Source organism: Paenibacillus sp. PK4536 (assembly GCF_028594455.2).
Lineage (GTDB): Bacteria > Bacillota > Bacilli > Paenibacillales > Paenibacillaceae > Saccharibacillus > Saccharibacillus nuruki.
In genome coordinates this window covers 862,168-919,838 of sequence record NZ_CP126313.1, presented here as the reverse complement: position 1 = coordinate 919,838, position 57,671 = coordinate 862,168, and the positions used below count along the sequence as shown (strand labels likewise).

Sequence of the window (57,671 nt, the reverse complement as noted above, 5' to 3'; positions counted from 1 at the left end):
AGGAATGGGCTATTATATCGCACTAAATGGTCTTTTTCCAAGTCGTGATGAAGGTCTAAGTGGATCATCTAATTCCACATTAGGTGAAGTGAGACTTTTCCCTTATTATTTTGTTCCAACAGGTTGGAAAGCTCTACAAGGGCAAACGCTATCTATTCAATCCTATACTGATTTGTATAATATGATCGGTACAAAATTTGGTGGAGATGCAACGAATACTTTCCAATTGCCGGTGCTTACGGATCTAATACCCAATGTAAAGTATGCTATATCTACAGATCCTTCATTTCAAGCCGAAAATGGTACAGGTGATGAATATGTAGGAGAAGTTATTCCCTACCTCGTACCTGTAGTTGGTAATAATTTATTATCTGCAACAGGCAATCTTTTATCTATGAATCAGAATAATGTATTATATTCTCTTTTAGAGTACCGATTTGGTGGTAATAATCAGACTGTATTTGCCGTGCCTGATTTAAGAGGTTATCAAGCACAATTAAATTATTATATAGTTCCAGAAGGCCTGTATCCTTCACTGACAACAGACCAGCCTCAGCCGGTCGTTAATAATGACTCTTACTCTGTGTCACAAAATAAGAGTCAGACCGGAAATGTATTAACAAATGATCAAAATGTTATCAGTGTAGGTCTTCAGCAACCACCTGCACATGGACAAGTGACAATGTCTCCAAATGGATCTTTTGTATATACACCCACTATTGGTTATGTAGGAAATGATTCCTTTCTTTATACAGGTGCGAATGCAAGTAGTGGTAGACAAGCACGAGTAGATATTACAGTGTTACAAGGATATACTCCAGTTATTGATGGAGTCACGAACAACAGTGTATACGCAAATACGGTTACACCGACTTTTAATGAAGGGACAGCCACATTAAATGGGGTTAACTTTGGCAAAGGTACGTCTATAACTACGGACGGTATATATACTCTTATTGTTACGAATGAAATAGGTAGTACTACCGTGAAATTCACAATAGATCAGACCAAGCCTGTTATTACCGGTGTAGCCTCTAATATGTCCTATTCTACGGCTCCTCAGATTCAATTCAATGAAGGAACAGCCACATTAGATAACATCGCTTTTAATAATGGAGATACAGTAAGTACCGAAGGAGATCATACATTAGTCGTAACTGATCTTGCAGGTAACCAAACCACGATCACCTTTAAAGTCTATTTTAAACGTACACTGACCTTTAATAGTGACGGCGGCTCAGCGATTGCTGATATGGCAGTTGATTATCAAAGTCTAGCTTCTGCGCCTTCTGATCCGACCAAATCAGGATACACATTTATTGGATGGTATACGGATGAAGCCAAAACAAAGCCTTTTTCTTTTACTACTACACCAATCAATACAGATATCACTTTATATGCTAAATGGTCAGTCAATGCGTATAAGCTCTCTTTTGAGACTAACGGCGGAACAGTCGTAACCGATCAAATGATCAATTATAAAGAATTAGCGATACCACCTGTAGCACCTGAACGTACAGGATATACTTTTGCAGGCTGGTATACAGATAATCAACTTCAATCGGTATTTGATTTTACAAGTATGCCGATCACGACGGATATGATCTTGTATGCAAAATGGCTTATTAAGCCGTATACAGCTACATTTGATACCGATGGTGGATCACTGATTAGCGATCAACTGGTGAATTATCAATCATTAGTGAAATCGCCTACCGATCCAATCAAGTCAGGCTATACCTTTGCAGGTTGGTATAGTGATGCAGCTCGAACAACATTGTACGATTGGAATACAGCGATAACCGACAATATCACTTTGTACGGTAAATGGAGCAAAAATGCGTATACTGTAAGCTTTGATACGTATGGAGGCAGTGCTGTAGCGAATATCAATGTGGATTATGGAGACAGGATCATCGCTCCTGCTTCTCCAACTAAATTTGGATATGCTTTTGTTGGCTGGTATACCGACGCTACATTAACAACGTTATTCGATTTCGGTCAGACACCAATTACGTCGAATATGACATTGTATGCAGACTGGTCAGATCAGGTCTATACAGTTAGTTTCAATACCTATGGTGGATCTACGATCGATGATATTTTTGTCAATCACGGAGGTAAAATCACAGCTCCTACATCGCCGACTCGTTCAGGATACACCTTTGTGAATTGGTATCTGGATAATGCTTTGACGATCCCGTTCGATTTTGATACAACAGCGATCAATTCCAATATCATGTTACAAGCGAAATGGAAAAAGAAAGAAGATTCGACTTCTAATAGTACAGGTTCAGGTGGAACTTCAGTACCGGACAAAGAAGTGTCTACCAATGGGCTATTACTCTTAACTAAAGATCAAGCAGGTGAAGTAAGCTTAGATAACGATATTTCTATTCGTATTCCAGTAGGTTCGATTAATCAACCATTGAATCTTTCGATTGTTCCGATTGCAGAGCCTGCTAATTTAATGACCAATCTGAATACATTAGTCAGTCGTGTCTATGAACTTAATAAAAATTTCACTCAAAATTTCAGCATACCGATTACATTAACATTCGCCTTTAATTCAGCGATGGTACAGCCTAATCAGCAAGTCGGGGTATTCTATTTTGATGAAAATCAGAAAATCTGGATATCGACAGGCAACTCTCAAGTAAATGGTAATCAAATCAGTACACAGGTGGATCATTTCACGAAATATGCAGTATTTGTTTCTAACGTATCCGAATCGGTAACGCCTGTTGTACCCCCGGTGACCGAGCCTGTGGCAGTACCTACAGCGACTGCATTAACAGATATCCAAGGTCATTGGGCAGAAATGATGATTCAACAAGCAGTCAGTGAAGGGCTTGTGAAAGGCTATACTGATGGTACGTTTAAGCCAGGTGCACCGGTTACGCGTGCTGAATTTATGGTGATGATCATGAATGGATTGTCTACTAGTCAAGATGAGGCAGTATTATCATTTAGCGATCAGAACTCTATAGGTTCGTGGGCAAAATCAGCGATTGCGCGTGCGGTACAAGCTGGATTTATTCAAGGGGATGCTAAAGGCACATTCCGTCCGAATGCTCCGGTAACACGGGCAGAAATGGCTGTGATCGTATCAAAAGTATTGCAGTTGAATATCAATAGTCAGGCTACACCTTCTTTTGCTGATGGAGCGAAGATTCCGAAGTGGGCTCAAGCTGCTGTTGTAGCTATGCAACAATCTCAATTGTTATCCGGTAAAGGCAATAATACATTTGCAGCAACAGATGCAACTACAAGAGCAGAAGCTGTCAAAGTATTGCTAAGTATGCGTCAATATCAAAAATAAGCACAGATCAGAAACAGTGAGTTCTCTCGCTGTTTCTTTATTTTTGTAGGTTACTGATAGTTTTTCATCACAATGGGTAAATAACATAGGAGCACCACAATTCACATTCCGTACTCAATTTGATTGAAGGAGGATGATTGTAATGACGAATCCAGATATACTTAGTGCAATGAAGAACAGAAGAAGTATTTACGGTATCAGCAAAGAAGCGGTGACTTCAGACGAACGTATTCAAGAGATTGTAGAAGAGGTGGTATTACATACACCATCCGCGTTTAACTCTCAAAGTGCTCGCGTGATCGTTTTACTTGGTGAAAAGCATGATCAATTATGGCAGTTTACAACAGACATTCTAAAAGAAATCGTACCTGCTGATAAATTTGCACCTACACAAGAAAAAATGGATAGTTTCCAAGCAGGATATGGTACGATTCTATTTTTCGAAGATGAGTCTGTTATTCGTGGTATGCAAGAGCAGTTCCAAGCATATCAAGATAACTTCCCGGTATGGTCGCAACAATCTTCCGGTATGCATCAATACCTGATCTGGACATTGCTTGAAGCTGAAGGTTATGGCGCTTCACTACAGCATTATAATCCATTGATTGATGAGAAGATCAAAGCAGAATGGGATATTCCAGAATCATGGAAATTAGTTGCGCAAATGCCATTCGGTAAGCCAACAGCACCAGCAGGTGACAAAGAGTTCAAACCGCTTGAAGAACGCATTCGCATTTTAAAATAATTAGCGGATCATCAGCTAACAGCATAATATAAAAAGCAGGCAACCGATGGATCAGCTCCACGGGTTGCCTGCTTTTTATGTTTACGATCCACTTTTATAATAAGAAAGAAGGTAGGTAGGGGACAGAGAGAATAGACAGCCTACTAAGCCAACTTTTTGCAGTTAAAGTTGTAGTTGAAATGAAGCTTTATCTTGCTCTACACCGTTGATATAGATCGATACATAATGAATACCTGCATAATACTTACGTGTTGTAATCTCTTTGAAGAGATGTTTTTTAGTTAGAAAATGACTACCCGGTGTAAAAGATTTGGCTGTCCATTTGAATCGTTTGGGTACATTTTTACCATTGGCTTTCATATGATGAATTTCGTAATCGATGCGTAGCGATTGATCGGTAGAAGATTCATTCATCAATAAAAAAGAAAACTCTACATATTCGCCCATCATAACTGCTGTAGGTTGAATATGAAAATTGGCAATATGTACGTCTTCACTGGCTACATAACCGAATAACTCCAAAATAGCAGGATGATCTCGCTTGAGTAGCGTCCGGCAACCATGACGTACAATCCAATCGGTATGTGTATCGTGACCGTACCATTCTTTGGCTAGATTAGCGATTCGTTCAGGATGATCTTTAGCCATATCATTGAGATGATTCGCTACACTTTTACGTACATAGAGCGAAGAATCGGTTTTGAGCTGTGTTAAGCGTTCAAGTGTTGGAGATGGGTCTTGAATAAACAAAGGTAACTGAGTCGCCCATGGCAAGCGTGGACGGAATCCTTCACTAGCTAGTCGGCGTAGATGTTCATTATCGCTTATGATCCAACGATCCATCTGGGCTAACATTTGCTTAGGATACCTTATAATAAATGGGCGAACTGCAAATTCAGCACTAGAGTATACTGTAAATATTTCTAGCGCACGTATAGAGATATCCAGATACTCTAACCCATTCAACTCTACATAATCAGGGAAAAATAAATACTCTACTCCACGGCAACTGGGAGCGACTTGGATCAAGATATCTATCGCTTGCTCATAAGGAAGAGGGAGCGCTACAGTGATGGCTTGAGCAATATGGCGTATCCGCTGCTTAAAAGCCAGTTCTTGCCACTGATCATCATAAATCTGCTTGAAAAATACATCGGCATCAAAGGCAGCAGAATGGCTCTGCATACTCTCGACAAAATGTTGTAAAAAAGATTCACTAAAGCGATCTTTAAAGTTTTCCATGGTCTCACTCCATTATTTTTTATTTAGCTATACATATTTAATGTAACTAACCGATAAAATAATATATACTATAATTTAGTTATAAGAAAGAAGGAGAAACCATTGGGAGAATTTTTGGATGTATACAAAGAAAGAAGATCCGCCTCTAAGTTTTTGCCAGATGTTCAAATAACCGAAAAAGAATTAGACGAAATCTTCAATCTTGTTAAGCTTGCACCTTCTGCTTTTAATTTGCAACATGTTCATTATGTAGTGATCAATGATACTGAAGGTAAACATAAAATGTACGAAGCTTCAGGTAAACAATATAAAGTACTTACGTCATCGGCTGTGATTGTAGTCTTAGGAGATACTAAGGCCCATGAGCATACCGCTGAAATCTACGAAGGTATGTTCAATCTCGGGATACTTAGCAAACAAGAATATGATCAGACTGTAGCATCCACAATTCAATTTTATAATGATCGAGGCGATGTTTTTCAAAAAGAAGAAGCGATTCGCAATGCAAGCCTATCAGCAATGGCATTGATGTTGATCGCCAAAGAAAAAGGCTGGGATACCTGTCCGATGATCGGCTTCGATCCTGTACAAGTAGCGACTGAACTTCATTTGCCTGATACGTATGTACCGGTTATGATGATGACAATCGGCAAAGAAGACACCGCTAGTCAACGCCCACGAGGTTATCGCAAGCCTGTAGCTGAATTTGTAAGTTATCATTCTTTTCAATCTTAATCATATAACGTATGCATAATATATAAACATATAAAAAGCGGAATATACTTTCTTCTGAATAAGAAGAGTATATTCCGCTTTTAGGTGATACATGATATCTGCTTAAAAATTAGTGAGTCGGTGTAGGTTCGTTATCATTGGAATCTTCAGAACCACGATCTACCACTACAGTTCCTTCTAATTCTTCGCCTTCCGGTACAGCGACACAATGTTCTTCTTCAGCATCATTTTCATGATCGATATCCAGTTCAGGCAATGCCCATACCGATACACTACCACCATTTACAAAGAAAGTTGCCCAACCATCTTCTTCAATCGTAATATGGTCTTCACGAGCATTGGTCATGTCTACCCAGATCTCACCAGCATGTTCTTCACCGATAAACATCCGTTTTTCGCCACCATCGCTATTAGACATCACGACTGCACAGCCGGAACGTTCGATTTCTTCGATACCTTTACGTACCCAACCGATAATATTGGCATCATCGAAATAATCATCTTGTTCACCATAAGCTTTGTTATAACGAGAATATAACAAGCAATCCAGCATATCTTTTTTACCTTCTACAGGGTGTTCGCCACCGATTCCGAAATAATCACCATAGAATACACAAGGATATCCATCTTTACGTAACAAGATTAATGAATACGCTAATGGCTTGAACCAATCTTCAATCCAAGATTCCAACGCTTCATTCGGCTGAGAATCATGATTATCGACAAAAGTTACAGCATGAGTAGGGTGAGTCTGTACTAATGTATCGTTGAAAATCGTTGAAAGATCAAAAGCCGCTCCAGATTGAGAAGCTTCATGTAATTTGTAATGTAGCGATACATCAAATAGATCAATCTGATAATCAACCGTATCCAAGAACTCCTGACAAGCGGCTAATTCAGGATTCCAGAACTCGCCTACAATATAGAAATCTTGTCCACGTTTGTTGATCATTTCACCTACAAATTCACGTAAAAATTCATAGTTAATATGTTTAATTGCATCCAGACGGAAGCCATCACAACGGGTGGTGTCGATCATCCATTTACCCCAATTGATCATTTCTTCACGTACTTCTGGAACATTATAATCTATATTGGCAAACATCAAATAATCATAGTTACCAAACTCATTATCTACATTTTCATTCCATTGCTTGCCTTCATTGGCAATACGAAAAATACCGGTACGTTCTTCGCGAGCATCGTAATCGGTACCATTGAAATGATGGTAGTTCCATTTGAAAGCAGAGTATTCTTCGCCACGACCAGGGAATGTAAATTTCGTCCAACCTTCAATTTCAAAAGGCTCCGAAATTTCTTCTGTACGGTTATTGGGATCAACTTCAATCACGTGGAATGCTTCTGTTTCATCTGCGCCTGCTTTGTGATTCATAACAAGGTCAGTATATACATTAATTCCAAGACGGTGACAGGTTGCAATTGCATCTAGCAATTCCTTTTTGGTACCGTATTTGGTGCGTACCGATTCTTTTTGATCAAATTCCCCTAAATCATATAGATCATATACACCGTATCCTGTATCTTGCGGTGTATGCCCTTTAGTTACCGGTGGAATCCATACCGTTCCGATTCCTGCTTTTTTAAGGTCTTTTGCTGTCTCCTGCAATCTTTTCCAGTGTGAACCATCAGCCTCGACATGCCATTCAAAAAATTGCATCATTGTTACATTGCGACTCATCTATTATTACCCCCTTGATCTTTTCAAGCGAACGACCTGCCACCGGAGGAAGAAGAGAGACCATAACTCTCAAAGGTACCAATCTCGGCGTAGACTGCGTACGGCTGTGAAAAACATTACCCATTTAGTTACAGATGTTAAACGTAGTAAAGTATAGGCTATGACTATAATGTAGAAGACTTCGCTGTTATAACAGACTGTGAAGGCTGTATATGAAGAAATATGGCTGTATTTAGCTTTTTTTATAAACATAATCTTTTATAGACATCAATATATGTTTTATCCAAATTCAAAAATGATAACGATTACAATATGATGTGCTTATTATTTACCCTTATCGTTAATAGAGGATAAGACATGTGTTACCACCGATTGAATATACAAAAAGCCTTGAAATCAATCTTCAAGGCTTTCTGTGTATGATGATATTCACGAAAACTATACGTGATTAAATTTAATTATACTTCTTCGACTTCAAAGCCCGCTTGTTTCCATGCTGCTGTTCCGCCATCGATATAAGCGACATCTGTAAAGCCCATTTCTTTCAAAAGGTAGGCACCAAGAGCAGCTTGTCCACCTGCACCACAAGTAACCAAAACAGGACGTGAACGATCAGACAAACGACCATCACGCAATTCTTCTGGTAATTGTAGATCAGCACGGATTGGCAACATGCCCAAAGAGATATTAGCGCTACTTGGAATTAATCCACAAGCACCTACGTCTTTAGCATCCTGTACATCAATAACAAATGTTTCAGGGTTCTCATTGATTTTTTTGCGTGCTTCTTCAGAAGTTACACCAGGTACACTGTTACGTGCTTTGGTTACCAAATCTGTAAATGTTAATGCCATGGTTCATCGACCTCCAGTTAGATAGTATAAGAGCCATTATTGCATGTGTAGTTTACCACAATGTAACAATCATATTCATCTATGATTAGTTCAATTTCTCACCAGCAAGTACTTTTTGGATATCACTTTCAACTTCTGCTGGATCAAGACGTGATGGATATTGTTTAACCACATTACCCTTTTGATCAACCAAAAACTTAGCAAAATTCCATTCGATCTCCCCAGTACGAGAAGGTGCAGGAGCTTCATTCACTAGATATTGGAACAATGGATGAGCTGTCTCACCGATCACATCTACTTTGGAGAACAATGGGAAGCTAACATTGTAGTTGACCTGACAAAATGATTTGATGTCTTCTTCTGTTCCTGGCTCTTGTCCTTTGAATTGGTTACAAGGGAAACCAAGCACTTTGAATCCTTGTTCATTATAAGTATTGTATAATTTTTGCAGACCTTCATATTGAGGAGTTAGACCGCAACCACTTGCTGTGTTTACGATAAGGAGTACATCCCCATTGTAATCGGCAAGAGACTTTTCTTCTTTATCAATCGTTGTTGCTGAATAATCGTATACTGACATTCTATTCCATCTCCTTTAAAAATGATTTTGCAAAATTTAATTTTTAAAAATGTATACTTTAATTGTAACGGATTCATTTTAAATGTCAATGTCCAACTTGATCATCTTCATGTAAACTGTAGAGAAACAAAAGGTCTAATATCTTCCCATTAACCATGTTTTCTACACATACCATAAGCGAAAAGGGGTTGTAAATAATGAAACTGTTATTGTCTGGATTTGAGCCGTTTGGCGGTCATACGATTAATCCTACGCAATCTTTAGTACAAGCGATGGAAGATCATTCGTTTACCGATATTTCGTTAGAACTGCATACGATATTGTTACCTGTACATTATGATGAGTGTGTAGAGTTACTGCTTGCTGAAGTAGAACGTTTTCAGCCGGATATTATTATCGCTTGTGGACTTGCAGCCGGACGTACCGCAGTCAATCTGGAGCGTATTGCTGTTAATATCAAAGATATTGAAGCTTCGAGCTATGGAGATAATCGCAATGAACGTCCGCAAGATGTACCGATTCGAGCCAATGGACCGGACGGATTATTTTCAACGTTACCGATTCGTCAAATAACAGATCGATTGATTGAAAATGGTATCCCAGCCGTGATCTCCAATACCGCAGGGACGTTTATCTGCAACAACGTGATGTATGGTGTTCTCGATTATGTGAAGCAATCCAGTCCGGGTGTACTCGCAGGATTTGTGCATTTTCCAGCGTCTACCGAAATGGCACTTCACAAGCCAAGCTTACCAACACTACCTATCAATCTTATGTCACGTGCTCTTCAGTTAATTATACGTACCACTGTAGAGCAATTGCAAAAAGACAACTAAAGTCTGGTGCTTTTGGTCATGGCTTTGAAAATAGAGTAAACCAAAAACCTCTTACTTTGGCGAGTTGCCGATATAAGAGGTTTTTGGTTTAGATTAGGTCTGTGTAACACGTGAACGTTGACGGATACGCCAGCGATAGATCCAAATGATGATCGCCCATAAAACACTGACCAGCATAATAGGAAACATCAGTAACAATGGAATATCGATCAATGCACCGACACGATCAGGATGTGTTAATTGATAAATGTAACCGGGGAGAAGTGCGCTCAACCCCAAGACCAACAGAATCGTTGTGCCGATCCAGCTTTTACGAGAAAAGCGTGAACCTGTCAAAATCACAAATAACAATATCAGTAATTCAATGAACCAGACCAAGCGAAATAAAGGATCAGAAAATACGGTTGCTGGATTTAACCATCCCATAGATTATTGCACCACCGTTTCTATTCGAACGTGATTACAATTTTGCCTTTAGCATGATGAGTTGCACTTAATTCATGAGCTTCTTGTAGTCCTTTTTCAGAGAAAGGAATTTCAGTGCCTACGATTGCTTTAAGCTTGCCTTCAGCCATCAATAAACCTAGCTTTTGCAATTGCTCGCCATTAGGTTCTAACCAGATCGACTTAGCAGTCACATCGTATTGTGCTTTTAACTTCTCATCCGGTTCACCTACGATAGAAATTAAGCGTCCAGTGCCCGGTTTGAGTACTTTGAAGCTATCTGCTTGAATCTTATCGCCCATGGTATCAAATACCAAATCAATATCGGACAAGACTTCGGAAAAGTCTGTCGATTTGTAATCGATCACTTCATCTGCACCTAGAGATGTGGCGAACTCTTTGTTTTTCTCACTAGCTGTAGTGATGACATGTGCACCTGCATTTTTGGCAAGTTGAATCGCTAGACTTCCTACGCCACCTGCACCTGCATGAATCAATACTTTTTCACCAGCTTGCAATTGTCCATGATCGAACAGTGCTTGCCATGCAGTAAGTCCAGCGAGTGGAATAGAAGCGGCTTCTTGGAAAGTCAGACTCACAGGCAACGCTGCTAATAAATGATCATCCACAAGCGTATATTCTGCATAGGTTCCAAAACGTGTTGTTTCCGGACGAGCAAATACTTCGTCTCCTATTTTCCACTCCGTTACCGCAGAACCGACTTCTGTAATTACACCAGCAGCATCCCATCCCAAAATAATCGGGAACTCCCAATCCATCATCTGTTTTAAATAACCTGCACGTAATTTCCAATCGATCGGGTTGATCGAAGTTGCTTTTAATTTGACGACGACTTGATGTTCTCCGGGTACAGGATCAGGAACATTCATTTCTTTCAGTTCTTCTTTTTCACCGTATTGTTCGATAACAACTGCTTTCATAAGTATTCCTCCTCGTAGGCTATGTCTCTATAGTTAACATACACCAAATCAAACATATTGAATAATTAGCAAAAATACTGAATTTTTTTGTTTCAAAACCAACATTTCTGGATCCTTTCAACCGTTATATAGAGTAGGACATGCACAAAATTTGCACAAAGATGCAATATCCGCTTTACATAGACACAAGATATTAGAAGACGAAGGAGCCGTTATGAAAAAACAATGGCTAGTGCCCTTAATCGTACTATTGCTAATCGCTGCGCCTGTATACGGATTTATCCGGCAATATCTTGTCGATAAAATAGATCATCCTGTCGCACAACATGGAGTTATAGATTTACGCCAATGGGATTATAGTACCAACGGTACTGTGTCGCTAAATGGCGAATGGGATATCTATCCCTCTGTATTTCTGAACCCTCAAGATTTTCAAAATGGAGCATCAGCGACAGTAAATATTCCCGCGCAACCGATTCAAGTCCCTCAATCGTGGAATAAAGTCATGCAAAAAAACGGTAGCTCTGCTTTTGGATATGCTACTTACCATTTGCGTATTCTGGTAGGAGATCAGCAACAAGCAGAACGTTTATACGGGATTCATGTCAAAAATATTCGTACTGCTCATCGCATCTTTATTAATGGACAACGGGTAGGTTCCAGTGGAACACCTGGCACAACAGCGGCAACAACAGTCCCTAACAATGTGCCTTATAACACATGGGTTCCTATCGATGGCAATACTGTTGATCTGGTTGTACAAGTATCGAATTATAGTTATTCCTCTGGTGGTATCGCTTATCCGATTAACTTTGGCGATATGACTGCTATTACAAAAGAACGTGAAATTTCTATTATTAGCGATATCGCTGTCATGGGGGGCTTTTTACTTCCGGGTCTGTATGTATTGATTTTGTATCAGATGCGACGCAAAGATCAGACCTTACTTTATCTTGGATTTTTCTGTATTGCTGCTTTTCTACATGTATTAACTCACGGAGAAAAGTTGTTCAGTATGATATCGCCAGAACTGTCGTATGAACTGGTGTTACGTGTTCAACTGGGTTGTTCGGTGATTTTCTATTATTGTTTGCTGTTTTATGTGAGTAAATCTTTGCCTAATGTAGCGTATGTGCTTGTGTTACGTAGTTATCGGATCATGAGCATTGTTTTACTAGCGATGAGTATGTTTACACCGACTTCCTTTTTCACGCAAATAGATCAAATCTGGTTCCTCTGTAATCTACTAACGATTGCGTATGTAATCTATATCGTAGTCAGAGCAGTGATCAAGAAGCAACCGCATAGTCAGTCGATGCTTCTAAGTGTGCATAGTCTGGCGGTGGTCGCTATTATCAGTATCATTAGCTTGCGCGGAATTATAGATAATACAGCTATTATTCCTATCGAAGTACTATTTTTTGTGATTACACAGTGTCTGATGATCGGTCGACAATTTGCCCTTTCTTTTCAGCAAATTGAAAATCTATCTCAGCAATTACTGACATTAGATGAATTGAAAAATGAATTTATTGCAAATACTTCGCATGCGCTTCGTACACCGCTGCATGGCATGATTAATATGACCGAATCACTGATCGAAGGAGCCGCAGGGCCTCTGGAAGATAAGCAAGTCGATCAATTGATAGTGGTATCGTCGACAGGGCATAAGCTTGCCGCATTGATCAATGATATTTTGGATTATTCCAAATTGAAAAATGGTGATCTTTTACTGGATCGCAAAGCGGTTAATCTACGAACTGTTGCTGAATCGGTGCTGGAGATTGTTAGTTATACGGCCGCAGGACGGCAGATTGTATTTATCCAAGAATGGCCTGAATATGTGCCTCCTTTATATACCGATGAAGATCGGTTAAGTCAGATTCTTTATAATTTGCTCGGCAATGCTGTGAAATTTACAGAGCAAGGTGAGATACGTTTTATTGTTGAGGTCGGTGCCGGGCATGTTACGTTTGCTGTAGTCGATACAGGAATAGGAATCGAAGCAGATCGGTATGAAGATATTTTCAAATCGTTCGAACAAGGCTTAGGGCTATCCGAGCAAAGTTACGCAGGTACAGGGCTTGGACTTAGTATTACCAAAAAGTTAGTGGAATTAAATGATGGGCAGATCACGGTAGAATCGGTTCTTGGTCAAGGATCTACATTTACAGTTACATTGCCTACTGCCGATGTACCGGTGACCAAAGAAATGATAACTACTGTTCAACCGATGACCCCTCAACCTGAAGTGAAACAGTCTATTTCGAAAAGCAAACCCGTACTCCAACGTGAGAAAGAGCCATTGATCAATAAAGAGGATGAGCTATCTCATTCACATCATACTCAAGTGATCTTGATCGTAGATGATGATCCGGTGAACTTACGGGTGTTGAATAACATTTTATCGTTACAACAATATGTAGTGATCGAAGCGCAAAGTGGGAAAGCGGCACTGGATAAATTACGATATCATCCGAAGATTGATCTGATGATTACCGATTGGATGATGCCCGGGATGTCTGGATTGGAACTGTGTCGCCAAGTTCGTCAACGATACTCCTTATCCGAACTACCGATATTGATGTTAACCGCACGCAGTCGTCCTGAAGATATTCAGAATGGATTTGCCGCAGGGGTTAATGATTTTCTAGGTAAGCCTGTTCATGCGATTGAACTAAGAGCACGTGTGAATACTTTATTAGAACTGAAGTCTTCAGTGCAGACTGTATTGCGTACCGAAATGGCATTTTTGCAAGCACAGATCAAGCCGCATTTCTTATATAATGCGCTGAATACGATTATTGCGATGTGTTCGATCGATCCGGATCAAGCCTCAGAGTTGCTAATTGAGCTTAGTCAATATTTACGGCGAAGTTTTGATTTTCAGAATCGAGATCAGTTAACGACTTTAAATAAAGAAATTGAATTGATTCAGTCTTATCTATCGCTTGAAAAAGCACGGTTTGATGAACGTTTGCAGATTGTATGGGATGTGGATCGTGAACTAGGGCAGATGATTCCACCGCTCAGTATCCAACCCCTTGTTGAAAATGCAGTACGTCATGGACTGATGAACAAAGCAGTAGGAGGGATATTAACTATCTCTATTCAAGAACAACAGAATAATCTACTTGTCCGTATTCAAGATGACGGTATAGGGATGGCACCTGAGAAGATTCCTGCTTTATTAGCAGGAGAATCTACATCAGCCAATAGCGGTGTCGGGGTGATCAATATTCACAAACGACTACTAGCGATGTATGGTCAAGGGCTTCATATTGAAAGCACAGTCGGCAAAGGAACAACGATAAGCTTTACGATTCCGGGAGGTGAAGTAAGCGCATGAGAGCCATTTTGATTGATGATGAGAAGCCGGCGTTGTTACATTTGGAAAAACTATTAAACAAAGATGGAAATATTGAAGTGGTCGGCAAATACACATTTGCTCAAGCTGGTATTGATCACCTGAAGAAAGATAAAACAGATATTGTTTTTCTTGATATCGGTATGCCTGAGATTAACGGTTTAGAAGCGGCTGAATATATTCAACAGATCGATCAGGAGATCAAAATTATTTATATTACAGCTTATTCGGAATATGCTTTAGAAGCTTTTGAATTGAATGCACTGGATTATATTTTGAAGCCGATTGTACCGGTTCGTTTCCAGAAGACACTAGAACGTATTCGTCATTCTATTCCTGTACCCCAAGCGCAGGAACCTCAGCAAGTTGAAGATGTTGTCAAAGTATTATGCTTTAAGCGACTTACTTTACAAGATGGACAACATGATGGCAAAAAGCTGAAATGGCGCACGATGAAAGCACAAGAACTGTTTGCATTTTTGCTACATAATAAAGGCGAATGGGTCTCCAAAGAAAAAATCATCGATGCGTTATGGCCGGAATATACAGAGGAAAAAGCGACGACTCATTTGCATACATCGGTCTATCAGATTCGCAAGTTGCTCAAAGAATGGGGCATTACGACCAAGTTAGAATATGCGCAAGAAGGGTACCGTTTGAATCAAGAAGGCATTATGAATGATGTAGATCGCTTTGAAGCAGGTATTCAAGCAGACAAAGATTATGCAGAAGATTGTTATCATCAAAATGATCACTTGTTATCGTTATATCGAGGGGATTATTTAGAAGAACATGATTATCCATGGGCAAGTATTCGCCGTCAAAATCTACTGCATGCGTATATGAATTTGCTGTTTACTACTGCTCAATATGAGATTACTCATCACCGGGAACAGCAAGCGATTCAGCGTTTATTAGGAGCATGGCAGAAAGATCCATATTCTGAAGAAATCTGCCGCTTATTGATGACAGCTTATGCAAGTATTGGTCATCACGCATTATTAGCGAGTTGTTATCGAGGGTTTGTGAATTTGCTTCGAGAAGACTTGGGTATTGAACCTGAAAAAGAAACTGTCCGGTTATACCAACGACTTCATCAATAGAATGATTCAAGAAATACGGATGTACAGAAAAGAGTAGGGGGTTAGCGATGGATCGGTATAAAGGACGTTATGCAGTTCGCTATTCGGTGTACGCCTGTTGTGTCAGTCTGTTGATGATCATGGCATGGGGATGGGGCGGAGTGAAATCGGCTGAAGCAGAAGATACCTTAGGATGGGATAGCTTGTTATCACCTGTTGTACTTGCAGGATCGTCTGTGGATCTACAGAGTGTTGATGTTAATGTGCTTGCAGGTTGGTTAACAGGAACGACTCCTTTGATCGAATACAGTCTAGATTCTACGGATGGAATCAATGGTCACTGGATTCAAGCTGATGATATAGTGACGCCTATACGGTGGCAACCGGGTTACCTCTATATTCGAGAGCAAGCCGATCCGACAAATAACCGCTTATTAGCTGTGATTCAGTTAGGTAGAGAGGGTACGTATCTATTTGCTGATCCAACAGCAAGCTTGATGATCCCTACGACTCATCCATCCATCTCAGATAGTGTAGTCGGGTCAGCTGATCCTATAATAAATTCTAAGACCACTCCGCTTGATGATTCCGATACTGACCCAACAGCTATTCATCCACTGACAACGATCCAATCAGACCCATCAGGTACCACTTCTATCCAGATCAATAACGATGTAGCGATTGAGCAACTCACCGCTAATAGCGAGCATACATTGACGATTCCAGTGACAAGTAATCATTCATCGATGCAGATACCGATCGAAGGTTCGTTACTACAAGCATTATACGATCAAAAAGGAACGATCATGATTGTCTGTCCGCAAGTCACCTATACATTACCAATCGCTATGTTAGAACCGCAAAAGGTAATACAGTCTTTTGCAAAGCCACCTGTATCGATGACCTCAATCACGTTGACGATTCAGATAAAGACACCATCCAATAGTGATATAGCATCTCTGCAATCACTATTGAATCTACAACAAATCAATATCGTCGGCTCGCCTGTAAGTGTACAATTACAAGCTTCATATGATGGACAGACCATACCTATTTCTCCGCAAGGCACCGATCAAAGTCTAGAACTTACGATGCCAGTGCCGGTAACAACATCGACAGATTCAATATCGTCCAAGCCCACTACCGCGATAGTATATCAAGCCGATCATTCCATGCATCCTGTACCTACATTGATCTCATCACCGAATGATAGCAGTGCTACAGCACATATTCATGGATGGACTAATGGCATCTATGCACTGGTGTCTCATCATCCATCTTTTACAGATACCGGTTCTCATTGGAGTTCAGCAGATGTGAATGATATGGCTTCTCGACTGATAGTCACAGGTGAAAAAGGGGGAGTATTTGCGCCTGATCGACTGGTGACACGAGCAGAATTTGCGGCGATGATCGTAAGAGCACTAGGATTATCTGCGGAGCCAAGTAAGACCCCTTTCTCGGATGTACATGATTCCGATTGGTATGCAGGTGTGATTGGTAGTGCAAGTAATCATGGGCTGATTGAAGGATACAATGATACGACTTTCCGTCCGAATCAGCAGATTACCCGTGAAGAAGCCAGTGAGATCTTAAGTCATGCGATGAAATTAACAGGATTGAGTACAGCGATCACGACCCGTGAAGCGAATGCACAGCTAAACCCATTTGCCGATCGGAAGCAAGTATCCAACTGGGCAGTACCTGCACTAGCACTATCGGTGAAATATCATATTCTTGAAGGTGTTCAAGGAGCGATTCAGCCGCAAAGCGACGTATCCCGCGCACAAGCGACAGTGATGATTCGCCGATTGTTACAGCAATCCGGTTGGATACAATCCTAAGGTCACACATGTAATAGTAAACATACAAAAAGCCTGATTACTGTAGATATAACTTACAGCGATCAGGCTTTGCTACTTATTACGAATCGACTATAGTGTTGACCCACTTGGCTCGGTACACTTCAGGTGAGCAACCAACCATTTGCTTGAATAGTCGGCTAAAATGAGTTAATTGCTTGAATCCAACCAATCGACTTGCTTCTGTAATCGATAGATCGGCTTGATATTGAAATAACAATGTAGCCTGTGTAATCCGCCGATTGTATAGATATTTGAACACGGTTGTCCCTGTCGATTGCTTGAATACGCTTGCAATATAAGGCTTAGAAAGATGCAGATGATCGGCAATATGATCCAGTGTGATATCGTGCATATAATGAGCTTCGATATAATCAAGGATCGCCTGTGCATATCCTGATTTACCGATACGCTCATAGGTAATATGTTCTTGCTTGCATCGTTCGGCAAGTAAAGACAGTAGATCACACATACGCATCATAAATCGCAGCGATACTTTTTCATTTGCCTGAGGAGCGATCTGTTGAAGAGAAGCCAAAGATTGCTCCCATTCCGCTTGTTGCTCTGGATTCAGAGAAAGACGACAATTACCGATCTGTTCAAAAGGATACAGTAATTCCGTGATATGTTCTGCTTGAATATAATTGTGTAACACCGCCGGATCAAAATGCAAAATTGTACGAATATAAGGCTGATCTGGAGCAGGATGAGGACGGTGTAATGTCATACCATGCATCAATAACACATCGCCTGGGCGTAGATCATAACTGCGATCTCCAATAATATACGTACATACACCTGCATGAAAATAATAAATTTCATAATGCAGATGAGAATGAAATCCATCGACGGTCGGTGGTTGAAAAGGCATTTCCGAGCGATATCCATAAGTGACAGACTGGTCTAAACGCAATGTATTTGGCATCTGCCAGTGTACCTCCTGCAATGGGTCTATAATCTCGACTCCATTGTAACACTGACAGAGAATGCTAGGACAGTCGATTCACTACAGGCGAAGAAGTAAATCCTTGCAAAGGCTCTTTTTGATTCCACGCTTGTTGTTGTGAAAGTAGACATAATTCAGCGGCTTTGAATGCATGCTCTTGTGTCATCGCACGCTCTGTTCGTTCCAATACATCCAATATCAGTTGACCGAAAAAGGGATAACCCACTTTACCTTTTACGTCAAAATGATATTCACCTTCGTGATTAACCAGATACACATGATCTCCTGTAGAATCCCGAGCAATATCTACATATTTACGCAGTTCGATATAACCGTCTGTGCCTAGAATAGTCGTTCGTCCATCTCCCCATGTACTAAGCCCTTCCGGTGTAAACCAATCTACACGCATATACCCTGAAGCTCCGCTATCTCCTAGCAATGAAATTTCTCCGAAGTCTTCTAATTCTGGATATTGAGGGTGATTAAAGTTAGCGACACGACTGTGCTGAATCGATGCATCTGTAGAACCTGTAAAGGTTAAAAATTGTTCAATCTGATGACTTCCAATATCGCACAAAATACCGCCATACCGTTCACGCTCAAAAAACCAGTCCGGTCGCTTGGAAGCTTGTAAGCGATGAGGCCCTGTGCCGATCACCTGTATGACACGTCCGATTGCACCTTGCCCAATCAATTGTTCTGCATAGACAGCACTTTCTACATGCAGACGTTCACTATAATAGACCATATATTTACGTCCGCTACGTTCTGCTTCTAGCCTAGCTTGGGTCAGTTGATCCAGTGTAGTAAATGGCGCTTTATCTGTAAAATAATCTTTGCCTGCTTGCATAACCTGTATCCCCAAAGGCCCTCGATCTGCTGGAATAGCCGCCGCAGCCACCAACACAATATCGTCATCTTGTAAAATATGCTCTAATGTTGGAGCGATAGTTACTTCAGGGAATTGCTTGCGAAATTGTTCGACTTTGAGTGGATCAGGATCATACACCCATTTGACCGAAGCTCCCGCTTGTACCAGTCCTTCACACATTCCATAGATATGCCCGTGATCCAGTGCAGCAACAGCGATCTGAAATTGACCAGGAGCACAGACGATTTGAGATTGATATTCACTTGTTGGTGCATAGAACATGCCGTCTTTGTGGTTCTGACTCATCTCTAAACCTCCTAAATACATAGCTTATACAAAATTATTTATACGTAGCACTTAGATCTGTAGGCAGTTGGTCGGTTACCGCATTACTTTTGGAGATCGAGGAATGTTGTTTACGTTGCTCTAATTCATGTTCAAATTGTTCTTCACTGACAGGCAATGCTACCCAATCATCGATCCATGTAGATAAATACATCGCATTCGATAAGCTCAATCCACGAATCCCTTCTTCCCCGGGAGCAATCAGAGCTGTGCCATACTGAATACTATCGATCCAATTTTGTATAATGCCTGGATGACCGGTCTCCATTCCTTCGATCGGGATCTCACATTTCCAACATTCAGGATGCCCGAACTTGCCTTCATAATGCTTATTAAATTGAGTCTCTGATTCACGTAAGCGCCAAAATGTCAGTGTGTCGTTTTCGATTACGATTTTGCCTTGATCGCCTGTAATTTCAAACCGATTGCTACCCGGATATTCACCTGTGGTAGTAATAAATACAGCGGTTGCGCCATTCTCATATTCGGCATAAGCAGTCACATCATCTTCCACTTCAATATTGCGATACTTACCAAACTGGCAAAATGCTCGAATACGTGTAGGCATCATCCCTGTTGTCCATTGCAATAGATCCAGTTGATGTGGACATTGATTGATCAATACCCCACCGCCTTCACCACTCCATGTCGCACGCCAACCGCCAGAATCGTAATAACTTTGCGACCGATACCAGTTAGTAATAATCCAATTCAGCCGCCTAATCTCGCCCAGTTCACCGGAAGAGATCAAGTCTTTTAATTTGATATAAAGGGGATTGGTACGTTGATTGTACATGATCGAAAAGACACTACCACTTTGAGCAGCGGCTTCATTCATTTCTCGTACTTGTCTTGTGTATACGCCAGCAGGCTTTTCGACTAAGACATGAATACCTGCGCCAAAAGCGAGTGCCGCTTGTCTTGCATGATCATAATGAGGAGTCGCTAGAATGACAGCATCCACCGTACCTGAAGACAACATCTCTTCTGCATTTGTCCAAAAAGCCAGTGTCGGTGATAACTGTTCACTCACCCAATCACGCATCATTTCTCGAATATCGCAGACAGCGACAAGTTCAGCACCCTTGATCGTCCCTGATAATAAAGTGCGGGCATGAGCACTACCCATATTGCCGACTCCAATAATACCTACACGTACGCTAGAATCTGACTGTGTCATTACTGTCCCTCCTTGATATACTGTCCGGCAAGTTCACGGAATGATCCGGCAAAATACTGCAACATCTCGAAGGAATCCAGTTGTCCGCTAAAGTCTTCGACACCTAGATAACCGTCGTATCCTACACTTTGCAGATCACTAATAATCTGTTGCCACGGAACGATACCTTCAAGCATCGGAGCCCACTGACAATGCCACTGCTGATCTTGTTGTATCCATGCTGCATTTTTAACATGAACATGAGCCAGATAAGGCCCGAGTAATTGAAGCCCCATCCGATAATTCTCATATCCTTCATGCACCATATTGCCCGGATCATAGAGAACGCCTACATGTTCTGGATCAAGATGTTCAACCAGACGTAAAGCGGCAGAAGCACTGGCAGCTATCGTCTGATGATGCGTTTCGATCAATGCTTGGATCCCGTATTGTTGAGCGAGTTCTTGCACACTGGAAAGGTACCGGGTCGCTTCTGCATCCAGATCACGATAATGACGGGTGCGATCATACATTGGCACACCAACACGCATCATCGAAGCTCCCAGTTGCTGAGCAGTGGCAAAAGCATGATGGGTGCTGTCTAGATCACCACATTTTAGATAAGGCACAAGAGCAATCGATTCCAATTGATGTTGCTGTACAGATTGCTTAATGATCGAGACGTTCGGTTCGGTATGTTCTGGATCAATCGAACAACGATTATGTCGCCAGAACGAAGGTTCTTCTGCTAAAGCTTCTTCAGGAATAGACGCAAACCGCCACTCAATCCCGTCTATCCCTGCTTGAGTTGCTGCTGTAATCAATTGTTCAGGTGTTAGATCAGGCGTACATACGGTAAACACAGAAAGTTTCATACGTAGATCGTCAGCTCCTTCGTCACATACATCCATTGATTTGCCCAATGTACCATGTATTTGTATCCAATAAGGTGATCTGAACGTAGAAGTAGAATAAGGGATAAATAAAAGAGCGAAGCGGTTAGTGTGAGATAAATGAATAACGGGTAAATATATACCAAAGAAGTACATAGATACCGGAGGGATGAAATAATGAATACGATGAAAGCTGTAGGGGTGACCCATTACTTATCTATCGATCAAGCAGACAGTCTATTAGATGTAGAAATACCGAAACCATCGGCTAGTGGACATGATCTATTGGTTCAAGTCCAAGCGATTTCTGTGAATCCTGTAGATACCAAGATTAGAGCACCCAAAGATCAAGTGGAGGAGAATCCACGTATTCTAGGCTGGGATGTAGCGGGTATTGTGGTTGAAGTAGGAAATCAAGTCACTCATTTTCAGGTAGGAGATGAAGTCTTCTATGCAGGGAGTGTTACACGAGCAGGGGGTAACAGTGAATACCATCTTGTCGATGAACGGATTGTAGGGCATAAGCCCAAGTCACTTGATTTTGCTGCTGCGGCTGCTCTGCCTTTGACTGCAATTACAGCATGGGAAGCGATTCATGAGCGTCTGGGCATTTCGGAAGATGCGGTATCCAATGCTGGGCACACGATACTGATTATTAATGCCGCAGGTGGAGTTGGTTCTATCGCTACACAGATGGCGCATCTGGCAGGATTGACGGTTATTGGTACAGCATCACGTCCAGAAACGTCAGATTGGGCGAAAGCGCACGGAGCCGATCATGTGATTAATCATCATGACGCATTTGTGCCTCAGTTGAAAAAGATAGGCTTTTCAGATGTGCATTATATATTATGCTTAAATCATACCGACCAACACTGGCAACATATGGCGGATGCGATAGCACCACAAGGCAAAATATGTTCGATTGTAGAAACCGAGCAACCGATCGATCTGGAAGCGCTCAAAAACAAAAGTGCTACGTTTGTCTGGGAATTTATGTTCACCCGTTCAATGTATGGGACAGACGATATGAGCGAGCAGAGTGTAATTTTAAATCGGATGGCTAGTCAGATTGACGAAGGCAAGCTTCGCACAACAGAAACCAAGCGTCTACGTCCAATTAATGCGACTCAATTACGAGAAGCCCATCGATTGTTAGAAGCAGGCGATATGATTGGCAAATTAGTCTTAGAAAATTTTGAATCGTAAACGATATTTTGATCTATATAGGAGGCATACGATGAGTACGAATAATGACCAGCTCAAAGCGACGATTCGCAAAACAGCAGATGAAGCTTTTGATAAAGAAATGGATGAGATTAATCGCCAGATGAAAGATGAAGTATTGATCGCTTTAATCGGTGATGTTAATGCAGGGAAGTCATCAACGATTAATCGGATTGTAGGCGAAGAGGTAGCCGGGGTCGGTGCAGAGCCGGGAGAGACGACCGAGATTAAGCCTTATGCTTATCGGGAAAAGATTATTTTTATCGATACACCGGGCTTGAATGATGTGAATCTTAGCAACTCAGCTGTGACACGCGAATATTATCGCAAAACGGATGTGGTTCTTTTTTTCCTAAATGCCGCAGGAACCGTATATTCAGAAGCTGAAAAAAATTCATTACAAGCGTTAGAGAAAATCAATAACAATATCATTATTGTATTGAACAAAATTGATGCAGCAGATGAGATTGATCGTCTGGTTCGTCGTATTCAACAAGAAACAGGGCATAAATATCAAGTCATTCCCGTATCTTCACGTACCGGACAAAATATTGATACATTACGTGATAGCATTTTGGATCTATTGAAAAAAAAAAGTAAGGACATTCTATTCGCCCGTACGATCAAAGAAAAGTCGTCAACCGCCAACAAATGGATTGTGGGCGCGGCTACTTCGGCGGGGGCGATAGGAGCAGCACCTATTCCGGGAGCTGATATTATTCCGATCACCGCGATTCAGATCGGATTACTGACACGCTTAGCTGCGCTGTATAACAAGCCGATCAGTCGTGAAACCGCGAAAGAAATAGTGATTACAGCTATTATTGGTAATCTAGGCAAAAGTCTATTTGCTCAAGTGCTCAAAATCTTCCCTGGAGCAGGTTCTGTAGCTGGAGCAGGCGTGGCGGGAGCGATTACATTAGCACTAGGTTATTCAGTGAAATATGCATATGAACGTAATATCGAAGTCACTCCTGAAACCGTCGGCAAATTATACAAAAAGTTCCGTGAACGTACCAAAAAACAAGATGTATCTCAGATCACATCATTAGACGATCCTAAATAAGCATGTGAACAGAAAGGCTGGATAAATGATTGAAGGCATTACAACGGCTACAAGGTCATCTGATGCGCTGGGCTCAAGAGCGACACTTTGCAGAAGGACAGCTTATTCATGAGCGTTATCGGATTAGTAGACGCTTAGGCACAGGAAGTTATGGTGTCACTTATCTATGCGAAGATATCCAGACCTTACAGACCTGTGTATTGAAAAGAGTCTACCCTTTGCGTGGTGGTCATAGACGTGCACAATTGATCTATGAACGTGAATGTAAAGCGATGGCGGCAATAGATCATCCGCGCATTCCTGCATTGATCGATACATTTCTATATCATCATTATCATTGTCTGGTGATGACATATATGGAAGGGCATAATGTAGGAGAGCTTATTTTCGAACAAGGGATACGCTTGAATGAACGTGAAGCTCTGCAATGGATGAAGCCATTAGTAGAGATTGTGACTGCTATTCATCATCAAGGATGGGTACACAGAGATATTAGCCTTTCAAATGTAATCTATGATCACGATCAAGTCTATTTGATCGATCTAGGGCTGATGTGGCAACAAGGGGAAGGAACAAGAAGTGTAGCGCTACTTGATGAACTGGTTAGTGGTGATCAGGAAGAGAAGCGGATTAGACGAGCTTTGCATGTAACGAGCGACTTTTACGGGTTGGGGCATTTGTTGTTATTCCTTCTGTATAGTCATGAAGAGCAGAGCGAAGAAGCTTCTCTCGCTACAGAACAACCACAGGGTAGCTGGGAAGATGAATTATCTCTTCATCCACGTACACATCAGATGATTCGTCGTATGCTCCTCGTGGAGCCAACACAGCCTTACGATCAGATCGATGAGATTGCTCAAGAAATCGATCAGATTATTGCTGAGATTGAAATGATTTCAAATTAGAAGAATGATCATAAAAATATCCCGACAGAATAACATCGTATCTCTTAACGATATTCTGCACGGGATATTTGTTTTTGTGTTGATAGAAATACATCATCCTCGGATTAGCTACTGCTATACGAGCTGGATGAACGCTTTCCTCGATAATGTCCACGCCCATGTTGATTATGAAAACCTCCACGACGATAACGATCACTGCTACTATACGAACGCCTACGCTTTTTCTTCGAAGAGATCAGATGTTTGATCAGACTTTTAATCATACCCATAATAAATAGCTCCTTTTTTGTTCATTTTGAAGTACATTTGTGGTTTTATTTGAAATAATGAAGCAGAATAGGTCTTAATACATAGGAAACGGTTGACATGTGTTTGCATTTACTAAGTACATTTCCTATTCCTTTCTACTTTCTACGGGCAGGAGGGGATAAGGTTTCTAAATAAAGAATCATTTTGAATCTTATCTATGTGCATACGGATTGAGGTCAAAATAGAGATATATAACCTTTTTTTATAAAAAACCTTTTAAATCATGTTGTTCATACCGATAATAACTATAATGAATTGCGTAAAATTAAATTTTATAAATTAAATTTTTGTAAAAATATAAAGAATGGTGATTCAAATGTCGAATAAAAGTATATATTAAAATATAGGCAAAAAGAACTGATTCAAATAGATTACTAATTGTCGAAAAAAGTAATATTATAAGTCGATTATTCTAAAAAAGTATAAATTAGTATATTATTTGATGATTTAAGAACCCGTCGTTAGTCATAGCATGTCCATCACTTAGATTTTAAATAAGAGGAGTTAATTACTACTATGAAATTATTTCGAAATATGACCGGGAGCTTGTTTTCGCGGATATTATCTATTGCTGCTTTGTGTATTGTTTTGGCTATGGCTGTTTCTATTACAGCTGTTGGCGTAATGACGACTCGTTCGTATGAGTCTATGAATACGAACTCACTAACTCGTGTAGCGAATGAGAAAGTCACAGAACTTCAAATGGCAGTTGCTGCTCAACAAACATTAGCTAGTTCCATTTCTAAAGAAATCTACAATGTTGACTTTTTTCAAAATCTTATCACAACAGGCGTAACCAATACGGCTAGCTTCAATCGTATTCAAAACAACTTTAATGATAAATTACAAAACTCGAATGGATTGTATGAAAATATATTCTTCTCTTATCAAGACAAAGTATTTTTGGATGGTCTTGCAGGAAAATCGCAAGGAACAGACTTAATCTCCACATCTCCTTGGTACAAACAAGTAATGAATAGTGGTAATCCTATGGTGTCTGAAATGCAGATTTCACCTGTAACCGGCAATCCTGTTATTGTAGTCGTTGAACCTGTCAAAAACCCGACGACTAATAAAGTATTAAATGTATTTGCACTTCCTATGAATATCAATACGCTATTGGATGGCATCACTCAAAAAGAAAAAGAGCAAACGATTAACACAATCGTGACTAATGAAAAAGGTATCGTTATTGCTTCACAAGATGCGAATCAAGTGCTTAAGACTGATTTTACCCAGTTGAATAACGAAGATGGACTTAAAACGATAGGTACTGCTGAAAATGGTACAGGTTATGTAACTATTGGTGGCGAACGTTATCTTGCTTCTTTTGTGAAAGATGATTCTTTGAAAATGAGCGTAGTTACATTTCTTCCTGTAAGTAGTTATATGAACGATCTATATAGTATTTTAACAACTATTGTTGTGATCACAATTATCGTTCTGATCATTGCTCTAATTATTCTTTTCCTAGTCGTACGTAGTATTGTCAAACCAATCCGTCTGGCTTCTGAGCAATTAGAAATTATGTCCAAAGGTGATTTCTCTAAACTATTGCCTACGCAATATGAAAATAGTGTGGGTGAAACGGGCGTATTGATTCGTTCGATGAACCGGATGCATGAATTTACAAGACAAGTCGTTCAATCAGTGAGTGAAGAATCCAGAAATCTTAAAGAAGCTAGCAATACAGCACACACGATGTTTATAGATATGGATAAAGAATTGCAAGACGTATCGGCAACTACGCAAAATATGTCTGCTGGTATGGAAGAAACAGCCGCTTCTGCACAACAAATCAATGCTTCTACCGATGAATTTGAAAAAGCGATTGAATCTATCGCTAAAGGCGCTCAAGAAGGTGCAGAAGAAGCGAATATCATTAGTAAACGCGCTACTGATTTCAAAGTAGCTCTAGAAAAATCAGTTGCAGAAACGACTGTAGTCTATGAAGAAGTAAAAGTCGGTTTAGATGAAGCTCTTGAACAATCCAAATCAGTAGATACGATCAAAGAGTTAAGCGAATCTATTCTACAAATTACAAAACAAACTAACTTACTTGCGCTAAATGCTTCTATTGAAGCGGCAAGAGCAGGTGAAGCAGGTCGAGGATTCGCAGTTGTCGCAGAAGAAATCCGCAAGTTAGCAGATGCTTCCAAAGACACAGTCGGTCAGATTCAAGTGATCACCAGCAATGTTACAGATTCTGTAGGGAATCTACAGAACTTTACACAACGTCTAATCGATCTACTAACAGGTAATATTGCTAAAGATTATGCAATGATGAACAAAACGAGTGAATCGTACTTGAATGATGCTACTTATATTGATCGTATGGTTTCTGAATTTAGCGCAACGAGCGAAGAATTAAGTGCTTCAGTACAGAATCTAGCTCAAGCGATCAATGAAATCTCGATTTCTAACAATGAATCAGCTGAAGGTACAGAAGAGATTGCAGATAAAACAACGGTTGTTGTAAACAAAGCAAATGAAATTGCTGAAGAAGCGAAGAAAACCAATGATAGTGCAGATCGTCTGAACCAAATGATTCAACGCTTCAAAGTATAATTAAACCGAATGCCAGTGTTGCAATAAGGGCCCATTAGGTCCATAAATAGGGTCCATTTTCGGAAGAGGAACATGCGAGATTTCAGCCAAAGCTGTCGCATGTTCTTTTTCTTTGTCTGCTGGAGTACGTGTATTGTAGGACATGCCATCAGGATAGGCGCCTACAATTCGAAAATCAGGGCTGGCGGATAACCGCTTATGCCCTGTGCCCGCAGGTAAAACGACTACATCGCCTGTCTGCAAAGTGAATATTTTTCCTTCTTTACCGCCTAGTTGTACTGTCACATGACCACTGATTACGCCTAAAACTTCATGTGCATTACTGTGATAATGATGATAATCAAATACACCATTTGTCCAACTATTCAGCCACTGGTGTTGATTGAATATAGATTCAGTCTGTGCCGGATTGTTGTGAAATGCTTGCGGATACAGCAATACAGGTAAATGAGGATTATTAGGAATTCCTTGATTAGATTTAAAGTAAAAAGCTTGAACAGTCTGAGTGCTCATATGAATAAAACCTCCTTAAAGAAATGCATAAATATACAATGTTGCTATACACAAATTGACATAACCAACCGATAATACAGGCAGGGAATAATGAACAAGAAAGGGGTAATCTATCGGACAAAGGGGCAATACCTATGAATATTTCTTCCGTTACATCAAGTGCATACCAAACAGCTTCTGCTGCAACTACAACCGACACCAGTGCATTGGAAAAACAAAAAACAGCGTTACAATCTCAATTAACCAAATTACAAAGTAGCACAGACCAAAAAGATAGCGAACAACAGATCAAACAAGTGCAACAACAGATTCAACAAGTACAGCGTCAAATCGCTCAAGCTAGTGCCAAATCCAGTAATAGTGATTCTTCAGATACCAGTACAGTATCGACAGATTCGACAAGCAGTACAGGTTCTACTGCCAAAGCAGCGATTCAATCGATTAAAGATGTACAAGAAGCTGTTCGACAAACGCAGGAAGATGAAAAAGCCAAACGCAGTACAGCCGATATGGGTGTAGGCGGATTACTAGATATCACTGTTTAATACACATATCGTGGAATATTGAAAAGCTATCTTTCCTTGGAGATGGCTTTTTTTGCTATACATACGCTTGAAATGAATTGCAAAATGATGATGATTTTCAAGGATAATATGTATTTCTGAAAATATATGATTTACAGTATCAAAATGATAGTGTTAGGATAACTAATAAACGTTTGGATCATTATACGCATACAGCACAAAGGAGTATACAGAAATGAAAGAATATGTAGTCAGTCGGATGTACAAAGCTTCAGCAGGAATGGCAAATGCTGTTCTGGTCACACTGGGAATAGGATTGCTTTTCGAGACATTTGGTAAATTTCTTGGATGGGATACACTGATCGCTATCGGATCGGTTGCCAAAATATTGCTTGCGCCTGCATTAGGAGCAGGGATCGCTTTTCAATTGGGTGGCAATACGCTTGTTCTTTTTAGTGCGATGATCGCAAGTACGATCGGTGGAGCCGCTCTTCATCTCAATGTAGAAGGCGGAATGACGCTTGTACCCGGACAGCCCATCAGTGCTGTGCTTGCAGCGATCGTAGCCACATATGTAGGAAAACGAATTACAGGGCGTACCAAGCTTGATATGATGGCAATTCCGTTAGGGGCTGTTTTTGTCGGCGGATTAGTGGGCGCAGGGCTTGCTGCTGTAGTGACACCGTTATTAATTACGATTAGCGCAGGAATTACGGAATCAGTACAAGGTTCTCCTATTTTAGCTTCGATGGCAATCTCATTAGTATGGAGTATATTGTTAATGTCTCCAGCATCGTCAGCGGCGATTGCGATTGCACTCAAATTAGATCCGGTATCCAGTGCAGCCGCATTGATTGGATGTACCGTTCAATTTGTAGGATTTACATTAATGTCTGCTCGACAGAACGATGCAGGCGGAATTATAGCGCAGATTCTAGTCACTCCCAAAGTACAATTTCCCAACTTGGTCAAAAATCCACGATTGGTTTTACCTACGTTTATCGCAGCGATTATTTGTGCTCCGATTGCTACTCTGGTATTCCATTTCCAAGCTTCATATGAATTAGCAGGTTTAGGATTGAACTCGATGATTGCACCGTTAAATATTTTGGCGACTCAAGGAGCTAGTGCATTTATTGTATATCTAATGATCGGTGTTCTTTTACCTGCAATTATTACACTGGTTCTCTATTATGTACTCAAAAAAATAGGCTGGGCAAAAACAGGCGATCTGCATATGGAAGTACAATAGATGTGAACAGATAATTAGAAGTTGAAGTTATCAAAAAAACTATATTGTAGAAGGCTTTTTGATAAGATCTATTCTATATGCTTCATCTGTGCTCGAAGCAAGCGGTTGACCGTTTCCCGTCGTACACCGATTAATTGTCCAATCTCATCTTGCGTTAGAATATCAGTTATGGGGATATCGCTGAGATAGTTCTGGAACCAACTCTGTAAATGAGTTAATTTGTCAGCAGGAGCAATCTGGGTCAGTTGATCGATCCGCTGTTGCATCATCCGCAATTTATCTTGTAATTGGACAGCGATGTCACGGTAGCGAAGCGGTTCACGTTCCAATTGTGCATACCATTCGGTGGCAGAGATCGGTTCAACTTCACTGGTTATTAAAGCAATCGCTGTTCCATGATACGCCATCGGGCTGATAAGCGAATGATGTGGAATCGTTTCTCCAGGCACAATAATATTAAATAAAATAGGATTACCATCTTCATGCAGACGTACAATTTTAAAAAGACCGCTAGTGATATGATATAGCCCACCATGTTCTCCTTGTCGGAACAAAAATTCACCTTTATGTAAAATCATCATCTAACCTCTTTTCGCTAATTTGCTCAAGCTATTTTACTGTGTATGCAGTGAGATAGCTTTTTTATTTCCAAATTTTATTTTAATCTTCATTCTTTTTTCTCGATTCTAAGATAAAGTATCCTAACTTCGTCAATAAATACAAACAAAAAATAATCATAAGAGTTCGAGAGATAACGTATCCGTCTATCGCCAAGTCGTACCCTGATGGAATTAAGAATTCACTGTTAAAACTTAGCCATAAACCGAAAAGGATCGGTGCAATAATACAAATTACCGCTAACACTCTTAAATCACCTTTCATTACATCACCTCCCTCATATTATTGAATGGTTATTATACACTAGACAGTATCATCAAGCCGACGTATACTATTCTCAACTAATTAGTAAAGATCATTTACTAATTACAAAAAAAGTTCAAAGGAGCATGTCATGTTAATGTCTATCGGCAATCCGCAAATGATCCGCAATCTGAATGAATATTTGATTTTGGAAGTGATTGTGCAACACGATAGCTTATCGCGAGCAGAGATTAGCCGGCGCACTGGATTGAGTAAACCTACCGTTTCTTCAGCAGTTCAGAATTTAATCCAACATCAATTAATTGCGGAAATAGGACAAGATGATAGCAATCAGCAGGGACGCAAAGGGCAATTGCTTTCATTTAATCCAGCAGTCTTCTATATTGTAACACTGGATATCGGAGCAGATTATATTCGTACCGCTTTAACAGATTTGTCAGGCAAGATTATTGAGACAGGGCATTTTGTTCTTGAAGCTTCACATATCGAGCAGAGCATGTTAACACAGCTAAAAACACATATGGATCAGCTCATCGCACAGGCAAATGTTACATGGAATCAAGTACGCTTTTTATCAGCAGGAATTCCAGCGGTTGTCCATCCTGACAATGGAACCATTCATACGCTACTTCCTCAATTTGAACCTTACTATTCTGCATTATCCTCTTCTTCATTAGCTTCTTTATTTCCTTGTGAAATCCTTCTCGACAATGATGTTAATCTAGCAACTATCGCTGAAAAAGAATATGGAGCTGCACAATCGGTGCAACATATGGTCTATGTGTCTCTGGGTGAAGGAGTAGGCGCAGGTATTATGATTGATAGCAAATTGTATCGTGGCTTATCCGGGTCCGCAGGTGAAATGGGTCAATGTCTTTCTCGCTCTGTTCATGGAGAGCGCTTAGAAGAGCAGATCGGTGGAGCAGGGCTTCGTCGTCTTATTCAACACTACAGTGCTTCTCATACGGATGCGACTGTCTCTGATTCGATCAGTCAATGGGATATTCCAACCTTGATGAACCAAGCGCGTCAGCACAATCCAGATGCACAAGCTATCGTGGAACAATACGGACAACAACTTTCATTATCACTAATTAATTTAGCATCCATGTTAGCACCGGAAATGATCGTTTTTGGCGGAGACATAGGAGAGCATGCAGATTTATTTATTCCGACTCTTCAGCAGCAGATGGAACAATATGCTCCAGTGTGCCCTCAATTAACGACAACTATGCTAACCGGCAAAGGTGTGATTCAAGGAGCGGCATGGTCAGGTATTCACCGAGCTTTTCAATATATAAGAGAAGATATGTTAGTGGTAGGCGGTAAAATATTATTTGCAGAGCAGGAGGACAAAGAATGAGTACAGGCTTGATGATCGGAATCGATATTGGAGGAACCAAAACGTTAATGATCGTTACCGATCGTGAAGGTTCTATATTAGCGCAGCACAAGCAACCTACGATTCAAGCAAGGCAACCTTCGGCTTTTTTTTCGGCTTTATTTGAGCAAGTACATCATCTCCTGTCTACTATCGATCGCACGATCGCAGACATTGAAGGGATCGGTATAGGCTTGCCTGGAGCAGTCAATGTCGCCACCGGAGTGATTACCCATATTCCAGCGCTTCCTTTAGACGGAGTATCGTTGATAAAGCAGATTGAACCCTTTTATCAAGGAGCTTTGTATTTGGATAATGATGTGAATGTAGCCGCCCTTGGAGAACACTGGCAAGGAGCAGGCATCGGGAAAAAGCATATGATTATGCTCACTGTAGGCACAGGCATCGGTGGCGCAGTTATTTTAAATGATACCTTGTTCCGTGGTGCCGACTATACCGCAGGAGAAGTCTCTTATTTTGTTGTCGATCATCAGCCAGAGCAGAGATCGCTTGAAGTGGTTAACAGTCATGAATTTGGACGATTCGAATCCCATGCATCCGGTACAGGCATAGGCATATACGCCAGACAATGGTTAACCAGTCAACAAGCAGATGCTACTCATCCGATTGTTGTGCACGCAGGAGGAGACATTGAGCAGGTACAGGCTGTAGATGTATTGATGCTAGCACAAGCAGGAAATAGTGATGCACAAGAGATTATGAATGTACCAGTCGATTATATGGCGGCAGGTATTGCCAATATGATTTCGCTACTCAATCCAGAATGTGTAGTGATTGGTGGCGGTGTAGCAGATTCTAGCTATTATATTGAACAATTAAGCCAACGTATTCAGCAGTTTACTCCGATTCATGCACAACTCGTTCCTGCGGTATTAGGCAATGTGGCTGGAGCGCTTGGAGCAGTCTATGGTGTATTGAATGATCCATTAATGATGAACCCACATAGCCGTTAGATCAAAAAGGAGTGATGATCATGATCTCCATATGGAGTGCTAAGTTAAAAGGAATACGGGACTCCTCAAAGCGGCTAGCGGATCAATGGAAAGAGGAACAGTCACCCAAAGACGTGTTGCTACGTATTCGTAGCTTTTATTTGCTCGCCGGATTAGCAGGTGGAATCTTTAATCCCTATCTATCTTCGATGCTTGTAGGTGGAGGGCTTGGTAGTGGACAAGTAGGTTTGTTGTTATCCATCGGTACGTTTATTTCGATTCTGGTACAACCTGTCTGGGGATTCGTTGTGGACCGTTTTCAGCAAATGAGATTGGTGCTGTTATTGAGTGTAGCGATTCCAGGTTTGTTATCGATTCTTTATCAAAGTCCGTACTTCTTGATTCTGATAATGGTGTATACGATCTCTACCGTCTTTACAGCGACTCAAGCACCAATGGCGGATTCATATGCACTGGTGGCGGCGCAAAAAGCCAATACTACATACGGAGCAATCCGGTTTCTGGGTAGTATAGGTACAGCAATTGGAGGTTACCTCGGTGGATTGTATGTTAGTCGATACGATGTATCTCTAATTTGGATTCCTTTTATGTTGTTCAATGTATTAGCCGCTATATTGGCGTTTACGTTACCTCGCCGTTCTGATGAAAGTCGGATTCTGAATCAATCGCTTAGTGCAGGTATTAAGACGTTATTAACCAATCGCTTATTTTTATTTTTCCTCGGGGGAAGCTTACTAGTTAATCAGACACTCACTGCGTTCAACTCGTACTTTGTGCTGTCTTTTCAAGATGCAGGCGGTACATTACAACTGGCAGGAGTCGGTCTGTTGATTGCTTCAGCCGCTAATATTCCTTCGATGTTAATCGCCGCCAAAGTGATTCGCCGTATCGGGCATGAGAAAATGTTGCTGTTAGCGGCGTTTGCTTATATTTTGCGCTGGGGCATTCAGTGGTTATTTCCGGTGCCTTCTGTCATGTTAGCGGTACAATTGTTACATGGTTTATCCTTCGGGTTCTTCTATATTGCGGCGGTAGAATATGTATCACGTATCACATCCAAACATATGCAAGCGACCGGACAGAGTATTTTTAATATGGTGTTTGTCGGTATTGCAGGTATTATTGGTAATCTACTGAATGGCTATTTACTAGAACTGGGTGGTTCGCAAGCGATGAATCTTTCCTGTGTGATCAGTGCGATGCTAGGTTCTCTTTTATTATTATATGTGGCGCTTCAGAGTCGTCATTCTTCTTCGGCTGTTCCTCAATAATATTCGACAATTATTTTATTTTTAAAATAATCCTCAACAAATAACAGCGAAAAGCGTAAACTAATAGTAAATATACTTTCTATAATGAAGTTAATGTATCGGACATTTGGCTAACATCTATTCTTATGTGTAGATTTATACGTAAAACAAGATAGTCTGTGTCGGGAGCATTCAAGGGGGAGGACCATTTGCTATCTCAAAACTGGTATCGCCGTCTGTTGCTATCGTATTTTCCTATTTTTTTATTAACTGTATCGATATTGATCTTTTTATCTTTTCTAGTGATTAATGAGATTTCACGTCAAGAAACCGCCAAAGCTGATCGTATTTCTACAGGATATATGATGGATACGTTAGAGCGATCGGTCAGTGAAGTAGAGCTGGATATATTAAGCGATCTGGAGACTGCAAGTGTCTATCCTTTATTTCTAAATGGGAATAACGTTGACAATACAGCGGTAACTTATCAGACGATTGATCGGCTACGGCTGTTAGAAAATAATAATGAACTGATTGCTTCGATCTATATGTATCGGGATACCGATCAGCAAGTATTGACGCTACATGGGATAAAAGATTTGAACGCTTTTGCCGATCGTGATTTTGTTCAAGCGGCTTTGCAAGCGCCAGAACAACGGGGTTGGTCGAGTGTACGCTCATTTGCTGAAATGAGTAATGACCCCAAGCGTGAAGTGATTACGATGTACAAACGCTTGCCATTACCTTTCGGAGATCAGGGATTGGTTGTTATTAATATTAGTGTCTATGCGATGAAGCAAATGATCGCTTCTATGTTCAATCCGCAGGTATCTTTTCTGGAAGTTCAAGATGCTTCAGGATTACCGATCTATCCTGCTACCACTACAGACGATGCAGAACATGGTAAAACGCTAACTACTCTTCATTCCGATCGATTGGGATGGACATTTGAAAGTGGGATTCGTGCAGGGCAACTTTTTGCGTGGGTATCGGTTATCTCCTATATCTGGATATTGATCGGTATATTTGTAGTTGGGGTGTCGATTGTCTATATTATCTATATTACACGCAAAAATTATAAACCAATTCAGGTCATGATGGAACGTATTGAGTCCCTGCAATTAGGTGGCGAATCGGCACGTAAAGATGAATTATCGTTAATTGATCATGCCCTCGAAAGCCTGATTGAGCAGACGATCGATTATGAACAACAATATCATGAGAATCTACTGATTCGTCGTCGTCGTTTATTTATGAATTGGATCGAAGGGGAACATCCTGAAAATATGCACCAAGAACTGCAAAATGTACATATTTTCAACGATTACGTTCGTTCTTCTCCTACTGAAGTTTCTACAGAATTGCCGTATTATGCTGTGATCGTTGTCGAGATCAAAGACTATGATGCTTTTCGGGAAAAAGGAAATGTGCAAGAACATAATACGCTTAAATTGGCGTTAACGAATGTTTTTCAAGAACTGGTACAGCAAGAAGGATTGCAAGGTTGGTCAGAATGGATCAGTGTACGTCGTGCCGGAATTATTATTTACGGGATACAGCAAGAAGAACGGCAATGGAATCGTCGCTTGTTTGACTTAGCTGCGAACAGCCGGGAGTGGGTAGAACATAATCTGCATCTGACGATTACGATGGGGACAGGAATCACGGTTCATGATCTACCTCAAGTACAACAATCGTATGAATCTGCGCTACAGTCGTTAGGATACAGTATGACGCTGGGTCGCGATGGGATTGTGATGTATAGTGATCTGCCTCAAGGTCGTGAACAGGAAAGTTATCGCTACTTGCAGAATATCGCTGATCTGGTCAAAGAATTTCGTCTGACTCAAGAAGTATGGCGGGATCATTTGAAGCAGATGTTAGATCGTGCTGAAAATGAACCTTTACGTGATGAAAGTATTCGCTCACTAGTATTATCGCTTTTACAAATGTTAAGTCGTGAACTGGAAGGGATGTCTGAACCACTGGATACGTTGTTAACCGGAGATGCGGCGAATAGAGCGATGGAAGCTATAGCAGAAGCAGAAACGGTGGAAGATGTGCATCAAGCTTTACTCCCCTATCTGGATCAGGTCTATACTCATTATGTTGAAGCAGGTGAATCGACCAATTATCATGCGCTCATCGGTGAGATGAAATTGTATATCGAAGATCATTTTGCCAATCCAGACTTATCGTTGAATCATCTGAGTGAACGCTTTAATGTCACTCCCAAGCATGTCAGTCATTTGTTCAAAGCAGAACTCGATATCAAATTTATTGATTTTCTAGTACAGCTTCGACTTCAACGAGCAGAAGAATTACTGTATTCAACCGAAGATACGATTCAGAATATCGCAATTCAATTAGGCTATGCGAACTCGATTACATTTGGACGGGTATTCAAGCGGATTATCGGCGTGACCCCTGGTGACTATCGTAAGCTCAAAATGAAGCCTGCTTCATATGAATCGAAATGATGTCGCTTTTAACTAGAAGTGTATGCTCAAGTATCATTGAATAATACGATAAAAGATGTCGCTTTTTTGAAGGTAGCCTGTCGCAATCTTGTTGTATGCTTTGAATACTGACATGTTAAAATGACTTCAAGTTATACTAAACGACTCGCGTATACGGAGGGCTAAGCACATGGAGCAGATCATTAATGTAGGTATTATCGGATGTGGTGGAATCGCACAAGGGAAGCACTTGCCATCACTAGCGAATCTGGATTATGTCAATGTGGTTGCATTTTGCGATATTATTCCTGAAAAAGCACAAGCACTTGCTGAGCAATACGGTACAGCGAATGCACAAGTCTATGAAGATTATCATGAAGTGTTGAAACGTGAAGATATTCAAGTCATTCATGTCTGTACACCGAATGATGCTCACGCTGAAATTGCGATCGCTGCGATGGAAGCAGGCAAGCATGTCATGAGTGAAAAGCCGATGGCGAAAAAAGCAGCAGATGCACGCACAATGTTAGAAACAGCTAAAGCTACAGGCAAAAAATTGACAGTAGGTTACAATAACCGTTACCGTCCGGATAGCTTAATGCTCAAGCAATTATGCGAGCGTGGTGATCTAGGTGAAGTCTATCATGCCAAAGCACATGCTGTGCGTCGCCGTGCTGTACCGACATGGGGTGTGTTCTTAGATGGAGATAAGCAAGGCGGAGGCCCATTGATTGATATTGGAACTCATGCGCTTGATCTAACCCTCTGGATGCTGAACAACTATGAAGTCCATTCGGTTACTGGATCGGTCTATCATAAGTTATCTCAGACCCCGAACGCTGCAAATGCATGGGGACCGTGGGACCCTGAGAAATTCAAAGTAGAAGATTCCGCATTTGGATTTATTACGATGAAAAATGGTGCTACCATCTCGATCGATGCGAGTTGGGCGCTGAATGTGCGTCAACCTGATGAAGCGAAATGTACACTTTGCGGAACCAAAGCAGGTGCAGACATGAATGATGGGCTGCATATCAATGGTGAAGATTTGGGCAATTTGTATGTGAAAGAAGTTCAATTGGGTGGCAGTGGCGTTGCTTTTTACAGTTCAGATCATGATGAGAAGCCTGAATTTATGGAGATGCGTCTCTGGATGGAAGCCATTATCAATGATACGGAACCTGTAGTCACACCAGAGCAAGCGTTAGTCGTATCCGAGATTCTAGAAGCGATTTATACGTCTGCTGAGACAGGGCAAACGGTTTATTTCTAATTGGATATCCTCTGGTGATGAGTCTATATGAACAAAAAGTGATTCGATTCTAAGAATCACTTTTTATTTTGCCTTTTTTTAGAGTATTCTCTACATGTCGCTTTTTTATAGTGTGGTTGTCATCTTAATTCATTTCAAATGTTATCTAAAATATGATATTTTGTCGGTAGAGTGTCACTATTTTAAAGTACAATCATTATACAGTGGGAGTGAAGATCATGATCAAAGTAGCAATATTAAGTTATTGGCATGTACACGCACAGGACTACACTAACGATACGTTAAATCATCCAGATACAGAAGTAGTAGCAGTATGGGATGAGGTTCCAGAGCGAGGTCAGAAAAAAGCCGCAGAACTCGGTGTTTCTTTCTACGAAGATCTGCATGAACTATTTGCGAATCCTGATATTGATGGTGTCGTGATCACCACTCCTACTGTTATGCATCGTGATGTGATGATCCATGCAGCAGAAGCGGGCAAACATATTTTCACCGAAAAAGTAATCGCTTCCACCAATGATGAAGTAGATCAAATTGTAGAAGCAGTCAAAAAAAATAATGTGAAATTAACAGTATCTTTACCACGCTTGAATGCAGGTTATACGCTAGCGATTCAGCAATTACTAGCAGATAACGTACTGGGCGACTTAACACTGGTACGTACCCGTCTTTCTCATGATGGAGCGACACAAGGCTGGTTACCGGATCACTTTTTTGGCAAACAAGAATGTGGTGGTGGAGCATTGATCGATCTAGGCTGTCATCCCGTTTATCTTGCTCGCTTATTTATGGGAATGCCTGAAAGTGTGTCTGCTAATTATGGTTATGTGACAGGGAAAGAAGTTGAAGATAATGCAGTCACCACATTCCGTTATAGCCATGGCGGTGTAGGGATTGTAGAAGCTGGATTTGTTAATCGCTTTTCACCATTTGTTATTGAAGTTCACGGTACACTTGGCAGTGTATTGTACAGTACTCATGATGAGAAATTGTGGTTACGTGCAGGGGACGATAAGGCATGGCAAGAAGTGACTATACCCGCAGATCGTGAGACTGCGTATCAGCAGTGGGTTGCTCATATTCAGCAGGATACGGAAGCTACAGAAAATATCGGACTCGCAGTAGACTTAACTCGTCTAGTACAAGCTTCTAACCAATCTGCGGCAGAAGATCGTCCGGTTCGATTATAATTGTAAGATATAGATCAATCTCTTATCTCTCATAGAAGAAAGGACGAAGATCATGATCAAAAATGAACGATTCGTCCCGTTACAACCGATGCGTGAAAAGCCATTTTTGCTAGAAAAGCTAGACTTGAAGTTCCGCTGGGGCAATTATGGTTTTCGGGTATTACGTTTTCATCTAAATTCGTTTGCACCTGGAGCCAAAATAGGATTTCATAAGCATTCGGAATTTGAATTTCATTTTGTCGCTTCTGGTAAAGGCAGTGTGGTATTGGACGATCAGACTTATTTTTTACAAGAAGGAATGTTTTATCTGACAGGACCTGATGTGTTACATGCGCAGGAAATGGATCAATATGACCCTTTGGAAGAATTATGTCTGCATCTAGAGATCGTTCCGTTAACAACTGATTCGTTCATAGAGCGGATGGACAATGATAAGAGTATAGCTTCTGTAGAACCTGCGGATTGGGGCAAAGAACAAGAAGTCTCTGAAGCAGAACAATGTGTACGTCAATTGTATGATTTGCCTGCACGTCCGATGATGGATCGCAGACAGACGATGTCCTATTTTTATCGTGCTTATGATGCGATTGTGAATCATGAATCCGGGGTGTATGAGACGATTCGGCAGTGTATTATTCAGATTATGTTATTGACGACTCATGCATCCAATCAGGAAAAGCAGCCATGGTTAACGTTACCGCATCGGGAAGCGTCTGAAGTGCATTTTCAAATGGCATGTCAGTTTATACGGGATAACTATATGTTTCCAATTGCGCTAGAAGAAGTGGCGACCACAGTAGGCATTAGCAAACGTCAGTTACAGCGTGTTTTTCAAAAATATACATCGGCTACATTTACCGCTTATCTGGAAGAAGTTCGTTTGACGCATATTTGTACAGAACTTCGTATAGGGAACAAAACGGTAGAGCATATCGCTTTAGATAATGGTTTTGAAAATGTAAATTATCTATATCTGGTCTTCAAAAAAAGGTATGGTATGACTCCTCGTTCTTTCAAAGAACAATCTCAACAGATCATCAACGAATAATGGCGTGATAAATACTTGATCAGGAGCTGAATAGCAAATGACCTCTAAAATTCGTATAGGTATTATCGGCAGTGGCGGTATTGCACGTATGCATGTCAATGCGTATCGTCAGATGGAAAATGTAGAGATTGTAGGTGTGGCAGATATTGTGCCTGATCGAGCCAGTCAATTTATAGCGACTCATCATTTGAACCAAGCACACGCTTACGAGGATCATCTGGTATTGCTAGAGCAAGAATTAGATGGAGTCAGTATTTGTACGCCTAATGTATCGCATTATCAGACAACAATGGATGCTCTTGCCGCAGGTAAAAATGTATTGCTGGAAAAGCCGATGTCTGTGACGTTGCAAGAATCTGTTGAAATGGTAGAGATGTCCAAAAAATCTGGAAAAATGTTATCGATCGGCTTCCAACCACGTTATGATCCGAATATGCAATTTATTCGCAATTATATTCAAGATGGCAATCTAGGTAAAATCTATTATGTTGAAGTCGGTGGTGGTCGGCGTAGAGGAATGCCGCAGGGTACATTTATCCGCAAAGAATTAGCAGGTGCAGGTGCACTCGCTGATATCGGTTGTTATTCACTGGATCTAGCTCTTCATACACTGGGTCATCCGAAGCCGTTAACGGTATCTGCCACAGTATCCAACCACTTCGGAACCAATCCCAAGTACCATCCTGAAGCAGACAACTTTAATGTAGAAGATTTTGGTGCTGCATTGATCCGTTTAGAAGGCGGTATTACCCTTCAATTCAAAACAGCTTGGGCGATGCATATGGATACGCTGGGAGCGACACGTTTCCTCGGAACAGATGCCGGTATGAAAATCACTCCTTATGGCGAAGGCCCATGGTCAGGCGTATGGGATGGTGGTGTCGGTACGATTACCAAGTATCATGATATCGGTGGTCGCTTAACCCATACTCCAATTCCATGTGTACGTTCTGATCTGAATTTATTTGATGAAAAAGTAAAAGATTTCGTCCATGCTGTAGCGAATGGATTACCTGCTCCTATTTCGGGAGAACAGATTATTTTGAATCAAGCGATTATTGATGGGATTTTCCGTTCTTCTGAACTGGGCAAAGAAGTTGATATTGTATTACCTTAAGCGCTTGATGTTATAAGCACGAACTAAGTTCAATGATATAAGCTAATCATTCAACAAAGAACCTTTCGATTATTCGATCAAAATCGAGTGCGAAAGGTTCTTTTTTATGCCTTTTTTTAAATTAGATAGGAAGAATAACGTTACGTTAACTCACATATACCTCAATGCGGAAAATAGTTCATCATCGGAATATAGTTGATTATTAAAATGATACCGTTTTCATTGATAAAGTTTATGCTCGGAAAATAGTTGATTGTCTGAATATCGCTGTAAATGCCATACTGAGAACATCCCAAAAGGAGCATATGACAATTATGCTAACTTTTTCGTACAAAGATAAACGTTCTAAGGGAGATAAGCTGACAAAGGGGTTGAGAAGATGAAAAAAGGTCCAAATCAAAAAATGGTTAAAGGTGTCACAAGCTCAATGTTGGCAATTGTATTAGCAGGCATTACCATTTTGGCGGGATGTTCTTCCAATGAAAGTAGCAGCGGTGCCACAAGTGCAGATGGAAGTTCTATTTTAAAAGTAGAAGTCTTCGATCGTGGTAATTCTCCATCCGGTTATACCATTAGTGATAACTATATGACCAAGTTAGTTGATGAACGTTTTGGCAAACCGAATAAAATTGATGTGCAGTATGTACCGGTTCCTCGTTCCGATGAATTGCAGAAGTTGAACGTCTTGATGGCAAGTGGAGGCGATGTACCTGATATCGTATTTACTTATGATCAAGGAACATTCAATCGTTATGCAGAACAAGGTGGATTGACGGATTTAACAGATTTGCTCAATCAATACGGCCCTAATCTCAAAAAATTCTTAGGTGATGACACACTGGCTTACGGGCAAATAGAAGGTAAACAATTTGCGATTCCAGGCAAGCGGTCTGTTCTTGGGAAATATGCTTCTTATATCCGTCAAGATTGGTTAGATGAACTGAAATTACCGATGCCACAAACAACCGATGAGCTGTATACGACACTCAAAGCTTTTAAAGAAAAAGATCCGGGCAAAGTCGGTAGCGGTCTAATTCCATTCGGTATGACGATTGCACCTGCTCAATATGATCCATTGTTATGGTCTTTTGTCCAACAACCATTAACAGATGAACAAAAATATACATTAACACAAAAGCTAGGTTCCAGCGATTATCCTACATTATTGCCGGGCTTCAAAGAAGGTCTGCAATTTATGAACAAACTATATAACGAAAAACTGATCAGTACAGACTTTGGCTTAGATGAAGACAAAAAACAATTATGGCAAGATGTCCAAAACGGTAAAGTCGGCTTTTATACCGAAGATGCTGGTGAATTGTATTTCACCTATAACGGAACCTACAAAAATCTAAAAACCAATGTAAAAGGTGCAGAATTAACACCTACTGATGTCTTTACTAATAATGAAGGCAAACATGCCAAACCCGAATATGCTTCGAACGGTCTGTATATTATGATTCCCAAATCTAGCCCTAGAGCGGTGGAAGCGATCAAATATCTAGACTGGATGGCTTCAGACAAAAATTTATTTGATATGCAAAATGGTGTAGAAGGCGAGAATTATACACTCAAAGACGGCGTGCCTGTTGCCAAAGAAGATGCGACAGAAGAAGCAACCAATCGCTTGTACAACTACGGAGATATGGCAATTATCGCTAACGGTAAAATCGTAGGTACAGAAGAGCAAAACAACGATGCTTATATCATGCAGACACCGGAAGAATATCAAGCCGCGATGCGCAAATCTGTGGAAATTTCCAATACAGATACCATCCCACCCGTTAACTTCAGCGTTCCTATCAAAGCCGAAGCTAAATATGGTAGCGGGCTACAAGACAAATACAATCAACTAATCGTTAAAGCAACAATGGCTCCAACCGCCCAATTCGATACCGTCTACGATTCACTACTCAAAGACTATATGAGTAGCGGCGGTCAAGCCATCCTAGACGAACGCACCAAAGTATTCCAAGAACAAGGCGCGAAGTAAAAAGATTAGATAACCAAGGTTTTTAAAATTTCTCTACATTAAATCAACCCAATTCACTACCTCAAAACTAATCATTTAACCAATCGAATCTATACATCAAATCAGCCATACAACCATTTAAAGCAACTCCCTAATCAAAAGCCGAAACCTGCTATACCGCACCCAATGTGCAAAAACCGCAACGCCATCTTTAAAGAAAAATGTGCTCCTACCACTAAGCGTAGTGAACAGATTCTTTCTAAAAGTCGCCTTTGAGACTCGGATATCGACCGCCCAGCGGTCAAATCAAGATATCCGATCTTACCAGCGACGCCAAGAAAGAATCCGTTCACGAAGCGCTTTCCCACCAAGAGCACATTACCACTCAAACCAGAGTGAGGTTTTTTCCACACCATTTTAATGAAAGGGGAGTACCAACGTGAGAATGTCTACTTATCTTCGCAGATACTGGCAGTTGTATTTCCTGCTCATTTTACCGATTGCTTACTTTCTGACTTTCAAATACGGGCCGATGTACGGTATTCAGATTGCTTTTAAAGACTTTAACTTTTTTCAAGGGATCAATGATAGTGAATGGATCGGTTGGGATGCATTTCGTGAAGTTTTTCAAAATCAGGATTTCTACAAAACATTACGCAACACATTAATGCTGAATTTTCTAGATCTGTTGGTTTCTTTTCCAGCGCCTTTACTACTAGCGATCATGCTGTATGAAGTCAAAGCCGTCTGGTTCAAAAAGTTATCACAGACTATTCTGTATATTCCGCATTTTATCTCATGGGTCATTATTGGAGGCATTGTGTATCAAGTATTCGGTACGCAATCAGGATTCGTTAATAATATGTGGATGGCTCTTGGATTTCAGCCGATTCCTTTTCTAACTGATCCAAATTATTGGTTGGTGACATATCTGCTGACCGGTGTATGGCAAAGTGCAGGTTGGGGAACGATTCTCTATCTAGCTGCATTAACAGGTATCAACAAAGAACTATATGAAGCCGCAGATATGGATGGAGCAGGACGACTGAAGCGTATCTGGCATATTACATTGCCTGGTCTGAAAACAACGATTATTACACTGCTGATTATCAATCTCGGTAATATGGTCACGATCGGATTTGAACGTCCATTTGTGATTGGTAATGTAGCGGTACAAGATTACTCGGATGTACTGAGTACCTTTGTATATCGGATCGGTCTAGAATCAGGGCAATACACATTAGCAACAGTCGTTGGTCTTTTTCAGGCAGTCGTGGGCTTGATATTTGTACTTGGTGCGAACTATGCGTCTAAGAAATCGACAGGAGAGGGGATACTTTAATGGATAAATTAGCGGATATTAGCAAAACAACAGCCGTCAAAGCCAAGCCAGCTAGCAGTAAAGGCGATCGGATTTTTGATATCGTCAATGTCACGTTACTAAGTATCGTTGTGCTCGTCTGTCTGATTCCTTTTATTCATATTCTGGCGATCTCACTAAGTTCAGCACGTCCGATCATGTCGGGTGAAGTTTCTCTTTTTCCAGTCGAATGGACGGTAGAAGCCTATGTCAAAGTATTTAGCGATATGTCGATGATTCGGTCACTTGGATTCACCGTTATGCTGACAGTCATTTTTACTATTTTATGTATGGCAATGACGATTGCCGCAGGGTATCCATTATCCAAGTCTAATCTTAAAGGACGCGGATTCTTTATGGTATTGATTATTATTACGATGTTTTTTAGTGGTGGTATTATTCCAGAGTATATTCTGGTGCGTAATCTACATTTACTAGATACGATGTGGGCATTGATTTTACCCGGATTGATTAGCCCCTTTTATCTGATTATTATGATTTCCTTTTTCCGCAATATTCCCGAAAGTCTAGAAGAAGCGGCTGAAATAGATGGAAGCAGTCACTTTTATACATTATGGCGGATCATTTTACCGTTGTCTTTGCCAGTGATCGCAACGTTAAGCCTTTTCTATGCAGTCGGACGCTGGAATGGATTTATGGATACGCTCATGTATATTAACAGCCCGGAATTATATCCGTTACAGCTCAAATTATATCAATTGATCCAAAATAATATGGCAAGCGAATTGATGCGTAATGAAGTGGTTGGTTCAGCACAAATGATGCCTGAAAGTCTCAAAGCCGCCAGTGTTATTTTTGCCACACTTCCGATTCTGATCGTGTATCCGTGGTTGCAACGTTACTTTGTCAGTGGAGTGATGTTAGGGGCAGTCAAAGGTTAAAGCTATTGCACATCTAGAAGGATCATGAAAGGAGTCTATATGCTTACATCCAAAGGAGAATATTCATTTTCAACATGCTGGAATATTAAGCGTCATTCTAGTGGAGCAGAGATGATCGCAGAGATTCAAGAGCTTGGATTTCAGCAAGTGGAACTCAACTATAATGTGACTACTGAGATGCTAAAAACGATTGAACCGATGATTGAACGTGGCATGATCGGTATATCTAGTGTGCATAATACATTTCCTCATACACCTGATCCTGATTATGGCACTGATTCGGTATTGCTAGGCTTTGATGATGAAGTAAAACGGCAAAAGGCGATAGATCTACTGGTGGGTTCAGCTGAGTATGCTCATCGTTATGGAGCCAAAGCTGTGGTCGTTCATCCCGGAGAGATTCCTTTTGCAAACAATATAGATGAGACGTTAAAAGGCATTTATCACGAACAAGGCAAAGACTCACCTGCTTATCAACAGCTATGGTCTGAAATGATCGAGCGTCGGGAAAGTCTATCCGAGCATTATTTAGAGCGTATTCAGCACAGTCTGGAAGAGGTATGTGACCGTGTATTATCCAAAGGATACAATGTGGCTTTTGGTATTGAAACACGTTCACGTTGTTACCAGATGCCTACCTTAGCTGAAGCGAAAAAAGTACGTGAACGGATGAAAGGTGCACCTGTCTATCTCTGGTACGATATCGGTCACGGAATGATGATGGATCGAATGGGCTTGTATCAGAATGCCGAAGAAGCTAACGCTATGAAAGACGATATTATCGGTGTGCATATTCATGAAACGTTAGGCTTATCCGATCATTGGTGTCCTTATATCCATGGTAAAGACATGACTTTTTTCGATCGCTTTCTCGATATTATCGATGCAGCGCCTGTCAAAGTATATGAACTAAAAGCCGCTTGTCAGCCTGAAGAGATTGAAGCCAGTCATCAGCTCTTAATCTCCAAAATTCAAGAGCGTCATCATAAATAAAACAGGATACCGCAATACGAAATAGATCATACACAGACAAATCGATATCAAGTAGAAAAGCAAGGAGGGCATTGCTATGGCTGTCAGCAGGCAACTGGTAAGCATCAATGATCAATGGGTAGAAGAAGGTCTGGCAGGACAGATTCTCGATCGGAATCATCGATCTTTTGGAGGCGTGGTTGATCGTGAAAATGGGATCGCTTGGCCTAACCATCATGCAGGAACACCTGTCTGGATGTCGGTATGGGGAGCCGCATTAGTAAATCCTGATTCGGCTTATTACCATCATGAAGAGGTGCTCGAACGGCTAGAATATGCAGCCCAGTATATGCTTTCTTTTCAACATGAAGATGGGTCCATCTCTCCGGGGTGGACTAATTTTCATTCACCTCCAGATACAGCGTTTGTCGTGGTCGGTTATTCGCAGTTGTATCTACTATTAGAACAAGATGATTGGAGTAAAAATGCTCCTGTCGCTAGTCGGATATTGTTATTTCTCAAGCAAACGATTCCGGTGATGTTAACAGGAGGTTGCCATACACCTAATCATCGCTGGGTCTTGTCGGCGGCACTTAGTTATCTATATCAATTATTCGGTGATTCTCGATTACTCACACGGGCAGAACAATGGTTGGCAGAAGGGATCGATGCGACTCCAGATGGAGAATGGACTGAGCGTAGTAACGGTATCTACAATGCAGTTAGTGATGTGATGTTAATCCATACCGCACGTATATTATCCAAGCCTGAATATCTACAACCTGTGCGTGCTAATCTGAATATGATGATCTATTTGATTCATCCTTCTGGCGAGATTGTCACCGATTATTCAGGTCGGCAAGATTTCGGGCAGACCTTTACATTAGACAATTATCTGCTTGCTTATTATCTGATGACTCCCATCGACCACAATGCTCAATTTGCAACGATGACAGAATTAGCTGAACAAGCATTATGTACGACCACTGTGCGTCCACCGAGTAGTGCTAACAATCCGCTAGTCGGCATGTTGTTGTATCCACATGAAGGGGAGACAGTCATCGCTACCGCTTTGCCCACCCATTATCGCCAAATGATTAATGGGTCATTTGATCGTCACTCGTATATCCAGCAGATTGCAGAAGTAGGCTATTCGCAGATTCAATACAGTCGACCTCATTTGGATTTTGGCGCGCCTGTCATGCGTATTCGTGAAGAAAAGACAAGCGTAACGCTGATGGCAGAAACGTCTTCATTCCTAGCGATTAGACATGGACACGTACGACTATTAGGTGTACAGATTGCTTCTTATTTTGGGCCGGGCTTTGTACCGATGCAGACGTTAACCGAAACGACTGATGGGTTCACCATGACAGCGACGTATGAAAAGGGTTACAATAGTTGTGTACCCGAGCATGAATTACCTGCTTCTGCACAAGCAACAGTGAGTCCATGGTATTTGCTTCCTCATCAACACCGTATTGCTACCCATACGCAGACTTATCAACTGGAAGTGCGTATGACCGAATTGGAAAATGGATATGATCTACATATCATCTCTAATGAGCCTGCCGATGTAATGACACAGCTATCATTTGTTTTTGACCAGCAAGCGATCATTACAGCAGTCGATGGACACTTAGAGCAGATACACCCTTTTTCCCAATTATGGTCAGTAGGAACAGTCGTTGTACAGCAAGGAAATGACCGAATAGAATTAACAGGTGGTTGTCTGGAACATACGGCTCTAAGTGTGCGAGAAGCGCATTATCCGCAAGATTGTCAGACGCTACTTGTGAATGTAATGACTCCTTTTGAACACAGAATAGGGATTCGTCTCTTATCCGGTACGGATGTATGATTTTAGCGATCTGCATCTACAACTATGTCGAATAAAGAGGTGATTGATTTGCGTAATCAAAAGTATACGTATACCGCTCCACCGAATGGGTTTCCTGAATGGAACCGCAATCCTGGCATTTTCCGTCTGAACCGTCTAGATGCTCATGCTTCTGTGATTCCGTATGATTCGGTAGAGCAGACATTAAATGGAGAGATCGCAGATTCACCATATTACCAATCCTTAAATGGAACATGGCAATTCGCATGGGCTGAAAATCCAGATCAGCGTATTGTTGATTTTTATACAAAAGAGTATGACACTAGTACATGGAAAACGATCCCTGTACCTGCGCACTGGCAAATGCATGGTTATGATGCTCCTCACTATACCAATGTGCGCTATCCATGGGATGGACATGAAGATATCCAACCACCGGAAGCACCAACCAAATTCAACCCTGTAGGCTCGTATGTACGCACGTTTTCTGTGCCTCAAGAGTGGCAGGATAAAGGTTCAGTCTATATTCATTTTGCAGGTGTAGAATCTGCTTTTTATATCTGGGTGAATGGCGATCTAGTTGGTTATAGCGAAGATTCGTTTACACCCGCAGAATTCGATCTGACTCCTTATCTACAAGCCGGCGAAAATAAATTAGCTGTCGAAGTCTATCGCTGGAGTGATGCGAGCTGGTTAGAAGATCAAGATTTCTGGCGCTTGAGCGGTATTTTTAGAGATGTCTATCTGTACGCATTACCGGATACCCATATTCAAGACTTTTTTGTACATACTGATCTGGATGCACAGATTCAGGACGCACAATTAACGGTCGATCTTACATTACATCATTCCGGCTCGGCACTAGCTCGTCCTGATCCGACAGACAGTCTACGATTTACCGATGTAGCCAAAGAATCCTATAGCGTACATGCCCAATTATACGATGCAGACCGCAATCCTCTTTGGGATCTTCCTTTAAGTAGCCCGGTTTCGTTTCCTTTTAATGCAACTGAAGGATTAGAAGGTGGGGATATTCATCGGACACAGATTCAGTTGTCTACCGAGGTGATCAATCCTTTGAAATGGAGTGCAGAAGCACCTCATCTGTATCATCTGGTACTTACGCTGAAAGATGCACAAGGTCATATTATTCAGCATACCGGCTGTCAGGTGGGCTTCCGTACCTTTGCGATTGAAGGCAATCTGATGAAGATCAATGGGAAAACAGTGGTATTCAAAGGGGTCAATCGCCATGAATTCAATGCAGTGACTGGACGCGCAATTACACGCGAAGATATGATCGCAGATATTCAACTGATGAAATCTTACAATATCAATGCAGTACGAACGTCTCATTATCCTAATCATCCACTCTGGTATGAACTATGTAATCAGTATGGATTGTATGTGATTGATGAAGTGAATCTAGAAAGTCATGGTGCATGGACTTATGGTCAAAAAGAATTGCTTAATACCGTTCCGGGTAGCAATCCAGATTGGACATATAATGTGCTAGACCGTACCAATTCGATGTTCCAACGGGACAAAAACCATCCTTCGATTGTGATCTGGTCGCTGGGTAATGAATCGTTCGGTGGCGATAATTTCTTGCATATGGCGGATTTTCTACGTAAAGCGGATCCATCACGGGTCGTGCATTATGAAGGCGTATTCCATTATCGCCCGTCTGAAGCGGCATCTGATATCGAAAGTCAGATGTATACCCATATTCGCGAGATCGAGAAATATGCTCAAAATCATCCAACGAAGCCATTTATCCTGTGTGAATACAGTCATGCGATGGGGAACTCTTGTGGTGGTTTAGCCGAATACTGGCAATTGTTCGACCGCTATGAAGTGTTGCAAGGTGGATTTATCTGGGATTGGATCGATCAAGCGATTCAGACGCAGACTGAAGATGGAACCACGTATTTAGCGTACGGGGGCGACTTTGGTGAAAGTCCGCATGATGGCAATTTCTGTGGGGATGGTCTGATCTTTGCCGATCGTACCGTGTCTGCGAAGCTGGATGAAGTGAAAAAATGTTATGAACAGGTGAAATTCAACTGGAGATTAGGTAGTGATCACCCTGTCGATGAGGGGCTTGAATCGAATGCAGTGATTACGACCAAGCATTTATCTGCGGGTGAATCGGTGATTGAAGTCGAGCTAACGAATCAGTATTTGTTTACTTCATTAGAAGAGTTTGATTTTAAATGGGTATTAACAGCAAATGGTCAACCTGCTGATCATGGTGTACTGAGCAATGTGATCTGTGCCCCAGGGCAGACCGTTACAGTCACATTACCAGAGTTGAAGCAGATTCCACGTGCACCTGGAGTCGAGTATATTTTGACACTTTCTATCGTGCTTCGCACAGATCAATTGTGGGCGCAAGCCGGTCATGAAGTTGCCTTTTCTCAATTTACATTGCCTGTCGTATTGTCGTTCGGTTCTCATCATGATGCCGAATTGCATGAACCTGAGCCGATTAGCGAATCGAGCCTTGTCGCTGTACAACATGCAGGCATGATTATGATCAATGGTGAAGGGTTCTCGATTATTTTTGATTCGACCAATGGCGAAATGTTGTCTTATCAGATCAACAAAGTACAATTGTTAGCTCAAGCACCTGCTCCTCATTTCTGGCGTGCTGTAACAGATAATGATCGCGGGAATCATCTGGATCAGCGTAGTGAAGTATGGCGTAGTGCTTCAGATGAGCGAGAATTGGTTCATTTTGAAGTCGATCTTGCACGAGCACAAGATATCATTATTATCAAAGTGGAGTATCTACTGCCGACAGCAGGATATTCGCAATGTTTTGTCGAGTATCATATTTTTGCAGATGGACGGGTCGAAGTGACACAACGATTGAATCCGGGCAAAGATTTACCTGAGATTCCAGAGATCGGTATGCTATTGATGATGGATGCTTCCTTTGACCAATTGTCTTGGTACGGATTAGGTCCGCATGAGACGTATTGGGATCGAAAGTCTAGTGGTAAAGTCGGTATCTACACAGGAACCGTAGCCGAGCAAATGGCTCCATATCTCAAACCACAGGAATGTGGAAATAAAGTAGATGTACGCTCTGCTACGATTACTAATAGCGATGGAGTGGGCTTACAGATTACAGGTCTACCTTTGATCGAATTGAATGTTCTTCCATACACACCGGCAGAACTGGAAGCTGCACCACATCATTACCAGTTACCTGTTAGCGGACATACAGTTGTGCGTATCAATGATAAGCAAACAGGTGTCGGCGGCGATGATAGCTGGGGTTCTGAACCGCATCCACAATATCGTCTCTATGCAAATCGTTCGTATACGTATAGTTATGTAATGCAAGGAATTGTGAAATAAAACAAAGCGAAGAACCGTAAGCGAGTGATGACTCGTTTGCGGTTCTTTATCTTTTGGATCATCAAGTGAAAAGGGAGTTAGTCCACTAACCGCTTGCTCAAATGCTTGCGAAGTGATTCGGCAATCGCAGGTTCTGCTAATAATTGGCGCAGAGCCGGGGTATCACCACGTTCATCATACAGAATCCGATTACATTCCGCGATCGTACTTCCACTTCCTTCACGGCGAAGCATTTCAAATGTATCGCCTGCTTGAACGACTCCATTTTCCAATACGCGAAAATAAAATCCAGAATATCCAGTCTCCCGTACACGCATAACCATTTCTTTACGTTCCAGATGAGCCGCTAATTTGAAGCAAGGCTGACGGGGCTGACTAACCTGTACGATAGCAGTTCCGATCCGGTACACATCTCCGATACATACGATATCTTCAGTCAATCCAGTGACGGTAAAGTTTTCGCCAAAAGCACCTGCTTCGAAAGGGCGCTTCATTTCGTCTGTCCACCAATTATAATGATCTTGTGAGTAGACGCAAGCGGCTTTGTCTGGTCCACCATGATTTTTGAGATCGCCTTGACCATCTCCCTCGATGCCTTGCGAACTAATGGGTAATGATTCGGTAGAAGGGCGTTTGATAAATCCGGTATAGACCGATTTGTTATTCCATTCCACATTTACAGGTAATGCTGTGTTTAACGAACATAATTTTGGTAACATAGACGTAGTAGAATTTACCATAAGATGAGTTCCTCCAGATATGGGTTTGATTACAGATCGTGTTATGGGTTCTATCATAATATAAGCGAATCAATTAAAACATCTCTTTCAACAAAACATCCTTTTCGTTAAGGTATCCCTCCGTATAGGGAAGAAAGGAAATCGCAGATGAAAATCAATCCAAAAACATTTCAAAAATGGCTCCCTCTGTTGCTCATCTGCTGGCTGATCACTCAGAGTATGACAGGTATTGCTTATGGTGCACAGCAAAAAGGATTTGTACTGGACGATGCAGGTCTATTCAGCAGTAGTGAGATCGACAAGCTCAACACTGAACTGAGCGGACAGGAATACCAGATGTATGTGAATACAGCAACAGGGATGGATGAAGCGCAGGGACTCGCGTATGCGAACCAGATTTATGATGGATCGAATTTGGGCAAAAATGATATTGTGCTTGTGATTACAACCAATCCGAATTACGTCCATCTGGTCTTTCAAAATGCAGTACTCGCTAACAAAATCGCCAATAGCAACGAGCGCACGGTACAAGGAGTAACCGATAACAAATTTGTTCCATCTGCACAAGATGGCGATATTGTAGGCGGTGTACTAGCTGTTAATCGATATATCAATCATGTTCCACTAACGACCGTCATTTCGCAAAAGTTAGCGCAGGTCGGTCTGAACTGGGGTTCAGCGATTGCCTTATTGATCGGTGGGATTGCGCTCATCTGGTTTGTGATCTGGTTGATGATTCGATTGAACAAAGTCAGCAAGCTCAAAGTTCGCCGTCAACAAGTGCAGCTACATCACGATCAGATCGCTACATCACTTAACAGCTTGATTGTGTCTGATTTGTTTAAAGAATTAGAAATGGGCTTTGTGACTGGACAGACCAAAGAAATGATTGAACAGTTACAGTCTCAATTAATGAAAGAACATGCTCGTATTGCCGATTCTCAGCAGAAAATAGATGCTATTCGCCTGTCGATCGGTGCTGTCAAAAAATCTGCTAGCGATCTGACCATCATTGAACAAGAACAGACGCAGTGGGCAACCGATATGGCAAATGTGCAAAAACATCATCAAGAAATGGATGAGTTATCACGCACGGTACGTGGGATGGTGGAAGCGTCCAAAGCTAATCTGGAGCAAGTGAAAAATACAGTGGCTACGCTTGAAAAGCAATACAACTATCCACTGACAGCGATGAAAGATCGAATCACTACGATTGAGCATATTTTGCAAGAAGCCGATCAATTGGATGAATTTGATTTTATGAAAGCCAAAGAACCAGCCGAACGTGCCAATCAATTGCTTGATGTGCTTGTAGAAGATATCCGTCTGTATGGGGAATGGGTACAACGCAGTCAACGGTATACAGCAGAGATCAATAATACAGAACAGGAGTTGCGTCCAGTCGTTGAGCGAGAACATCTCAAGTTAACAATAGACGATCCTTTCCGTATATTAGAACATGCACGCACAGAAGAGATTCGATTAGTTCAATTGTTGGCAGGTGGGAATATAGACTTGATTCGTCAAAGTATGGAAATGATCGAACAAGATATTGCGGCGGCTCGTCAGGTTGTCAGTGATCTCATTAACTTCCGTGATGAATCGAAGAAAACATTAACGATGGCGCAACAACAAATGGCTGATTTCCGCAATATGCCTGAAATGTATAATCAAGAAGTGAGCCGTCTACAAGCAGAATATGCAGGAGTACATCTCAGAGAACAAGGCGCACGTTATCAGGAAATTCAGAAGATGCAAGGTGAGGTTAATCTATTTACTCCACAAATCGTAGATGCTCTGCATGATGAAGTACAACAGTATCGTCAAGCATATACATGGAGTGAGCAAGTCAGAAATGCGTTGTCTCGTATGCAACAATTGCGAACAGAGATCATGAGTTACAAAGACCAATTAGATAACCAGAAGCAGAGCGAGAAGCAGCGCTTAGACAAGCTACGCGAAGATTATCGCCGTGCCAATGAACAGCAGGCAGCGATTAGCGTTAATCCTGACGATACACAGCAAGTGCAAGCACATAGCTATCAAGCACTTGAACAAGCAGAGCAGATTCTAAGCGGTACACTACTCAATATGGTTAACGTCAAAGAAGTTATGGATACAGCGGAAAGAGAGACAGTTGCTTTTGTTCAGCGTGTAGAAGAGTTGACCCAACAACGTCAGGAAGCGATCGAAGCGATCGAAGGATTATTGCAAGAACATCGCAATTTGTCTGCTCGTTACTTTACGACAGCGATCACGACTCATGTGCCTGTTTTGCATCGACTGGTCGAAGAATTGCAACAATTGGTGAATCAGGGATACTTTGTACAAGCACAGCAAAAAGCGCAAGAAGGTGCAGGAATACTGCAATTTATAGCACTGGAATATAAAGCGCTCTACGATCAGGAACAAGAACGCAAGCGTCGTCAGCGTTCATCGGGTGGCGGTTCAGGAGGTTCATCATCAGGTGGAGGCAGTCGCTCTTCGAGTAGTTCTAGTTGGAGTGGGGGAAGTAGCCGTTCATCCGGTTCTTCCAAATGGTGAAAATTCTGTTGATTCATTGTATATTTTCTGAAAGCCATATTTGCAAACATGTCATAAGGAAGACTATGATACATGTAGATATTGAACATGTAGGCAAACGTATAAATATAAGGAGGTAGAACAATGGATCAGCAGTCTTCAGATCAAGCGGGACAATCAGCATCATCCAAACCGCTACAAGTCGAAAGTAAATATGTTAGAGAAACACGTTGCTTCAAAACATCCCGTGTATTCCCGACCGATGTCAACAATCACAATACATTATTCGGTGGAAAATTGATGTCGTATATAGATGATATTGCTTCAATTACCGCTTCCAAATTATGTCGTGTCGATACCGTTACCGCTTCTACCGATTCAGTCGATTTTCTGTATCCGATCAACCCAACCGATTCAGTGACATTAGAATCGTTTGTGACATGGACAGGACGTAGTTCGATGGAGATTTTTGTGAAAGTGATACGCGAAGACCTCAAAACAGGTGAGAAACGAATTGCAGCGACTGCCTTTCTTACCTTTGTAGCGATCGGTGAAGATAATCATAAAGTGCAAGTGCCGACAGTCATTCCTGAAACGGAAGAAGAGAAGAAATTGCACGAAACCGCTCCTTCACGAGCAGCCATGCGCCGTCAACGGAGAGAAGAAAGTAAAGAATTTGCTGATTACCTCACCACTGAATATCCGTGGGAATAACAAAAAGCGAGTACACTCTAGATCAAATAGAGGATGCTCGCTTTTTCTTTATGATTATTGATAACAATAATAATACTTCTAAATTCTGCTTAAGGCTTGCTAGAATACTACTCTTTTTGCTCCGTTTTACGAGCTTTCCAACGCCACATCATTTCTCCAAATACATATCCACATAGCAGAAATAAAGGAACCGTATCTGTAATTTCTTCAACAATACTGTGAAAAGTCAGTACAAAACGATGATCTATATAATGCATGGCGATCATGCCGAGAGATGTTGTCCCACCGTAGCCTAATACACCTTCGCTCCATATAAATTGATACTTGCTCATCATGACCTCCACATTAGTAACGGTATTAGAATCAACGTATGATCATACCCATATCTATCCGAACATGACAACTATTTCTAAATAATAGCGTATTCATAAAAGAGTCGCAAGACTATTTCTTGCGACTTTCATTTTAGTTTTACAAAGGTAACAAGTCTTGTCTTTTGGCGATATGTTCACAATCTTTGCATACACCTACAAGACCTCCATTATCATTCGCATAAAAAGTCAGATGTTTGACATCTTTTTTGCAATAAGAGCACTTCTGAAGTCGAGTGTTGGAAAAGGATTGTACTTGTTTGGGTTGATGTAAGTTTCGTACAGTTGCTAATTTGGGAGGAGTAGATACAGATGAAGAGGTATCTTTAGCTTGGATATCAGCAGAAGCAGAGGTACGTTGCCCTTCTTGGTTCAGATGCTTGCGTTCACGAAAAGCAGATAAATCTACAATATTAGGATGCGATGGATCTTGTTCAGTGGGTTCAGGCTGTGTTGTTGGCTCGGGCGGTAGTATAGGATCTGCCTGATGTATAGTGACCTTTTTTAAAGGAAAAACAATCCAGAGCACAACAGCAATAGCAACCACGGCAACAACAATAATGCCGGCTAATATCATCCATTCTGGTTGCATAGGAATTCACCTTCTTTTACACATATTTGGTAATAAAAAACAACAATTTGCACAAGGATTACCTTTTAATTCCTGTCTATCCCTTTTTTGTTACATTTAGTTTTGCTATAATTCGTCTCATAGGTAGAACGGTTCCAGATTCTGGCATCTCCACCGTGATATCTTACATATTACATGATGGTCGTAGAAAGTATAACTGCCACACGAGAGGGATGAAGATTGTGAAAAAGAAATTTAGAAGTTGGATGTCATTATGTCTACTAGCTACATTATGTGTATCGCTACTGAGTGCATGTGGTTCAGATGCCAAAGATAATGAGGCGAAAGATGGGAAAGTCACTTTGAAATTCTGGACGATTGCTCTTCAACCCACGTTCAATGATTATTTTAATGGACTAATATCAGAATACCAAAAAAGTCATCCTGGCGTAACTGTAGAATGGAGCGATTATCCA

The 57,671-nt window shown here is 41.1% G+C and carries 46 protein-coding genes (2 of these 46 only partly in view); 30 read left to right on the top strand and 16 right to left on the bottom strand.

The window, feature by feature from the left end; all coding sequences use genetic code 11:
- Positions 1 to 3,322, top strand: the 3' portion of a protein-coding gene (locus PO903_RS04310; protein ID WP_273592702.1) for an InlB B-repeat-containing protein. It extends 299 nt beyond the left edge of the window; the window shows 3,322 of its 3,621 coding nt (coding positions 300–3,621); its start codon lies beyond the left edge, outside the window; the stop codon is at positions 3,320 to 3,322.
- 142 nt (positions 3,323 to 3,464) lie between these two features.
- Positions 3,465 to 4,067, top strand: a complete 603-nt coding sequence (locus PO903_RS04305) for a nitroreductase family protein (protein ID WP_273592701.1) — start codon at positions 3,465 to 3,467, stop codon at positions 4,065 to 4,067.
- A 162-nt stretch (positions 4,068 to 4,229) separates the two neighbouring features.
- On the opposite strand, the gene PO903_RS04300 is transcribed toward PO903_RS04305, so the two are convergent.
- Positions 4,230 to 5,309: a DNA alkylation repair protein gene (locus PO903_RS04300; RefSeq protein ID WP_273592700.1), complete on the bottom strand. Its 1,080-nt coding sequence runs from the start codon at positions 5,307 to 5,309 to the stop codon at positions 4,230 to 4,232.
- 102 nt (positions 5,310 to 5,411) lie between these two features.
- On the opposite strand from PO903_RS04300, the gene PO903_RS04295 reads away from it, so the two are divergent.
- Complete coding sequence (locus PO903_RS04295) at positions 5,412 to 6,044, top strand: nitroreductase family protein (protein ID WP_273592699.1); 633 nt, start codon at positions 5,412 to 5,414, stop codon at positions 6,042 to 6,044.
- Positions 6,045 to 6,153: 109 nt separating this feature from the next.
- On the opposite strand, the gene PO903_RS04290 is transcribed toward PO903_RS04295, so the two are convergent.
- From PO903_RS04290 to PO903_RS04280, 3 genes are all read right to left on the bottom strand, one after another.
- Positions 6,154 to 7,743 carry an alpha-amylase gene (locus tag PO903_RS04290; RefSeq protein ID WP_137223906.1) on the bottom strand — a complete coding sequence of 530 codons (1,590 nt, stop codon included), beginning with the start codon at positions 7,741 to 7,743 and terminating at the stop codon, positions 6,154 to 6,156.
- Positions 7,744 to 8,201: 458 nt separating this feature from the next.
- Positions 8,202 to 8,597, bottom strand: a complete 396-nt coding sequence (locus PO903_RS04285; RefSeq protein WP_069325737.1) for a rhodanese-like domain-containing protein — start codon at positions 8,595 to 8,597, stop codon at positions 8,202 to 8,204.
- 85 nt (positions 8,598 to 8,682) lie between these two features.
- A complete protein-coding gene (locus tag PO903_RS04280) occupies positions 8,683 to 9,177 on the bottom strand; it encodes a glutathione peroxidase (protein WP_273592698.1) in 495 nt (164 codons plus the stop codon).
- A gap of 197 nt (positions 9,178 to 9,374) precedes the next feature.
- On the opposite strand from PO903_RS04280, the gene PO903_RS04275 reads away from it, so the two are divergent.
- Positions 9,375 to 10,013 carry a pyroglutamyl-peptidase I gene (locus PO903_RS04275; protein WP_069325735.1) on the top strand — a complete coding sequence of 213 codons (639 nt, stop codon included), beginning with the start codon at positions 9,375 to 9,377 and terminating at the stop codon, positions 10,011 to 10,013.
- Positions 10,014 to 10,106: 93 nt separating this feature from the next.
- On the opposite strand, the gene PO903_RS04270 is transcribed toward PO903_RS04275, so the two are convergent.
- Complete coding sequence (locus tag PO903_RS04270; RefSeq protein ID WP_069325734.1) at positions 10,107 to 10,439, bottom strand: hypothetical protein; 333 nt, start codon at positions 10,437 to 10,439, stop codon at positions 10,107 to 10,109.
- A 20-nt stretch (positions 10,440 to 10,459) separates the two neighbouring features.
- Entirely contained in the window at positions 10,460 to 11,398 is a 939-nt protein-coding gene (locus PO903_RS04265; protein ID WP_273592697.1) for an NADP-dependent oxidoreductase, read from the bottom strand.
- Between the two features lie 214 nt (positions 11,399 to 11,612).
- Here PO903_RS04265 and PO903_RS04260 point away from each other — a divergent pair, with 214 nt between their 5' ends.
- Genes PO903_RS04260 through PO903_RS04250 form a run of 3 tightly spaced genes read left to right on the top strand, consistent with a single transcriptional unit; the run spans position 11,613 to position 17,691 of the window.
- Positions 11,613 to 14,747, top strand: coding sequence for a hybrid sensor histidine kinase/response regulator (locus PO903_RS04260; RefSeq protein WP_273592696.1), 3,135 nt, complete (start codon positions 11,613 to 11,615; stop codon positions 14,745 to 14,747).
- Positions 14,744 to 15,868: a response regulator gene (locus PO903_RS04255; RefSeq protein WP_273592695.1), complete on the top strand. Its 1,125-nt coding sequence runs from the start codon at positions 14,744 to 14,746 to the stop codon at positions 15,866 to 15,868. The genes PO903_RS04260 and PO903_RS04255 overlap by 4 nt, the downstream gene beginning before the upstream one ends.
- A gap of 47 nt (positions 15,869 to 15,915) precedes the next feature.
- Positions 15,916 to 17,691: an S-layer homology domain-containing protein gene (locus PO903_RS04250; RefSeq protein ID WP_273592694.1), complete on the top strand. Its 1,776-nt coding sequence runs from the start codon at positions 15,916 to 15,918 to the stop codon at positions 17,689 to 17,691.
- A gap of 79 nt (positions 17,692 to 17,770) precedes the next feature.
- On the opposite strand, the gene PO903_RS04245 is transcribed toward PO903_RS04250, so the two are convergent.
- The 4 genes from PO903_RS04245 to PO903_RS04230 form a co-directional block, all read right to left on the bottom strand.
- Positions 17,771 to 18,634, bottom strand: a complete 864-nt coding sequence (locus PO903_RS04245) for an AraC family transcriptional regulator (protein WP_137223890.1) — start codon at positions 18,632 to 18,634, stop codon at positions 17,771 to 17,773.
- Between the two features lie 64 nt (positions 18,635 to 18,698).
- Positions 18,699 to 19,832, bottom strand: a complete 1,134-nt coding sequence (locus tag PO903_RS04240; RefSeq protein WP_273592693.1) for a Gfo/Idh/MocA family protein — start codon at positions 19,830 to 19,832, stop codon at positions 18,699 to 18,701.
- Positions 19,833 to 19,866: 34 nt separating this feature from the next.
- Entirely contained in the window at positions 19,867 to 21,051 is a 1,185-nt protein-coding gene (locus PO903_RS04235) for a Gfo/Idh/MocA family protein (protein WP_273592692.1), read from the bottom strand.
- On the bottom strand, positions 21,051 to 21,905 hold the full coding sequence (locus PO903_RS04230) for a sugar phosphate isomerase/epimerase family protein (protein WP_273592691.1): 855 nt from the start codon (positions 21,903 to 21,905) through the stop codon (positions 21,051 to 21,053). The genes PO903_RS04235 and PO903_RS04230 overlap by 1 nt, the downstream gene beginning before the upstream one ends.
- Before the next feature lie 195 nt (positions 21,906 to 22,100).
- Here PO903_RS04230 and PO903_RS04225 point away from each other — a divergent pair, with 195 nt between their 5' ends.
- From PO903_RS04225 to PO903_RS04215, 3 genes are read left to right on the top strand one after another with little or no spacing between them, the layout of a single operon-like run.
- Complete coding sequence (locus tag PO903_RS04225; protein ID WP_273592690.1) at positions 22,101 to 23,132, top strand: zinc-binding alcohol dehydrogenase family protein; 1,032 nt, start codon at positions 22,101 to 22,103, stop codon at positions 23,130 to 23,132.
- A gap of 31 nt (positions 23,133 to 23,163) precedes the next feature.
- Positions 23,164 to 24,216, top strand: a complete 1,053-nt coding sequence (locus PO903_RS04220; protein ID WP_137223882.1) for a YcjF family protein — start codon at positions 23,164 to 23,166, stop codon at positions 24,214 to 24,216.
- A gap of 29 nt (positions 24,217 to 24,245) precedes the next feature.
- Complete coding sequence (locus PO903_RS04215; RefSeq protein ID WP_137223880.1) at positions 24,246 to 25,121, top strand: serine/threonine protein kinase; 876 nt, start codon at positions 24,246 to 24,248, stop codon at positions 25,119 to 25,121.
- A 104-nt stretch (positions 25,122 to 25,225) separates the two neighbouring features.
- Here the strand turns inward: PO903_RS04215 and PO903_RS04210 are convergent, their stop codons facing one another.
- Positions 25,226 to 25,390 carry a hypothetical protein gene (locus PO903_RS04210; protein WP_161594272.1) on the bottom strand — a complete coding sequence of 55 codons (165 nt, stop codon included), beginning with the start codon at positions 25,388 to 25,390 and terminating at the stop codon, positions 25,226 to 25,228.
- 556 nt (positions 25,391 to 25,946) lie between these two features.
- Between PO903_RS04210 and PO903_RS04205 the strand changes: the two genes are divergently transcribed.
- A complete protein-coding gene (locus tag PO903_RS04205) occupies positions 25,947 to 27,998 on the top strand; it encodes a methyl-accepting chemotaxis protein (protein WP_245703479.1) in 2,052 nt (683 codons plus the stop codon).
- Here the strand turns inward: PO903_RS04205 and PO903_RS04200 are convergent, their stop codons facing one another.
- Positions 27,999 to 28,511: a cupin domain-containing protein gene (locus PO903_RS04200; protein ID WP_273592689.1), complete on the bottom strand. Its 513-nt coding sequence runs from the start codon at positions 28,509 to 28,511 to the stop codon at positions 27,999 to 28,001.
- A gap of 134 nt (positions 28,512 to 28,645) precedes the next feature.
- On the opposite strand from PO903_RS04200, the gene PO903_RS04195 reads away from it, so the two are divergent.
- Together PO903_RS04195 and PO903_RS04190 are read left to right on the top strand one after the other, a co-directional pair.
- Entirely contained in the window at positions 28,646 to 29,056 is a 411-nt protein-coding gene (locus PO903_RS04195; protein ID WP_273592688.1) for a FlxA-like family protein, read from the top strand.
- A 214-nt stretch (positions 29,057 to 29,270) separates the two neighbouring features.
- Complete coding sequence (locus PO903_RS04190; RefSeq protein WP_273592687.1) at positions 29,271 to 30,287, top strand: PTS sugar transporter subunit IIC; 1,017 nt, start codon at positions 29,271 to 29,273, stop codon at positions 30,285 to 30,287.
- A gap of 68 nt (positions 30,288 to 30,355) precedes the next feature.
- Here the strand turns inward: PO903_RS04190 and PO903_RS04185 are convergent, their stop codons facing one another.
- Complete coding sequence (locus tag PO903_RS04185) at positions 30,356 to 30,865, bottom strand: Crp/Fnr family transcriptional regulator (RefSeq protein ID WP_273592686.1); 510 nt, start codon at positions 30,863 to 30,865, stop codon at positions 30,356 to 30,358.
- Positions 30,866 to 31,299: 434 nt separating this feature from the next.
- On the opposite strand from PO903_RS04185, the gene PO903_RS04180 reads away from it, so the two are divergent.
- The 14 genes from PO903_RS04180 to lacZ all read left to right on the top strand — a co-directional run bounded on the left by PO903_RS04180 (position 31,300) and on the right by lacZ (position 52,276).
- A complete protein-coding gene (locus tag PO903_RS04180) occupies positions 31,300 to 32,532 on the top strand; it encodes an ROK family transcriptional regulator (RefSeq protein WP_273592685.1) in 1,233 nt (410 codons plus the stop codon).
- Complete coding sequence (locus tag PO903_RS04175; RefSeq protein ID WP_273592684.1) at positions 32,529 to 33,524, top strand: ROK family protein; 996 nt, start codon at positions 32,529 to 32,531, stop codon at positions 33,522 to 33,524. The genes PO903_RS04180 and PO903_RS04175 overlap by 4 nt, the downstream gene beginning before the upstream one ends.
- 20 nt (positions 33,525 to 33,544) lie before the next feature.
- Positions 33,545 to 34,795, top strand: coding sequence for an MFS transporter (locus PO903_RS04170; RefSeq protein WP_273592683.1), 1,251 nt, complete (start codon positions 33,545 to 33,547; stop codon positions 34,793 to 34,795).
- Positions 34,796 to 34,983: 188 nt separating this feature from the next.
- Positions 34,984 to 37,254 carry a helix-turn-helix domain-containing protein gene (locus tag PO903_RS04165; RefSeq protein ID WP_273592682.1) on the top strand — a complete coding sequence of 757 codons (2,271 nt, stop codon included), beginning with the start codon at positions 34,984 to 34,986 and terminating at the stop codon, positions 37,252 to 37,254.
- Positions 37,255 to 37,423: 169 nt separating this feature from the next.
- On the top strand, positions 37,424 to 38,506 hold the full coding sequence (locus tag PO903_RS04160) for a Gfo/Idh/MocA family protein (RefSeq protein WP_273592681.1): 1,083 nt from the start codon (positions 37,424 to 37,426) through the stop codon (positions 38,504 to 38,506).
- A 218-nt stretch (positions 38,507 to 38,724) separates the two neighbouring features.
- Positions 38,725 to 39,696 (top strand): Gfo/Idh/MocA family protein, encoded by a 972-nt coding sequence (locus tag PO903_RS04155; protein ID WP_273592680.1) that lies wholly within the window; start codon positions 38,725 to 38,727, stop codon positions 39,694 to 39,696.
- Between the two features lie 52 nt (positions 39,697 to 39,748).
- Positions 39,749 to 40,744, top strand: a complete 996-nt coding sequence (locus PO903_RS04150) for an AraC family transcriptional regulator (RefSeq protein WP_069328002.1) — start codon at positions 39,749 to 39,751, stop codon at positions 40,742 to 40,744.
- Positions 40,745 to 40,781: 37 nt separating this feature from the next.
- Entirely contained in the window at positions 40,782 to 41,861 is a 1,080-nt protein-coding gene (locus tag PO903_RS04145; RefSeq protein WP_069328003.1) for a Gfo/Idh/MocA family protein, read from the top strand.
- Between the two features lie 379 nt (positions 41,862 to 42,240).
- Positions 42,241 to 43,854: an extracellular solute-binding protein gene (locus tag PO903_RS04140; RefSeq protein WP_069328004.1), complete on the top strand. Its 1,614-nt coding sequence runs from the start codon at positions 42,241 to 42,243 to the stop codon at positions 43,852 to 43,854.
- 424 nt (positions 43,855 to 44,278) lie between these two features.
- Complete coding sequence (locus PO903_RS04135) at positions 44,279 to 45,175, top strand: ABC transporter permease (RefSeq protein WP_371748239.1); 897 nt, start codon at positions 44,279 to 44,281, stop codon at positions 45,173 to 45,175.
- On the top strand, positions 45,175 to 46,095 hold the full coding sequence (locus tag PO903_RS04130; RefSeq protein ID WP_273592679.1) for a carbohydrate ABC transporter permease: 921 nt from the start codon (positions 45,175 to 45,177) through the stop codon (positions 46,093 to 46,095). The genes PO903_RS04135 and PO903_RS04130 overlap by 1 nt, the downstream gene beginning before the upstream one ends.
- 39 nt (positions 46,096 to 46,134) lie before the next feature.
- Positions 46,135 to 47,088, top strand: a complete 954-nt coding sequence (locus PO903_RS04125; RefSeq protein ID WP_273592678.1) for a sugar phosphate isomerase/epimerase family protein — start codon at positions 46,135 to 46,137, stop codon at positions 47,086 to 47,088.
- Positions 47,089 to 47,164: 76 nt separating this feature from the next.
- Entirely contained in the window at positions 47,165 to 48,928 is a 1,764-nt protein-coding gene (locus tag PO903_RS04120; protein ID WP_273592677.1) for a prenyltransferase/squalene oxidase repeat-containing protein, read from the top strand.
- Between the two features lie 24 nt (positions 48,929 to 48,952).
- Complete coding sequence (lacZ, locus tag PO903_RS04115; RefSeq protein ID WP_273592676.1) at positions 48,953 to 52,276, top strand: beta-galactosidase, LacZ type; 3,324 nt, start codon at positions 48,953 to 48,955, stop codon at positions 52,274 to 52,276.
- A 77-nt stretch (positions 52,277 to 52,353) separates the two neighbouring features.
- On the opposite strand, the gene PO903_RS04110 is transcribed toward lacZ, so the two are convergent.
- Complete coding sequence (locus tag PO903_RS04110) at positions 52,354 to 53,016, bottom strand: MOSC domain-containing protein (protein WP_273592675.1); 663 nt, start codon at positions 53,014 to 53,016, stop codon at positions 52,354 to 52,356.
- 147 nt (positions 53,017 to 53,163) lie between these two features.
- Between PO903_RS04110 and PO903_RS04105 the strand changes: the two genes are divergently transcribed.
- Positions 53,164 to 55,560, top strand: a complete 2,397-nt coding sequence (locus PO903_RS04105; RefSeq protein ID WP_273592674.1) for a TPM domain-containing protein — start codon at positions 53,164 to 53,166, stop codon at positions 55,558 to 55,560.
- Between the two features lie 123 nt (positions 55,561 to 55,683).
- Positions 55,684 to 56,253, top strand: coding sequence for an acyl-CoA thioesterase (locus PO903_RS04100; RefSeq protein WP_069328010.1), 570 nt, complete (start codon positions 55,684 to 55,686; stop codon positions 56,251 to 56,253).
- A 107-nt stretch (positions 56,254 to 56,360) separates the two neighbouring features.
- Here the strand turns inward: PO903_RS04100 and PO903_RS04095 are convergent, their stop codons facing one another.
- Entirely contained in the window at positions 56,361 to 56,585 is a 225-nt protein-coding gene (locus PO903_RS04095) for a hypothetical protein (RefSeq protein ID WP_273592673.1), read from the bottom strand.
- 139 nt (positions 56,586 to 56,724) lie between these two features.
- A complete protein-coding gene (locus PO903_RS04090; RefSeq protein WP_273592672.1) occupies positions 56,725 to 57,216 on the bottom strand; it encodes a hypothetical protein in 492 nt (163 codons plus the stop codon).
- A gap of 212 nt (positions 57,217 to 57,428) precedes the next feature.
- On the opposite strand from PO903_RS04090, the gene PO903_RS04085 reads away from it, so the two are divergent.
- On the top strand, positions 57,429 to 57,671 hold the 5' end (the start) of the coding sequence (locus PO903_RS04085) for an ABC transporter substrate-binding protein (protein WP_241669355.1). It continues 1,041 nt past the right edge of the window; the window shows 243 of its 1,284 coding nt (coding positions 1–243); the start codon lies at positions 57,429 to 57,431; the stop codon falls past the right edge of the window.

Excerpts from the sequence above, each read along its gene's own strand:
- PO903_RS04220 (WP_137223882.1), top strand. The coding sequence starts at position 23,164 with ATGAGTACGAATAATGACCAGCTCAAAGCGACGATTCGCAAAACAGCA.
- lacZ (WP_273592676.1), top strand. The coding sequence starts at position 48,953 with ATGTCGAATAAAGAGGTGATTGATTTGCGTAATCAAAAGTATACGTAT.
- PO903_RS04305 (WP_273592701.1), top strand. The coding sequence starts at position 3,465 with ATGACGAATCCAGATATACTTAGTGCAATGAAGAACAGAAGAAGTATT.
- PO903_RS04250 (WP_273592694.1), top strand. The coding sequence starts at position 15,916 with ATGGATCGGTATAAAGGACGTTATGCAGTTCGCTATTCGGTGTACGCC.
- PO903_RS04270 (WP_069325734.1), bottom strand. The coding sequence starts at position 10,439 with ATGGGATGGTTAAATCCAGCAACCGTATTTTCTGATCCTTTATTTCGC.
- PO903_RS04195 (WP_273592688.1), top strand. The coding sequence starts at position 28,646 with ATGAATATTTCTTCCGTTACATCAAGTGCATACCAAACAGCTTCTGCT.
- PO903_RS04265 (WP_273592697.1), bottom strand. The coding sequence starts at position 11,398 with ATGAAAGCAGTTGTTATCGAACAATACGGTGAAAAAGAAGAACTGAAA.
- PO903_RS04090 (WP_273592672.1), bottom strand. The coding sequence starts at position 57,216 with ATGCAACCAGAATGGATGATATTAGCCGGCATTATTGTTGTTGCCGTG.
- PO903_RS04160 (WP_273592681.1), top strand. The coding sequence starts at position 37,424 with ATGGAGCAGATCATTAATGTAGGTATTATCGGATGTGGTGGAATCGCA.
- PO903_RS04210 (WP_161594272.1), bottom strand. The coding sequence starts at position 25,390 with ATGGGTATGATTAAAAGTCTGATCAAACATCTGATCTCTTCGAAGAAA.
- PO903_RS04100 (WP_069328010.1), top strand. The coding sequence starts at position 55,684 with ATGGATCAGCAGTCTTCAGATCAAGCGGGACAATCAGCATCATCCAAA.
- PO903_RS04255 (WP_273592695.1), top strand. The coding sequence starts at position 14,744 with ATGAGAGCCATTTTGATTGATGATGAGAAGCCGGCGTTGTTACATTTG.
- PO903_RS04170 (WP_273592683.1), top strand. The coding sequence starts at position 33,545 with ATGATCTCCATATGGAGTGCTAAGTTAAAAGGAATACGGGACTCCTCA.
- PO903_RS04245 (WP_137223890.1), bottom strand. The coding sequence starts at position 18,634 with ATGCCAAATACATTGCGTTTAGACCAGTCTGTCACTTATGGATATCGC.
- PO903_RS04280 (WP_273592698.1), bottom strand. The coding sequence starts at position 9,177 with ATGTCAGTATACGATTATTCAGCAACAACGATTGATAAAGAAGAAAAG.
- PO903_RS04150 (WP_069328002.1), top strand. The coding sequence starts at position 39,749 with ATGATCAAAAATGAACGATTCGTCCCGTTACAACCGATGCGTGAAAAG.
- PO903_RS04110 (WP_273592675.1), bottom strand. The coding sequence starts at position 53,016 with ATGGTAAATTCTACTACGTCTATGTTACCAAAATTATGTTCGTTAAAC.
- PO903_RS04275 (WP_069325735.1), top strand. The coding sequence starts at position 9,375 with ATGAAACTGTTATTGTCTGGATTTGAGCCGTTTGGCGGTCATACGATT.
- PO903_RS04135 (WP_371748239.1), top strand. The coding sequence starts at position 44,279 with ATGTCTACTTATCTTCGCAGATACTGGCAGTTGTATTTCCTGCTCATT.
- PO903_RS04175 (WP_273592684.1), top strand. The coding sequence starts at position 32,529 with ATGAGTACAGGCTTGATGATCGGAATCGATATTGGAGGAACCAAAACG.
- PO903_RS04200 (WP_273592689.1), bottom strand. The coding sequence starts at position 28,511 with ATGAGCACTCAGACTGTTCAAGCTTTTTACTTTAAATCTAATCAAGGA.
- PO903_RS04235 (WP_273592692.1), bottom strand. The coding sequence starts at position 21,051 with ATGACACAGTCAGATTCTAGCGTACGTGTAGGTATTATTGGAGTCGGC.
- PO903_RS04230 (WP_273592691.1), bottom strand. The coding sequence starts at position 21,905 with ATGAAACTTTCTGTGTTTACCGTATGTACGCCTGATCTAACACCTGAA.
- PO903_RS04140 (WP_069328004.1), top strand. The coding sequence starts at position 42,241 with ATGAAAAAAGGTCCAAATCAAAAAATGGTTAAAGGTGTCACAAGCTCA.
- PO903_RS04190 (WP_273592687.1), top strand. The coding sequence starts at position 29,271 with ATGAAAGAATATGTAGTCAGTCGGATGTACAAAGCTTCAGCAGGAATG.
- PO903_RS04240 (WP_273592693.1), bottom strand. The coding sequence starts at position 19,832 with ATGAGTCAGAACCACAAAGACGGCATGTTCTATGCACCAACAAGTGAA.
- PO903_RS04105 (WP_273592674.1), top strand. The coding sequence starts at position 53,164 with ATGAAAATCAATCCAAAAACATTTCAAAAATGGCTCCCTCTGTTGCTC.
- PO903_RS04185 (WP_273592686.1), bottom strand. The coding sequence starts at position 30,865 with ATGATTTTACATAAAGGTGAATTTTTGTTCCGACAAGGAGAACATGGT.
- PO903_RS04225 (WP_273592690.1), top strand. The coding sequence starts at position 22,101 with ATGAATACGATGAAAGCTGTAGGGGTGACCCATTACTTATCTATCGAT.
- PO903_RS04095 (WP_273592673.1), bottom strand. The coding sequence starts at position 56,585 with ATGAGCAAGTATCAATTTATATGGAGCGAAGGTGTATTAGGCTACGGT.
- PO903_RS04120 (WP_273592677.1), top strand. The coding sequence starts at position 47,165 with ATGGCTGTCAGCAGGCAACTGGTAAGCATCAATGATCAATGGGTAGAA.
- PO903_RS04125 (WP_273592678.1), top strand. The coding sequence starts at position 46,135 with ATGCTTACATCCAAAGGAGAATATTCATTTTCAACATGCTGGAATATT.
- PO903_RS04205 (WP_245703479.1), top strand. The coding sequence starts at position 25,947 with ATGAAATTATTTCGAAATATGACCGGGAGCTTGTTTTCGCGGATATTA.
- PO903_RS04130 (WP_273592679.1), top strand. The coding sequence starts at position 45,175 with ATGGATAAATTAGCGGATATTAGCAAAACAACAGCCGTCAAAGCCAAG.
- PO903_RS04290 (WP_137223906.1), bottom strand. The coding sequence starts at position 7,743 with ATGAGTCGCAATGTAACAATGATGCAATTTTTTGAATGGCATGTCGAG.
- PO903_RS04155 (WP_273592680.1), top strand. The coding sequence starts at position 38,725 with ATGATCAAAGTAGCAATATTAAGTTATTGGCATGTACACGCACAGGAC.
- PO903_RS04260 (WP_273592696.1), top strand. The coding sequence starts at position 11,613 with ATGAAAAAACAATGGCTAGTGCCCTTAATCGTACTATTGCTAATCGCT.
- PO903_RS04180 (WP_273592685.1), top strand. The coding sequence starts at position 31,300 with ATGTTAATGTCTATCGGCAATCCGCAAATGATCCGCAATCTGAATGAA.
- PO903_RS04285 (WP_069325737.1), bottom strand. The coding sequence starts at position 8,597 with ATGGCATTAACATTTACAGATTTGGTAACCAAAGCACGTAACAGTGTA.
- PO903_RS04300 (WP_273592700.1), bottom strand. The coding sequence starts at position 5,309 with ATGGAAAACTTTAAAGATCGCTTTAGTGAATCTTTTTTACAACATTTT.
- PO903_RS04145 (WP_069328003.1), top strand. The coding sequence starts at position 40,782 with ATGACCTCTAAAATTCGTATAGGTATTATCGGCAGTGGCGGTATTGCA.